This window comes from Pseudomonas sp. 3JA, from assembly GCF_036961705.1.
In the GTDB taxonomy this organism is placed as follows: domain Bacteria; phylum Pseudomonadota; class Gammaproteobacteria; order Pseudomonadales; family Pseudomonadaceae; genus Aquipseudomonas; species Aquipseudomonas fluorescens_Q.
Genome location: NZ_JBAMDJ010000002.1, coordinates 172492 through 229081 on the forward strand (window position 1 = coordinate 172492; position 56590 = coordinate 229081).

57 protein-coding genes and 1 tRNA gene (2 of these 58 running past the window's edge) are annotated in these 56590 nt (G+C 56.7%); 33 read left to right on the top strand and 25 right to left on the bottom strand.

Annotation, left to right across the window (positions count from 1 at the left end; genetic code table 11):
• From V7773_RS02340 to V7773_RS02365, 6 genes are all read left to right on the top strand, one after another.
• Positions 1-43, top strand: partial view of a chemotaxis protein gene (locus V7773_RS02340; RefSeq protein ID WP_336072153.1) — the 3' portion only. 629 nt of this gene lie to the left of the window's left edge; 43 of the gene's 672 nt are visible here — the last part of the coding sequence; the start codon falls outside the window, past its left edge; it ends in the stop codon at positions 41-43.
• A gap of 9 nt (positions 44-52) precedes the next feature.
• The gene (locus V7773_RS02345; protein WP_336072155.1) at positions 53-772 is read left to right on the top strand and encodes a TIGR03759 family integrating conjugative element protein; all 720 of its coding nucleotides are present in this window, start codon (positions 53-55) and stop codon (positions 770-772) included.
• Entirely contained in the window at positions 754-1302 is a 549-nt protein-coding gene (locus V7773_RS02350; RefSeq protein WP_336072157.1) for a lytic transglycosylase, read from the top strand. The genes V7773_RS02345 and V7773_RS02350 overlap by 19 nt, the downstream gene beginning before the upstream one ends.
• Positions 1299-1814 (top strand): integrating conjugative element protein, encoded by a 516-nt coding sequence (locus V7773_RS02355; protein ID WP_336072159.1) that lies wholly within the window; start codon positions 1299-1301, stop codon positions 1812-1814. Before V7773_RS02350 ends, V7773_RS02355 begins: the two co-directional genes overlap by 4 nt.
• Before the next feature lie 8 nt (positions 1815-1822).
• Positions 1823-3928, top strand: coding sequence for a type IV conjugative transfer system coupling protein TraD (gene traD / locus V7773_RS02360; RefSeq protein ID WP_336072161.1), 2106 nt, complete (start codon positions 1823-1825; stop codon positions 3926-3928).
• An 89-nt stretch (positions 3929-4017) separates the two neighbouring features.
• The gene (locus tag V7773_RS02365; protein WP_025214479.1) at positions 4018-4749 is read left to right on the top strand and encodes a TIGR03747 family integrating conjugative element membrane protein; all 732 of its coding nucleotides are present in this window, start codon (positions 4018-4020) and stop codon (positions 4747-4749) included.
• A 74-nt stretch (positions 4750-4823) separates the two neighbouring features.
• Here the strand turns inward: V7773_RS02365 and V7773_RS02370 are convergent, their stop codons facing one another.
• Positions 4824-5906 carry a DUF3800 domain-containing protein gene (locus V7773_RS02370; protein WP_241802037.1) on the bottom strand — a complete coding sequence of 361 codons (1083 nt, stop codon included), beginning with the start codon at positions 5904-5906 and terminating at the stop codon, positions 4824-4826.
• 50 nt (positions 5907-5956) lie between these two features.
• A complete protein-coding gene (locus tag V7773_RS02375) occupies positions 5957-7708 on the bottom strand; it encodes a hypothetical protein (protein WP_038436692.1) in 1752 nt (583 codons plus the stop codon).
• Positions 7709-7844: 136 nt separating this feature from the next.
• Here V7773_RS02375 and V7773_RS02380 point away from each other — a divergent pair, with 136 nt between their 5' ends.
• From V7773_RS02380 to V7773_RS02420, 9 genes are read left to right on the top strand one after another with little or no spacing between them, the layout of a single operon-like run.
• A complete protein-coding gene (locus V7773_RS02380; protein WP_080712582.1) occupies positions 7845-8177 on the top strand; it encodes an integrative conjugative element protein, RAQPRD family in 333 nt (110 codons plus the stop codon).
• Positions 8174-8413 carry a TIGR03758 family integrating conjugative element protein gene (locus tag V7773_RS02385; protein ID WP_175384903.1) on the top strand — a complete coding sequence of 80 codons (240 nt, stop codon included), beginning with the start codon at positions 8174-8176 and terminating at the stop codon, positions 8411-8413. Before V7773_RS02380 ends, V7773_RS02385 begins: the two co-directional genes overlap by 4 nt.
• A 17-nt stretch (positions 8414-8430) precedes the next feature.
• The gene (locus V7773_RS02390; protein ID WP_025214484.1) at positions 8431-8802 is read left to right on the top strand and encodes a TIGR03745 family integrating conjugative element membrane protein; all 372 of its coding nucleotides are present in this window, start codon (positions 8431-8433) and stop codon (positions 8800-8802) included.
• 7 nt (positions 8803-8809) lie between these two features.
• Positions 8810-9223, top strand: coding sequence for a TIGR03750 family conjugal transfer protein (locus tag V7773_RS02395; RefSeq protein ID WP_336072167.1), 414 nt, complete (start codon positions 8810-8812; stop codon positions 9221-9223).
• Positions 9220-9861 (top strand): PFL_4703 family integrating conjugative element protein, encoded by a 642-nt coding sequence (locus V7773_RS02400; RefSeq protein ID WP_122426622.1) that lies wholly within the window; start codon positions 9220-9222, stop codon positions 9859-9861. Before V7773_RS02395 ends, V7773_RS02400 begins: the two co-directional genes overlap by 4 nt.
• Entirely contained in the window at positions 9858-10670 is an 813-nt protein-coding gene (locus tag V7773_RS02405) for a TIGR03749 family integrating conjugative element protein (RefSeq protein ID WP_336072172.1), read from the top strand. Before V7773_RS02400 ends, V7773_RS02405 begins: the two co-directional genes overlap by 4 nt.
• Positions 10660-12177, top strand: coding sequence for a TIGR03752 family integrating conjugative element protein (locus V7773_RS02410; protein WP_336072174.1), 1518 nt, complete (start codon positions 10660-10662; stop codon positions 12175-12177). Before V7773_RS02405 ends, V7773_RS02410 begins: the two co-directional genes overlap by 11 nt.
• Positions 12140-12556, top strand: a complete 417-nt coding sequence (locus V7773_RS02415) for a TIGR03751 family conjugal transfer lipoprotein (protein ID WP_336072175.1) — start codon at positions 12140-12142, stop codon at positions 12554-12556. The genes V7773_RS02410 and V7773_RS02415 overlap by 38 nt, the downstream gene beginning before the upstream one ends.
• Positions 12556-15303: a conjugative transfer ATPase gene (locus V7773_RS02420; RefSeq protein ID WP_336072177.1), complete on the top strand. Its 2748-nt coding sequence runs from the start codon at positions 12556-12558 to the stop codon at positions 15301-15303. The genes V7773_RS02415 and V7773_RS02420 overlap by 1 nt, the downstream gene beginning before the upstream one ends.
• A 24-nt stretch (positions 15304-15327) precedes the next feature.
• Here the strand turns inward: V7773_RS02420 and V7773_RS02425 are convergent, their stop codons facing one another.
• From V7773_RS02425 to V7773_RS02435, 3 genes are all read right to left on the bottom strand, one after another.
• On the bottom strand, positions 15328-16074 hold the full coding sequence (locus tag V7773_RS02425; protein ID WP_265072912.1) for a zeta toxin family protein: 747 nt from the start codon (positions 16072-16074) through the stop codon (positions 15328-15330).
• Complete coding sequence (locus V7773_RS02430) at positions 16071-16319, bottom strand: hypothetical protein (RefSeq protein WP_336072178.1); 249 nt, start codon at positions 16317-16319, stop codon at positions 16071-16073. Before V7773_RS02430 ends, V7773_RS02425 begins: the two co-directional genes overlap by 4 nt.
• A gap of 185 nt (positions 16320-16504) precedes the next feature.
• The gene (locus V7773_RS02435; RefSeq protein WP_336072179.1) at positions 16505-16762 is read right to left on the bottom strand and encodes a LasR-specific antiactivator QslA; all 258 of its coding nucleotides are present in this window, start codon (positions 16760-16762) and stop codon (positions 16505-16507) included.
• Between the two features lie 158 nt (positions 16763-16920).
• Here V7773_RS02435 and V7773_RS02440 point away from each other — a divergent pair, with 158 nt between their 5' ends.
• From V7773_RS02440 to V7773_RS02460, 5 genes are all read left to right on the top strand, one after another.
• Complete coding sequence (locus V7773_RS02440; RefSeq protein ID WP_048392796.1) at positions 16921-17175, top strand: helix-turn-helix domain-containing protein; 255 nt, start codon at positions 16921-16923, stop codon at positions 17173-17175.
• 115 nt (positions 17176-17290) lie between these two features.
• Positions 17291-18247 (top strand): TIGR03756 family integrating conjugative element protein, encoded by a 957-nt coding sequence (locus tag V7773_RS02445; RefSeq protein ID WP_336072181.1) that lies wholly within the window; start codon positions 17291-17293, stop codon positions 18245-18247.
• Positions 18244-19626, top strand: coding sequence for an integrating conjugative element protein (locus V7773_RS02450; protein ID WP_336072182.1), 1383 nt, complete (start codon positions 18244-18246; stop codon positions 19624-19626). The genes V7773_RS02445 and V7773_RS02450 overlap by 4 nt, the downstream gene beginning before the upstream one ends.
• Positions 19627-19629: 3 nt before the next feature.
• Positions 19630-19938, top strand: a complete 309-nt coding sequence (locus tag V7773_RS02455; protein ID WP_336072184.1) for a hypothetical protein — start codon at positions 19630-19632, stop codon at positions 19936-19938.
• A 10-nt stretch (positions 19939-19948) separates the two neighbouring features.
• Positions 19949-21490 (top strand): conjugal transfer protein TraG N-terminal domain-containing protein, encoded by a 1542-nt coding sequence (locus V7773_RS02460; protein WP_336072185.1) that lies wholly within the window; start codon positions 19949-19951, stop codon positions 21488-21490.
• On the opposite strand, the gene V7773_RS02465 is transcribed toward V7773_RS02460, so the two are convergent.
• On the bottom strand, positions 21479-21877 hold the full coding sequence (locus tag V7773_RS02465; protein WP_027912532.1) for a DUF3742 family protein: 399 nt from the start codon (positions 21875-21877) through the stop codon (positions 21479-21481). The genes V7773_RS02460 and V7773_RS02465 overlap by 12 nt on opposite strands.
• Positions 21878-22326: 449 nt before the next feature.
• Here V7773_RS02465 and V7773_RS02470 point away from each other — a divergent pair, with 449 nt between their 5' ends.
• Together V7773_RS02470 and V7773_RS02475 are read left to right on the top strand one after the other, a co-directional pair.
• Positions 22327-22656 carry a hypothetical protein gene (locus tag V7773_RS02470; protein WP_336072189.1) on the top strand — a complete coding sequence of 110 codons (330 nt, stop codon included), beginning with the start codon at positions 22327-22329 and terminating at the stop codon, positions 22654-22656.
• Between the two features lie 130 nt (positions 22657-22786).
• Positions 22787-23749, top strand: coding sequence for an ArdC family protein (locus V7773_RS02475; protein WP_336072190.1), 963 nt, complete (start codon positions 22787-22789; stop codon positions 23747-23749).
• Between the two features lie 134 nt (positions 23750-23883).
• On the opposite strand, the gene V7773_RS02480 is transcribed toward V7773_RS02475, so the two are convergent.
• Complete coding sequence (locus tag V7773_RS02480; protein ID WP_027912535.1) at positions 23884-24078, bottom strand: DUF7740 domain-containing protein; 195 nt, start codon at positions 24076-24078, stop codon at positions 23884-23886.
• 231 nt (positions 24079-24309) lie between these two features.
• Here V7773_RS02480 and mobH point away from each other — a divergent pair, with 231 nt between their 5' ends.
• On the top strand, positions 24310-26034 hold the full coding sequence (mobH, locus tag V7773_RS02485) for a MobH family relaxase (RefSeq protein ID WP_336072316.1): 1725 nt from the start codon (positions 24310-24312) through the stop codon (positions 26032-26034).
• On the opposite strand, the gene V7773_RS02490 is transcribed toward mobH, so the two are convergent.
• The 13 genes from V7773_RS02490 to V7773_RS02550 form a co-directional block, all read right to left on the bottom strand.
• Positions 26031-26951 carry a hypothetical protein gene (locus V7773_RS02490; protein ID WP_336072192.1) on the bottom strand — a complete coding sequence of 307 codons (921 nt, stop codon included), beginning with the start codon at positions 26949-26951 and terminating at the stop codon, positions 26031-26033. The genes mobH and V7773_RS02490 overlap by 4 nt on opposite strands.
• A gap of 2 nt (positions 26952-26953) precedes the next feature.
• A complete protein-coding gene (locus V7773_RS02495; RefSeq protein WP_336072193.1) occupies positions 26954-28960 on the bottom strand; it encodes an ORC-CDC6 family AAA ATPase in 2007 nt (668 codons plus the stop codon).
• Positions 28961-28962: 2 nt separating this feature from the next.
• Positions 28963-29880, bottom strand: coding sequence for a phosphoribosyltransferase-like protein (locus tag V7773_RS02500; RefSeq protein WP_336072194.1), 918 nt, complete (start codon positions 29878-29880; stop codon positions 28963-28965).
• A 121-nt stretch (positions 29881-30001) separates the two neighbouring features.
• On the bottom strand, positions 30002-30973 hold the full coding sequence (locus V7773_RS02505) for a hypothetical protein (RefSeq protein ID WP_336072195.1): 972 nt from the start codon (positions 30971-30973) through the stop codon (positions 30002-30004).
• Positions 30974-31027: 54 nt separating this feature from the next.
• Positions 31028-32749, bottom strand: coding sequence for an ORC-CDC6 family AAA ATPase (locus V7773_RS02510; RefSeq protein ID WP_336072197.1), 1722 nt, complete (start codon positions 32747-32749; stop codon positions 31028-31030).
• Positions 32749-33972, bottom strand: coding sequence for an HsdM family class I SAM-dependent methyltransferase (locus V7773_RS02515; protein WP_336072198.1), 1224 nt, complete (start codon positions 33970-33972; stop codon positions 32749-32751). The genes V7773_RS02510 and V7773_RS02515 overlap by 1 nt, the downstream gene beginning before the upstream one ends.
• 776 nt (positions 33973-34748) lie before the next feature.
• On the bottom strand, positions 34749-36590 hold the full coding sequence (locus V7773_RS02520; RefSeq protein ID WP_336072199.1) for a tyrosine-type recombinase/integrase: 1842 nt from the start codon (positions 36588-36590) through the stop codon (positions 34749-34751).
• Positions 36591-36812: 222 nt separating this feature from the next.
• Positions 36813-36888, bottom strand: a tRNA-Gly gene (locus tag V7773_RS02525).
• A 63-nt stretch (positions 36889-36951) separates the two neighbouring features.
• Complete coding sequence (gene pgsA, locus V7773_RS02530) at positions 36952-37512, bottom strand: CDP-diacylglycerol--glycerol-3-phosphate 3-phosphatidyltransferase (RefSeq protein WP_018608070.1); 561 nt, start codon at positions 37510-37512, stop codon at positions 36952-36954.
• A 32-nt stretch (positions 37513-37544) separates the two neighbouring features.
• Entirely contained in the window at positions 37545-39368 is a 1824-nt protein-coding gene (gene uvrC / locus V7773_RS02535) for an excinuclease ABC subunit UvrC (protein WP_092145661.1), read from the bottom strand.
• A 2-nt stretch (positions 39369-39370) separates the two neighbouring features.
• Entirely contained in the window at positions 39371-40012 is a 642-nt protein-coding gene (gene gacA, locus V7773_RS02540) for a response regulator transcription factor GacA (protein WP_003200277.1), read from the bottom strand.
• A gap of 126 nt (positions 40013-40138) precedes the next feature.
• Entirely contained in the window at positions 40139-40573 is a 435-nt protein-coding gene (locus tag V7773_RS02545) for a GNAT family N-acetyltransferase (protein WP_336072202.1), read from the bottom strand.
• Between the two features lie 7 nt (positions 40574-40580).
• Positions 40581-41342 carry a carbon-nitrogen hydrolase family protein gene (locus V7773_RS02550; RefSeq protein ID WP_336072204.1) on the bottom strand — a complete coding sequence of 254 codons (762 nt, stop codon included), beginning with the start codon at positions 41340-41342 and terminating at the stop codon, positions 40581-40583.
• 416 nt (positions 41343-41758) lie between these two features.
• Here V7773_RS02550 and V7773_RS02555 point away from each other — a divergent pair, with 416 nt between their 5' ends.
• Positions 41759-41911, top strand: coding sequence for a hypothetical protein (locus V7773_RS02555; protein ID WP_003200270.1), 153 nt, complete (start codon positions 41759-41761; stop codon positions 41909-41911).
• Positions 41912-41958: 47 nt separating this feature from the next.
• The gene (locus tag V7773_RS02560) at positions 41959-43029 is read left to right on the top strand and encodes a 3-deoxy-7-phosphoheptulonate synthase (protein ID WP_336072207.1); all 1071 of its coding nucleotides are present in this window, start codon (positions 41959-41961) and stop codon (positions 43027-43029) included.
• A 65-nt stretch (positions 43030-43094) separates the two neighbouring features.
• On the opposite strand, the gene V7773_RS02565 is transcribed toward V7773_RS02560, so the two are convergent.
• Positions 43095-44156 (bottom strand): hypothetical protein, encoded by a 1062-nt coding sequence (locus V7773_RS02565; protein ID WP_336072209.1) that lies wholly within the window; start codon positions 44154-44156, stop codon positions 43095-43097.
• A gap of 323 nt (positions 44157-44479) precedes the next feature.
• Between V7773_RS02565 and V7773_RS02570 the strand changes: the two genes are divergently transcribed.
• The 6 genes from V7773_RS02570 to V7773_RS02595 all read left to right on the top strand — a co-directional run bounded on the left by V7773_RS02570 (position 44480) and on the right by V7773_RS02595 (position 51481).
• Positions 44480-45349 (top strand): esterase/lipase family protein, encoded by an 870-nt coding sequence (locus V7773_RS02570; RefSeq protein ID WP_336072210.1) that lies wholly within the window; start codon positions 44480-44482, stop codon positions 45347-45349.
• Between the two features lie 96 nt (positions 45350-45445).
• Positions 45446-45727: a peptidylprolyl isomerase gene (locus tag V7773_RS02575; protein ID WP_003200262.1), complete on the top strand. Its 282-nt coding sequence runs from the start codon at positions 45446-45448 to the stop codon at positions 45725-45727.
• Between the two features lie 204 nt (positions 45728-45931).
• Positions 45932-47800, top strand: a complete 1869-nt coding sequence (locus V7773_RS02580) for an extracellular solute-binding protein (protein WP_336072212.1) — start codon at positions 45932-45934, stop codon at positions 47798-47800.
• A complete protein-coding gene (locus V7773_RS02585; protein WP_336072214.1) occupies positions 47800-48858 on the top strand; it encodes a microcin C ABC transporter permease YejB in 1059 nt (352 codons plus the stop codon). The genes V7773_RS02580 and V7773_RS02585 overlap by 1 nt, the downstream gene beginning before the upstream one ends.
• Positions 48858-49880, top strand: coding sequence for an ABC transporter permease (locus V7773_RS02590; protein ID WP_063321976.1), 1023 nt, complete (start codon positions 48858-48860; stop codon positions 49878-49880). Before V7773_RS02585 ends, V7773_RS02590 begins: the two co-directional genes overlap by 1 nt.
• A gap of 26 nt (positions 49881-49906) precedes the next feature.
• On the top strand, positions 49907-51481 hold the full coding sequence (locus V7773_RS02595; protein WP_336072317.1) for an ABC transporter ATP-binding protein: 1575 nt from the start codon (positions 49907-49909) through the stop codon (positions 51479-51481).
• A 5-nt stretch (positions 51482-51486) separates the two neighbouring features.
• On the opposite strand, the gene V7773_RS02600 is transcribed toward V7773_RS02595, so the two are convergent.
• The 4 genes from V7773_RS02600 to V7773_RS02615 all read right to left on the bottom strand — a co-directional run bounded on the left by V7773_RS02600 (position 51487) and on the right by V7773_RS02615 (position 54756).
• Positions 51487-52350: a class I SAM-dependent methyltransferase gene (locus V7773_RS02600; protein ID WP_336072217.1), complete on the bottom strand. Its 864-nt coding sequence runs from the start codon at positions 52348-52350 to the stop codon at positions 51487-51489.
• Between the two features lie 63 nt (positions 52351-52413).
• A complete protein-coding gene (locus V7773_RS02605; RefSeq protein ID WP_336072219.1) occupies positions 52414-53259 on the bottom strand; it encodes an alpha/beta fold hydrolase in 846 nt (281 codons plus the stop codon).
• 169 nt (positions 53260-53428) lie between these two features.
• Positions 53429-53806, bottom strand: coding sequence for an antibiotic biosynthesis monooxygenase family protein (locus tag V7773_RS02610; RefSeq protein ID WP_063321979.1), 378 nt, complete (start codon positions 53804-53806; stop codon positions 53429-53431).
• A 56-nt stretch (positions 53807-53862) separates the two neighbouring features.
• Entirely contained in the window at positions 53863-54756 is an 894-nt protein-coding gene (locus V7773_RS02615; protein WP_336072222.1) for an NAD(P)/FAD-dependent oxidoreductase, read from the bottom strand.
• A 105-nt stretch (positions 54757-54861) separates the two neighbouring features.
• On the opposite strand from V7773_RS02615, the gene V7773_RS02620 reads away from it, so the two are divergent.
• Both V7773_RS02620 and V7773_RS02625 read left to right on the top strand, forming a co-directional pair.
• Positions 54862-55524, top strand: a complete 663-nt coding sequence (locus tag V7773_RS02620; protein WP_336072224.1) for a TetR/AcrR family transcriptional regulator — start codon at positions 54862-54864, stop codon at positions 55522-55524.
• Positions 55521-56590: the 5' portion of a sigma-54 interaction domain-containing protein gene (locus tag V7773_RS02625; protein ID WP_336072226.1), read on the top strand. 346 nt of this gene lie beyond the right edge of the window; the window shows 1070 of its 1416 coding nt (coding positions 1-1070); it begins with the start codon at positions 55521-55523; its stop codon lies beyond the right edge, outside the window. The genes V7773_RS02620 and V7773_RS02625 overlap by 4 nt, the downstream gene beginning before the upstream one ends.

Sequence of the window (56590 nt, forward strand, 5' to 3'; positions counted from 1 at the left end):
CACGGTGCCCACTCAGCCAGACCAGACCGTGCAACTCCCTTGAGAAACGATCATGAACCGAGCGCTACTGTCCCCCGTCGTCTGTCTCGTTTCATTGCTTAGCACGGGTGCTGCGATGGGCAACCCTGTCACGACACCGTCACGGGTCCAGGACACACAATCCACTCCGCTGGGGCGCTCGCACTTTGAACAGGCGGCGAACTGGGGCCTGACCGAGCAGGAGTGGACGCGCTTCGAACAGATCCAAGCCGGCCCGCGTGGTTTCTGGAGCCCGAACCTCGATCCGCTGACTGCACTCGGCGTCGAGGCAGAGACCGACCAAGAGCGCCAGCGCTATGCCGAATTGCAGGTAGCGCTGGAAGCCAAACGCGCCGAACGCGAGTTGGCCTACCAAAACGCTTACACCGCGGCCTGGGCCAAGCTATTTCCGGGGCTGTTGCCGATTCAGGGCATGGCATCCCCGCCCCCTGCCAGTTCATCGGTCGCGCCACGCCAGGCCCTGTTTGTAGAGGACAACTGCGCGGCGTGCAAGGTCGAAGCGAAGCGTCTGCAAAGCAGCGACATGGCTTTCGATATCTATCTGGTGGGCAGCCAGGGCAAGGATGAACGTGTCCGTAGCTGGGCTCGTCACGCAGACATCAATCCGGCCAAGGTTCAGCGCCGGCAAATCACCCTGAACCATGACCGTGGTCGCTGGTTCAGCCTGGGTGCCCCAGGACCATTACCCGCCAAGCTCCAGCAGGTGAATGGACAATGGCAACGCCTCGACTGAGCGGTATTGCACTCATGCTGACGGTGCTCGCCGTCCAGGCTGACGAACTTCCGCCTCCGGCCTACCAACTGGCGGCGCATGATGCCGACATCCCTTCTACGGTGCTGTTCGCGATTGCCCTGCAGGAGAGTGGTATCCGCGTCCGGGGTCGACTGCTGCCCTGGCCGTGGACCCTGAACATCGCCGGAACCCCCTACCGCTTCGCCTCTCGCCAGGCCGCCTGTCCCGCTTTGCTTCAGGCGCTCACCCGACATGACGCCAAGCGGGTCGATGTTGGACTCGGGCAAACCAACCTGGGTTATCACGGGCAACGCTTTTCCAGTCCCTGCGATGCACTTGACCCCTATCGAAATCTCGCCGTGACCGCCGCGCTGTTACGGGAGCATCACGCCGCCACCGGTGATTGGGTATCAGCTGCTGGACGCTATCACCGCCCGGCGGGAGGAATGCCGGCCGCGCGTTACCGCGCCGGCTTTTCCCGACAACTCGAACGATTGCAGGTTTCCTTCAAACAGAGCACACCACCATGAAGCGAATCCCCATTACCTGTCATTTCGCCCTGCTCTTGGCTGCTTTCGCCCAGTCGGAATTGTCCGTTGCAGAAGATCAGCCTAGAGACTTCATTCGACTTCATTTTCATGTTTCCGGGCCGCCAATAAACAACAAGATCCAGCCTGATCGGGCCACGCATGCGGACCTGTCCGCGTTCGCCGATGAAGCCTGGATACTGCCCATCCACAGCTCTCACTTGAGCCCCGGCCAAATCACGTCTCGCACTCTGAACATGCCGGGTTTGCGGCCTTTTTTCTTGATTGGCGAGGATCCCCAATCACTGGCTTGGTTGCGGCAACGTGCGGCTGAACTGCAGCAAATGGGCGCGGCTGGCCTCGCCGTCGAAGTGGCCGATACTGAAGCCCTAGCCCGGATTCGAGCAGCCGCTCCGGGCATCACCATCCTGCCGGTCAACGGCAACGACATCGCCACCCGCCTGCAGATTGAGCACTACCCCGTCCTGATCACCGCCACCTCATTGGAACAGTGAGTCAGGTCATGGCCGAGCATGCGATGGAGTCCAAGCTCCGGCCAGCAGTGGAACTGTACACCGTAGCGATCTGCATCGCCGCCGGGGTGTTGTGCGTGTACTCGCCCTGGGCTGTGGCCCTCTCACCCGAGATCGGTCTGGTGGCGGCGCTGGCCTATGCCCTGTTCGGTCTGATCCGACTGCGACAAGCCTGGGAGGTGTTGCGCTATCGGCGCAATATCCGTCGGCTGCCTCGCTACGAACTGACCAGCCGGCAGATTCCGGTCAGCCGCAAGCGGCTGTTCATGGGCCGCGGTTTTCGCTGGACCCGCCTGCACACCCAGCGCTTGGTCGAGGCCCAGGATCCGGCGGTCGCCCACTATGTCGATCAACCGACCCGCTACCGCTTGGCCCGTGAACTCGAACGTCGACTGGAACATGCACCGTTTCCGTTCTCGACACTGGCGCGTATCACGGCTTGGGACAGCGCTTTCAATCCGTTGCGCCCGTTACCACCGGTCGGTGGCTCGCCACTGCTGCATGGGGTCGAACCCGATGAAACTGAAGTCGGTCTGCCGCTGGGTGAACGGGTCGGGCACACCTTGGTGCTCGGCACTACTCGTGTCGGTAAGACGCGACTCGCTGAGGTGTACATCACCCAAGACATTCACCGCATCGAACATGAGGTGGTCATCGTCTTCGATCCGAAGGGCGATGCCGACCTGCTCAAACGGATGTACGTCGAAGCCAAACGCGCCGGTCGGGAAAAGGAGTTTTATGTCTTCCATCTGGGCTGGCCAGAGATCTCCGCTCGCTACAATGCAGTGGGACGCTTCGGGCGCATTTCGGAAGTGGCGTCACGGATCGCCGGGCAACTCAGTGGTGAAGGCAACTCGGCCGCCTTTCGCGAGTTCGCCTGGCGTTTCGTCAACATCATCGCCCGCGCCCTGATCGAGTTAGGCCGGCGTCCGGACTACCTGCAGATCCAACGCCATGTGGTCAACATCGACGCACTGTTCATCGAATACGCTCAGCAGTTTTTCGCCAGAACCGATCCGAAAGCGTGGGAAGTGATTGTCCAGCTTGAAGGCAAGCTCACAGAGAAGAACATTCCCCGGCATATGGTCGGGCGCGAGAAGCGCGTGGTGGCCATCGAGCAGTACCTGGCGGTGAAGCGGGTATTTGATCCAGTAATGGACGGGCTGCGTTCGGCGGTACGCTACGACCGTACTTACTTCGACAAAATCGTTGCCTCACTACTGCCGCTGCTGGAGAAACTCACCACCGGCAAGACGGCCCAGTTACTGGCTCCCAACTACACCGATCTGGACGATCCACGGCCGATCTTTGACTGGATGCAAGTCATCCGAAAACGCGGCATCGTCTATGTCGGCCTCGATGCGCTGACCGACGCAGAGGTCGCTGCCGCGGTGGGCAACTCCATGTTTGCCGATCTGGTCTCCGTGGCAGGACATATTTATAAACACGGCATCGACCATGGCCTGCCCCAATCCGGCAGCAGCGGTGACAAGCTACCGATCAATCTCCACGCTGATGAGTTCAACGAGTTGATGGGCGATGAGTTCATTCCGCTGATCAACAAGGGTGGCGGCGCCGGCATTCAGGTGACGGCCTACACCCAGACCCTCAGCGACATCGAAGCGCGAATCGGTAACCGGGCCAAGGCCGGCCAGGTGATCGGCAATTTCAACACCCTGCAGATGCTACGCGTGCGTGAAACCGCTACCGCGGAGTTACTCACCAAGCAGTTGCCTATGGTGAATGTACTTACGAAAACGCTGGTGTCCGGTGCCACCGACACCTCCGATCCCGACGCCAACACAGACTTCACTTCGTCTTCGCAGGATCGCGTCAGCAGCACCAGCGTGCCGTTGATCGAGCCCGCTCACATCGTCAGCTTGCCCAAGGGGCAAATGTTCTCCTTCCAGGCCGGTGGGCAGCTCTGGAAAGTCCGCATGCCTTTGCCTAAGCCCTCCAACGATGATGCCATGCCTAAGGACCTGCAGGAGCTTACCCAGCGGATGCGGGCCACCTATAACGAACAGGCGGGCCAATGGTGGAGCGCGAGCGGTGGCGGCCCAACAACCAACTTCGATCTGGATCAGGTGGGGTAGCCCGCCCCGCTACAGGTTTTGATTCAGCAATTACGTATTCGGCAGGCGCCGTGGCGGCATCGACTCAACGGTGCGCAATGGAGTAAACGATGGCGACTTCCTTACAGAACACGCCGCCACAACCGATCCAGCGCCCGGGACTAATCGTATTGGCGATTGGATTGGTTTTACGCATCATCAGTTTGCTGATCGCCTCGTTGCTGTTTTCGATCCTCATTGAGTTCGCCGGTTTGCTGCTGTTCTGGGGCGATCAGGGTTGGCGACACAGCCAGGTCATGCTGAATAGTGAACTGGGGTGGCTCAGCGAGCACTTCAAAGCTTCACTCATCCTCCAACAACCCGGGCGAAGGATTGTTCAAGTACTGGATTTTCTCAATCAATGGTTGCTGGTCAAGACTGGCTTTGCGGATTTTGCCCAGCAGGCACGAGTGGCGAGTCAGGGCAACGGTTTCTGGAGCAGGGTTAACCAGCTCTACGTGAGTATCGAGGACTTTGTACTAGCGGCGGTGTATGTCACCTTCACTTTCGTGGTGCGCCTGACCATTCTGGTTCTAGCCATACCCTTATTTCTGCTGGCCGTGGCCACTGGTTTTGTCGATGGATTGATGCGTCGTGACCTGCGAAAATTTGGCGCGGGGCGAGAAAGCAGCTTTGTCTATCATCGCGCTAAGCGAGCAGTGATACCCCTGCTGATCGTGCCCTGGATCATTTACCTGTCCCTGCCCTTTTCGCTCAATCCGATGGCCGTTTTTTTGCCTTGCGCGGTGTTGCTCGGAGTAACGACAGCTATCACCGCAGCGACGTTCAAAAAATATATTTAAGTGCAGCACAAGTGCTGATTTTTTATTTCAGTCGATACGATGACACGCGTGCTTGACGGCCGCAGCCCTCCTAGCTAAGCGTACCGCACATCTTGCGAGGCCACGACCTGATTGACCCCGTAACCGGTTCGAGCATCGGATGTGCTGATCAAGCGCTCGACGGCCTTTGCCAGATCAGGATTTACCGTTGCACTCTGGCTATCCCTGAAGTAGCGCATCACCGCCCCCGCCACGACATCCGCTATCTGCAGGCCAATGCCTTCGTGCGACTGCGCAAACGTGAAAGTAGCCATCTCTTCGAAAATAAAGTCCGAGTGTGGAGTGTATGGAACCTGGCTTTGGTCCTTCTGGGCTTCCACAGTCGCTTTCCCCAGATGCAGGATATCCTCGAGTTCCAACTGCTGATCGTGAACGATGTGGACACCTTGCAGATTCCGTCTGAAGTAGAGATTCAGGCGCGCGTAGATGTTGGCAAACGAGGTCAGATTGGGAAGCATCCAAACACGCTTGCTGCGCTTGTTGTGATCAGGTGGCGGAAGGAACTGGAGAAATGCGTCAGGATCCTGCTCCTTAAGTTCCAGATACTCGTTACGGGCATCTTCCACCATCATGACTACGCCTCGGGCAATATCTTTCTTCCCTGGGATGTCCAGAAGGCGCACGCCCAGATCCTGAAGCAATGAAAGAGACTGCAGCAGGTGCGCCTCAGAAGGCTCTAGGCAGGCTTGGACAAATGCGTCGAGCACCTGATCCGGAGCTTCAGCATTCAGAAAGTCCGCAACAGTATTCCTAAGGAAGGTCATGGGTGCACCTTCGGGGAACCCCATGCAAGATGGTAGCAACTGAAAACTCGTGATGTGCACGCAGATGAAATAGCGTTTATCCACGAGCTCGACAAACAGAGGCGCACCGATAGACTCCAGGTAGTCTATAACCTCCAAAACAAATTTGGGCTTGGCCATCAGAGACTTGGACTTAAGCTCACCAGGTGAAATCCTGTGCAATGCACGCAGCTCTTCGATTCGAGTGACAACTGCCGACTCGTCACTCACCCCCACCGCAGCCAGTACGAAGTACGGTTGCCCTTTGAAGTCGAAGCCGTCACCGCTGTTGACTATGTCACCGCTATGCCCACTCTCGTCGAGGTAGAACGTCATGCTCAAGGTTGGTCTCCCCACATTGTAAAATGTCTCCAGGCCCTGCCACATCATGCGCGTGCCAGGATACGGCCCAGGGGACTATTGATTGCCGTGAAGGCGTCGATGACGCCATCTAGGACAAAGTCGAGCGCACGACCATAACCTTGATGCAATGTAGCCGTGTCGAAGTCTTGATCCTGCAACCTCTCGATCTTGCTCACGGCGTCATGGGCATCGGCAATGCGAAGATCGTAGGTGACGAACAGCATTGCAATGTCGCTGTTTTTCGCATTCCAGCCTTCTGGTTCATCCTTGCTTTTTAGTGCGTCCGATGCCTCGCAGTTTTCGTCGAATCTGGTCAGGATGTTCAGTAAGCACTGCAGAAGCTTTAGCTTCCCCAAAGTGGCGATCAACTTTCTCGGGACACCCATAGCTTCCAGAAGCTGTTTGAGGAAACCGTCGGGCAGCTTCTGCCAAATTTCATGGATGGATTTGCATCGAGCGAGAAAGGCCTGCTGGGTCATGTTCAAGGGCGCGAACTGAGCGAGTTTTGCAACCTGCGGATAATGTAGCCAGCCATCGGCTGCAACTTCTTCCCGTGAGAACCCGAGCAGTTCAACAGCCGGTTTTTCGATGCCCAGCGCGGTCCCAAGCCGAGAAAGGTTTTCTCCCAAGGACAGCATTTGCGTGAGGAACCGATCAACTTTGGAAACGATGTGTTCTTCAGTCAGGTCGCACTGTTTCACGATCGCAGGATCCAGGGCGTGGACATGAGCATGCAATGTTTCCCGCTCCGGGACGCCTTTGTACAGATCCCGTAAATCCACCTCGATTAGGTTTCGCCCGATTCTCCGGCACCCAGTGAAAGACCACTGCCCAAGATAAGATGGACTGCAATACCAGCCACCATGCGCGTCTACAGGTGTGCTTCCGTACAAGCTGTTTTGTTCATAGCGTTCGAGAAATCTGTCGTCGAGATAGACCGTCGTATCATTTCTCATGATGTCATTGGCACTAGCGTGCGTAACCTTTCCAGCAACACCTGGCCAAGTCAGCCCATCAGCTGTCTGCTGAGGGCAGAGGTTGCAGGAAACTGCCACTACTGTCGCCCATACCTGGAGCAGTAAGCCGTTCTCTGTTTCACGAAGATCGCCATCAAGCCAGCTCCCCGGCTCGCCAAGAGAATGAAAACGTTCCCCGTTCATCAGCTTGCGCAGTTGCGGGCTGTCTGCGAGCGTCGCCTGATAGAAGAAATGGCGAACGCCGCGTCCTCCCCTCAACCACAGATACTTGCGCAGATACTCGTTTGACATGAACCAATTAACATCCCGGGACGGCTTGAAGTGGTATTGCAGCGAAACCTCACCTTCAGCGACTCCGAACTCTGGAAGGCTCAAATCGTCGTAAACCAAACGCTGATGCTCATTGCCAATGCATCGTGGCGTTAAACCCAACGCCATCCATACCTTCTCGGCCAAGGTGTATGTGAAGAACAAGCTGCTGCCCCAGGAGGCAACGATGTAGTCATACCCGCTCACATTCGGTGTGAAGTCTTTCACGCCCCCTTTCTCACTTGGAGTCGGAACCCCGTGCGCCACCACACCCTGACTATGTAGAACGGGTATCGCGTTACCGTCATCGGGAACTACAGCCATCAACATATGAACCGTCTCGCGGTTCGACTCTGAGCGTTCGGTTTCCGTGAAACTACTCACCTCGACTCTCTGCAACGGATCAGTTCCCACTGGTTCTAGCAGTGAGCGCAACCGCTGCGGTAGCAGGTCGGTCGGAATAGGAAATCTTCCCACGTAATCAAACATCAGTCCTTCTCCTTGAGTGTCGCAAACAGCCTATCAGTCCACTCCCCGAAAAAGCGACTGATCACACCTCAAGTTTCTTAATGAACAATTCGACCTCTGACTTGATTCTTCTCCCAGATCAACATGGGCCAGCATCATGCCAACTACCGTCTTTCGCTGTTTACTACTCTCGCTGGCTATCGTCGATGGCAGCAGCTACGCCGCATCTGCTCATGAGCAGGATCAGCTCAGCCTCGTCCAGCAGCAACTCAACATTATCGAACGCCTTGCGACACGTACTGAGACAGCCAACAGGTCTGAACCCGACGAGCGCTATCGCTTCGACTATCCCCGCCTGATTCGGGACATCCAACGCATCCGTCATGGTGTGCAGGGCTACCTTTCCCCCTCTCGCGCTCAACCCCGCGATCCCACTGAACTGATCGGCGATTACCGCGTTGACACTCCGCCTGCGGAGCCTTTGCCATGAGCATGACTGACGCGCAGAGCTCAGCGTTCCAAAATGCCTCCGGCGTCTCGGCACAGAGCAGTTCGACACTGTGGCTGTCACTGGTTCTCGTCCTGGCTTTGCTTTGGTGTGCATGGGTGATCTGGACCGCTTACCGGGGATGGGCGGCCGGCAGTGTGCGCTTCGGCGCGTTTGGCGGCAGTACTGCCCGTGTCCTGCTCACCTTGCTGGTTTTGATGTTTTTTACCCTGTCCTAATCCAGGAGATCACCGCCATGCTCAAATGTTTTGCCCCTCTGAAAAACAACCTGTGTGATCGTGCCAGCCAGCGCTTGATCGGTCTGCTGCTAGTGCTCGGTCCAGGCCTGGCTTTTGCTGAACTACCGACCATGGAAGCTCCTTCCCGCGGCGAAGGAACCGGCCTGATCGAGACGATCAAAAACTATGCCTACGACGGCGGCATCCTGCTCGGCCTTCTGATCGCCCTGCTCGCCTTCTTAGGGGTGGCCTGGCATTCGTTGACCGTGTATGCCGACGTGCAAAACCAGCGCAAGACCTGGAAAGATCTCGGCGCGGTGGTCGGTATCGGCGCCCTGCTAGTGGTGATCATCATCTGGTTCCTGACCAAGGCTGCTGCAATTCTGTGAGGTTGGCATGAACGACACTATCGAACGCTTTGCCGACGGCACCTTGGTTTTTCTGCCCGAGCGACTCAATCGCAACCCTGCCGTACTGCGCGGTTTGACCAATGATGAGATGTGGGTAGCGCTGGGTACCGGCGCAGTCATCGGCCTGCTGCTGGGCGTTCCTCTGGCGACCGCCACCGCTTCCATTGCCGTAGCGCCGACCGGCATGATCGCAGGCATGGCCGTGGTGTTATTGGCCGGTGGCACGCTTTTGCGTCGAGCCAAACGGGCCCGTCCCGAGACCTGGTTGTACCGCAAGATCGAATGGATACTGGCTAGCCGTTGGCGCTTGGGTCGCGGCAATCTGATTCTCCACTCCGGTGGCTGGACGGTCCGCCGTTCACGTCGGCTGCGTCCTGCCCTGTCCCGGTGGCAGCCATGAGCCGCTTTCGGAACAAGGTGGATGCCCAACAGGCCCATATCTTCAGCCTGCGCCTGGCGGTAATGATCCTTGCCCTGGTCTGTGCCGGGCTCTGGTACGGCTGGCGCTCAGCACCCACCGATCTGACCGTGCATGTACCACCGGATCTGCGCTCGGGCAGCACGCGCAAGTGGTGGGATATCCCTTCAGAGAATGTGTATGCCTTTGCCCTGTATATTTTTGGTCAGCTCAACCGCTGGCCCTCGGATGGCGAGCAGGACTATCGCCGCGCAATCTATGGCTTGCAGTCCTACCTTACACCCGCCTGCAAGGCCTTCCTCGACGGTGACTACGAGTACCGCAAGGCCGCTGGCGAGCTGCGCCAGCGGGTACGTGGCGTCTACGAAATTCTGGGCCGAGGCTATAGCGAAGATCCGGAACTCAGGGTCAAGCAACTCGATCGCGACAGCTGGCTGGTCACCCTCGACCTCAACGCCGATGAGTATTACGCCGCCGAACCGGTGAAACGGGTGGTGGTGCGTTATCCATTACGCGTGGTGCGTTTTGATCTGGACCCCGAACGCAATAAGTGGGGGCTGGCACTGGACTGTTATCAGGGCACGCCGCAAAAAATCTCCCTGCCTGGAGGTGAGCCATGAAGCGGATGTCTCCCCTGGGACTCACCGTCGCACTGATGCTATGGGGAGCTGCAGCGCAGGCCATCGAGATGATGCGCTGGGAACGCCTCCCTCTCGCGGTCCCGCTGGTGATCAATCAGGAACGAGTGGTCTTTATCGATGAGGATGTTCGAGTCGGCGTACCCTTAACTCTGACCGGCAAGCTGCGCGTGCAATCTACCGGCGGAACGCTGTACCTGCGCGCGTCAGAAGCCATTGCACCTACCCGATTACAACTGCAATCGGTCACGACGGGCGAGATCATCCTCTTGGACATTGCAGCCACGCCTGGCGATCAACCGCTGGAACCCGTGCGTATTCTCAAAAATACTCAGCGGCAGCCTACCGAGGCTGAATCTAGCACCGTCCCTGTTCCAGAACGTACGCCAATCCCAGTCGCTTTGACGCGCTACGCTGCGCAAAGCCTGTACGCGCCGCTACGCACCGTGGAGTCCCTGCCCGGCGTACGCCGCGTCCCGCTCAAGCTGCGCACCGAACTGCCAACCCTGCTGCCGACCGAAAACGTGTCCAGCACACCCATCGCCGCCTGGCGACTCGGTGATTACTGGGTGACGGCCGTGAAGCTGCGCAATCGTGGTTCAGAGACGGTGCAACTCGATCCACGTCGACTCCAGCCCAAGCTATTCGCCGCGGCTTTCCAGCATGCTTTTCTCGGACCTGTCGGCAGCGCTGAAGACACCACGATCGCCTACCTTGTCACCCGCAGTGCCGGCCTTGAGCAAGCCGTGCTGTTCCCGGCTGTTTCGCGAGGTGCTGGCGATGAAAGCTAACGCCTTGCTCAAATGGCTGGTACCGGCTGCGCTGCTGGGCGTGGTGTTGATTATCCTGAAAACTTGGGTCGCGGGTGGCAGCAGTTCCTCTCCAGAGAAGTCGGTTGATCAAGGCAATCTTCAGTTATCCGCCGAGCAAGCCAAGTCGCTCGGTATTGCGGGCGATACCCCCCGCGATACGGTCGCCACCCTGGTCGGCCAGGTGAAGGCCATGCGCAGCGACATGCTCGGTTTGAAGAAACACAACGATTCGCTGCAGACGGAAAACAACCGCCTGCGCGAGCGGGAAAACAGTGTTGATTCGCGTATCCAGACGGCGCTTGGCAGCGTGACTCAACAGGTCGACGAAGGTCGCCGACAAGCCAACGAGGCTCGACTCAAAGCGGAACAAGACAGTCGCCAGGCCCGTGGTCTGCTGACGAAATTGCAGGAGCAGCTGTCGGGGCTGACCGACAAAGACAAGGATATGCCGATCGGACTGGGGCTTGAGCCGGGCGACGGCTCCCAGTTTGAACGGCAGCATTCTGCCAATGATGCATTGCAGTGGATTGAGCCCTCGGATGCTCTGCCCACCGACGCCCAGGGCAAAACCAAGACCGTGTCCGCGCTGAGTCTGCCTACTGCCTTCAACTCACTGGAGGGTTTGAAGGACAATGCCATCGACCGCAGCCAGAAGCAGTTACGCGAGGTCACCAAGGGTGAACGTGACCTGACACGCTCCGCTGATCGTACCGAAGGCGCGAAGCCGGTCTATACCATTCCCGAAAACGCAACATTGATGGGTTCAGTCGCCATGACCGCGCTGATCGGCCGAGTCCCAGTCGACGGCACCGTGAATGATCCTTACCCCTTCAAAGTGCTGGTCGGCCCCGAGAATCTGACAGCCAACGGCATCGATCTGCCGGACGTTGCGGGCGCCGTAATGAGCGGCACGGCGTCCGGTGACTGGACCCTGTCGTGCGTTCGCGGACAGGTCGAGTCAATCACCTTTGTGTTTACCGATGGCACCATCCGCACGGTGCCTCAGCCGAAAGCGGTAGCCAGCCGTAATGCCTCCACCACCCAGAGCTCAAACACCGACAAGATCCGCGGAGGACTCGGTTACCTGTCCGATCCGTATGGCATTCCTTGCATTGCCGGCGAGCGCCGCTCGAATGCCCAGCAATACCTCGGCAGCCAGAGTCTGATCACTGCGGCCGGTGCGGGCGTCGCCGCCTTGCTTGGGGATGAGCAGAACAACAGCAGCGTGATCAGTTCTGGCGGCAGTACCTTCGGGATCACCAACAGCACGAGCAACAGTGCGCTGAATTCAATTCTCAGTGGTGGTGTCAGCGACATCCGTGAGTGGGTGAACAAGCTGTATGGCGAGGCCTTTGCGGCCGTGTACGTGCCACCGGCGGCTCAAGTCGCATTGCACCTCGACCATGAAATCACCATCGACTACGAGCCCATGGGCCGGAGCGTTCGCCATGAAAAAGACCCTGTCTCCCTGCCTGATCTGGATTAGCGTGTTCTGCTGGGTCCTGGCGGGGTGCTCCACCGACAAGGAGACGCTTCTGCCCCATGGTGAGCAAACCATGTTGGACATCTGGAACGGTGCCGGTTCGCAAGGCACTCAGCAGCAACTGCTGGATGCTCGGCAGCAGTTACGTCGTCCGCTGACCCAGGCAGATTTCTCCGCCTTTCTCCAAGAACCGTACACCCGCACAGCGACGAACGAGATCCACAATTTGTTCCCTCGCCTGCCCAATCCCGATCTGGTGCTGTACGTGTATCCGCATCTGAGTGGTACCGAGCAGGCACCGATCCCGGGTTACTCGACAGTCTTTCCGTTCTACCAACGGGTGCAGTACGCGTTGCCGGGTGAACGTCAGGAAGACTTGTAGTGCGTACCGGCGATTCGGGCAACCGCACTCCTGCGTGGAAAGCCTGGCGCCACCCATTGCGCCCTCGCGCCACCTTGGCCGATGACGCGGCACTCTATGCGCACAACCCCAGCTTCACCGATCATCTGCCTTGGGTCGAATACCTCGACGCCGAACAGTGTTTTCTGCTCGATGACAATCGCTCGGTGGGTGCGGTGTTCGAGTTACTGCCCATTGGCACTGAAGGGCGCGAACCCGATTGGTTGATGGCCGCCCGCGATGCCCTCGAGGATGCCCTGCAGGATAGCTTTGACGAGCTGGACCAAGCGCCGTGGGTGGCGCAGTTTTTCTGTCAGGATGACAACGACTTCACCCCCTACCTGACCCGGCTCACCGATTATATCCAGGACAGCGCGCGAAGCACGGTCTTCACCGAGGCGTATTTGGAGCTCAGCCGCCGTCATCTGAAGGCCATCGCCAAGCCCGGCGGTCTGTTTGAGGATAAGGTGGTGACGCGCCTGCCCTGGCGTGGCAATAACCGTCGGGTGCGCCTGGTGGTCTATCGCTGGCTTGAGTCTGACGCTGAGGAGACAGGACTCAACCCGGTGCAATCCCTGCATCAGGCTTGCGAACGTATTGCGGCTTCGTTGCAGGCATGCGGGGTGCAAACAACGCGAGTCGATGGCCGAGGTCTGTATGCCTGGTTAGTGCCGTGGTTCAATCCGGCACCCACGCTCACTGATGAAGCGCCCGAGGATTTCTACCGCCGCGTGGCCTATCCGGAGACGAGCGATGGTGAGTCGCTGGAGCTGCCCTTCGATCATGACTTTGCCGAGCGCCTATTTTTCAATGAGCCGCGTTCGGATGTACAGCGTGGACTCTGGTACTTCGACGATCAGCCCCATCGGGTGATGGTCGTGGACAAGCTACGACGCGCACCGCTGATTGGTCAGCTAACCGGCGAAACCCACAAGGGCGACGCGGTGAATGCCCTGTTCGATCAGGTACCCGAAGGCACGGTGATGAGTTTGACCTTGGTGGTCAAACCGCAGGATGTGCTCGAGGACCAGTTAAACCGCCTGGCGCGCAAAGCCATCGGTGAAAACCTGGCCTCGACCCAGACCCGTCAAGATGTCGAAGAGGCTCGCGCGATCATCGGCCGCCAGCACAAGCTGTACCGGGGCACCCTGGCGTTTTACGTGCGCGGTCACGATGAGCAGCAATTGCACCAGCGCTCGGTCAGCCTGGCCAGCGCGCTGCTGGGTGCGGGGCTGCAACCGGTACGCGAAGGCGATGAAGTCGCCGCCTGCAACAGTTACCTGCGTTGGCTACCGATGGCTTACAACCCGGCCCGCGACACGCGCAACTGGTACACGCGGCTGATGTTCGCCCAGCACCTGGCGAACCTGGTTCCGGTGTGGGGTCGCAGCACCGGCACCGGCCACCCGGGCATCACCCTGTTCAACCGCGGCGGTTCGCCACTGAGCTTCGACCCTCTGTCACGGCTGGACCGGGCCATGAACGGCCATCTGCTGTTGTTCGGCCCCACCGGTGCCGGCAAGTCGGCCACCCTAGTCACCCTGCTGATGCAGATCATGGCGGTGTACCGCCCACGCTTATTTATCGTCGAGGCCGGCAACTCATTCGGCTTGCAGGGCGATTACTTCGCGACACAAGGTCTGTCGGTCAATAAGGTCCAATTGAAACCTGGTGCCTCGGTCAGCCTCGCACCCTTTGTCGATGCCTGGCGCCTGGTCGAGCAACCGGATCAGGTGGCGAGTCTGTCGATTGATGAGCTGGACGATGAGGCGGTAGCAAGTCGCGAAGACCAACGCGATGTTCTTGGCGAATTGGAAATCACCGCTCGCCTGATGATCACTGGTGGCGAGGCCAAGGAAGAAGCCCGCCTGAGTCGAGCCGATCGCAGCTTGATCCGCGAGTGCATCCTGGATGCGGCGCAGACGTGTGTCGCGGCGGGTCGCCAGGTACTGACCCGCGACGTGCGCGACGCCTTGCTGCGCGTCGCTGCTGACACGCACTTGCCGGAGAAGCGTCGTGAGCGTGCCCAGGAAATGGGCGAGTCCATCGACCTGTTTTGCCAGGGTTTCGAGGGCGAACTGTTCGATCGCGAGGGCACGCCTTGGCCCGAGAGCGATGTGACCATTGTCGACCTGGCCACCTATGCTCGTGAAGGTTACGAAGCCCAGATGTCCATCAGCTACATCAGCCTGATGAACACCGTGAACAATCTCGCCGAGCGCGATCAGTACCTGGGCCGACCGATCATCATGGTCACCGACGAGGGCCATATCATCACCAAGAATCCGTTGCTGGCACCGTTCGTGGTCAAGGGCACGAAGATGTGGCGCAAGCTTGGCGCCTGGTTCTGGCTCGCCACGCAGAACCTTGCCGACTTCCCCATTGCCGCGCAGACCATGCTCAACATGATCGAGTGGTGGATTTGCTTGAACATGCCACCGGCGGAAATCGAAGAAATCGCACGTTTCAAGAAACTCACGCCGGCACAGAAAGCCTTGTTGCTCTCCGCCAGCAAGGAGCCGGGCAAATACACCGAGGGGGTCGTGCTGTCGAAAAAACTCGAAACGCTGTTTCGAGCCGTGCCGCCCAGTTTTTATCTCGCCCTGGCCATGACAGAGCCCGAGGAAAAAGCCGAACGCTGGACACTGATGCAGAGCACCGGCTGCTCGGAATTGGAGGCGGCTTACCGGGTAGCTGAACGGATCGATAGGATGCGAGGAATTAAGTGAAACGGAGCTGATCCTAGGTTTCAATCAACCCGGCAGCAAATCCTTGAACACCTTCTCCACGTAGGCTTGCATGAACCAGTCAGGGATCTCATCAGCCCTGAATTCAAGGTCAGTCCCGTCTGTTACTTCAGCGAGCAGCACCAGATCAGCGCCGGAGTTATCAAAGATATAAGCCCGGTTCGAGGCTGCGATGGCTGCTGGCAATAGGTTCAGGCAACGACCGTAGCGCTGCACAATTTTTTCCGTGGGGACTGGGTGCCCACCTGCCGCGACACGGTTCTTGACCCTATTGATATTGATGTCAGGATCTTCAGTGGCGACAAAGTAGAGGTAGGTTCGATATCCCGACGCTTTTGCCTTAAGCATAAAAGCGACTTTGTCCTCGCTAGACATCACCGTTTCGAAGGTGAAAGACAACTGGGCTTCAAGGAGCTTGTGCCGCATGAAATCAGAGAGCACGGAAGCAAAATAGGAGTTCATCGCGACGGACTGGAAATTCAGGCCGTTATTGCTGAAGCCTATTTTGGCTGCCTCTTCAACGAGCTGGGTCGACCGAATCAGTCGGTGCGCCTTGATAAAGCCGAGAACCTCGTCACCTTCGACTTCCAGTTGAAAATCGCTGAACTCCAGGCGTCCGCCCTCTTTGGCAGCCTTTTCGATTTCATCCGGGTTGATGTAGATCCCGATCAGGTGGGAAGGGACGGCACTTTTCATTGTGCTTTTACCGGAACCATTAGGGCCGGCAAACACCCTCAGCCGAGGGACGGTCATGAGCAGCGTTGCACCTTGATAATCCCGCCCAAGGTCACTTTATGCTTGGGCTTGGCCACTCGAATAACCTTGTGCTTACCGTCGGCAGTCGTCTCAACGAGCTTGCCGTCCATGACTTCCATCACGCTGCGTCCGGCCGCCAGCGCGTTGATATAGGCCGTATTGATCGCACCTTCAGCCATGGCTGGGATTTTACCCTCCAGTCGGCTCACCAGATCGTCACTCAACACTTGGTCGGCTTTCATATCGCGCTCCACGTTCTCAGAGCGTGCAGAATCTGCACTTATCAGAATCCTAGCTACGTAAATCTGTTTATCACAGACCAACGCCACTTCTGTCAGATCTCCATTCTAGAGGAATGGAGCCTGGAACCATACCTTCCAGTAAATTTTCCCGTGTAGGCCATATCGTCAGGGTTGGAGCCGCACGGCTACGGTGAAACGCCTTGAAGCCGTTGCTGAATTCTCAATAAAAATCCTGCTTCGAAAGCATCCTGAGAGTCTCCTGCCGGACAAGTCTTCCGTGCCTGCGCCAGTTCCCACCACAGCGGTACGTCACCGGGTGTATTAAGCCAGGCCTGGGCGCATTGCACGCCACGTTCGATCATAGGCGCAAATTCGCTGCCCCATGGTGTCAAAAGGCTCGGGCAGCCGTCCGCCGCCGGAATTGAAACGTAATTTTCGTCCATAGACACCTTAGCTTTCGATTATTTATTAATGCTCGGTCTGTTCTAAGCAGCATAGAAACAAAATTGACACTCGGCTTAAGCATCAAAAAAGCCCGAATCAGAGCCAATGTAGACTATATCCCGTGGATTGAGAGTCCCTCAAGGCGCAGTTTGCGCGCATGACTCAAGACTACGAACAGCTCCGTCTGCAACTCGCGGAAAATATCCGCTCGATGCGACGCGTGAAGAACCTTACCCAGGAGCAATTGGCGCTCATGGCCGAGGTGGATCGTACCTACGTGAGTCAAATCGAACGAGGGGTAGGCAACCCGTCGTTATTGGTACTCTGCAAACTCGCCAACATTTTCGAGATCAAAACGGATCAGTTGCTCATCGAGTCTGACGCGCTTGCTCGTACGCTGAGCGTTGAATGACCCTCTGCTGATCTAGAAGGTCGCTGTAAACCGACTATCCTGCTGTCGGCTTTCTCACTGACACCCCTCTCTCGATTATTGAACCTGTCCAGGCCATACACCCAGAGCCTGGATCATGTCTGCTGCCTGCCCGCACATTTCGCCCCAGAAGTTGCATCCTTTGGTGCTGAGCATTCTGCTGGCATCCGGGCCAAGCGTAGCGTTGGATACCGGCAGCATTGCCGCCTCCGTGCTTTCTCCAGACTGCCTCGAGTACAAGGTCGTCGGCATCTGCTTCTGGTTGCTCTGCACCCCCTTCGGCTGCACTGTGAAAACCTCAACCAAGGTTCATCACTTCATTCCTGAGCTGGTGGTCTCGAGCTATGCCACCACCGGCGCCAATCCTTGGACCGAGATGGCCGCCCTATCCTCTCCTATCAGTGGTGCGGAAGGAGGCGGTAACCTGATCACGCCGAACACCCAGCGCGATAACCTGCCTCGTTTCAAAAACGTTGATGCCATCGGTCATCCAGGTGGCTGGGCCGCCACGCAACTGGCCTCGCAATCCGGCTACGCCTGCGCCAGCGGCGCCACTGCGTTCATGCCCTATTACCTGAGCACTTTGGACTCACTGGCCTGGCGTCATGGCATCCCGGAAAGCCTTTACCCCGAGTCGCTTGTGCCCGGGATCCGTGAAATCGGTCGTCAGCTCGCGGGAAACATGTGGGGCAACGTCTATCCCCGGCAAGGATTTTTGGTGCAACCCGACGATTTCAAAGCCGCTGCGGTGATGGCGCAGCGGGCGGGTGATGTCATTACCCGCAACTGGCAACCGCACGTGTATATCCCGCTCATACCCGTACCACGCGAGGGTTATTGGCCGCCTGGCCCAATCGTTGAAAACGACGCTTCGACCCACAAATGGCAATTGCTCTCCCCCGTGGTTCAACCCACATGTGCCATCTTCCCCAGCGATTCGGTGCAGAGCGCGGATGGCGGCTACGCCTGGTCGCTGTGGCGTCCCTATAGCTGCTGCAAGCGAGAGGGACAGACCTTCCTGTTCAGCATCGACTTCGAAGGTGGTGCTTTATGAGTAGGCATCTTGCAGGACCATGGTTGGGTCCGATGAGTTTGTTGCTCTGCGGACTGCTCGCCGTGGCCACGCATGTCCACAGCGCCGAAGACGATTACCGCCTAGGCACTCAAGGCGAAGTGCTAGACGACCGGGTGATGTATACCATCGGTGGCGGCTCGGCAGCGGGCTCGCCGAGCTCGCTCTATCGCCCCAACGGGCTCGGTGTCGGCGGATCCTGGCAGGCGAACATGATGTGCGGAAACATGAGCCTCACCAACACCTTACAAAACCAGTTGAACGGCGTCACCGAAGGGTTCCAGCAGATCATGGGCAGCATTGTGCAGAACGCGACCCAAGCGGTGATGTCGCTGCCGGCGTTGATCATCCAGCGCGCCAATCCCGGTCTCTATGAGTTGCTCAGTAACGGCGTGATGCAGGGGCGTATCGACTTCGACCGCTCCAAACTGACCTGCCAGGCCATGGCTGAGAAGATGGCGGACAAGGTCGGTCAAGCCGGCTGGGGCGCATTGGCCAAGAACCAGGAAATGCAGGGCAACCTCGAACAAACCGGCGGTGATGCGGTGGCTGCGGTGAAAAACACCGAGGCCCGCAACGGCAACAATGGGGTGTCTTGGGTCGGCGGACAGAAGGCTGGAGGTAGCGGACAAACACCTATCCGGGCAACCTCCGATGTGGTGCGCGCGGGCTACAACCTGCTGCATAACCGGTCGGTGGATGACAGCGCCTCGATCAGTAGCAGTGATTGCCTGGGCGGCGCTATTTGCCAGGCATGGACCTCACCCCAAGAGGAATCCGAATGGGCTGTTCGAGTGTTGGGCGAGACCGAAGTCGCAACCTGCGACACCTGCGAGACTCTGCGGGCTACCGCTGGCAGCGGACTGACGCCGCTGATCCAGGAGGCCTATGGTGAACATCTCAAGACCCTGCAAGGATTGCTGTCCGGTTCTCTGCCGCCTACCCCTGACAATCTGAGCAAAGCCTCCAGCCCGATGCTGCCGGTGACTCGTGGTGTGATCGAAGCCCTGAGCGACGATCCTGATCAGGAACTCCTGGCGCGGCGCCTGGCCAGTGAGACGGCCCTGTCCAGCGTGCTCGACAAAGCGCTCCTGCTATTGCGCACGCTGTTGGCAGGCAGCCACGAACCGAACATCGCTTCCGCCGAGCCGGCCCAAACGGCCTTGACGAAAAACATCGACACGCTGGAACGTGAAATACGCCTGCTGCAGACCGAGCTGCAGGTCCGACAAATATTGGCTGCCAATACCGCCAGCCTGGTACTCGATCGACATGCCGGTGGTGCCGATGCTTCGCGTACCGTCGAGCAAGGCGACCCCGAACCTGGCCGACTCAACGACGCCGACGCCAGGCGCAAGTAAGCCATGAAGCGCTCACCGCTATTCACTTTGCTTTCAAACCTGGGGATTGCCGCGGGGATGATCCTGAGCGCCGCACTGGTCGCCTGGATCGGCCGCATTGTGCTGGGCAGTTTCGAGGTCTGGCAGCAGGCGTTCGAATCCGTACGACCTTATCTGAGGTGGTGGCGTGCCCTGCTCTACGGCGCCCTCTTTGCGCTCTGGTGGGATCTACTTCGGCGCTACCGACATCGACCACAGGATCGACTGCGCGTAAAACGCATCGGAGTATTAGGACTTGTGCTCTTGACCGTCGTCGAGCTCACCCGATTGTGAGGTCACCATCATGCTCATGAGCACCAACAGCTACCTAGAGTTTTACCTCTCGCTGCTGGCCTGGATCATCAACAACGGTATCTGGAACGTCCTGTCTGACACCGGACTGTTCGGCGCACCCTTCGGCGCGATCATCTTGCAAGAATGGCTGTCAGCCCGTCAGCAAGGCGCGGATGAAGGCAACAAGGGATTGCTCTCGATGCCTCGAATCGAAAACCGGCTTTGGTTGGCTTACATCGTCGTATTGTTCGGCTGCGCGCCGGTCTTCCCACTAAACCTCGCCTCAATGGCGTTTGATGATGCAGCGAGCCAACGGTGCGGTGTCAGTGTGGCCAAGCCAGCGGAAACCGCCTGGGGGATCACCTTCAATACCATCGGCGAACGCTCTGCCAACGTGCCAATCTGGTGGTTTCTGGTGCACGCTTTGAGTAAAGGAGTGACCGCAGCGGCCACCGCCTCCATCCCCTGCGCACCGGACATCCGGCAGATGCGCATGGAGATCGACAGCTCGCGCATCGATAACCAGGTACTGCTACAGGAAGTCGCCGACTTCACTCGCGACTGCTACGGCTATTCCCGTTCTCGGCTGTTCACCAACCGTCCTCAGTTGGACAAGGCACAAAGTCATGATGCGTCCTGGATCGGCTCACGCTATTTTCTCGACACACCAGGCTACTACGACACCGATCGCTCGAGGACACCGCGAGTCAGTTGGCCCTACGATGAAACCCGCGATATTTCCTTGCCACGGCTGGAAAATGGCGCGGGCTACCCCACTTGCAAACAGTGGTGGGGGGACAGCGGAGTCGGGTTGCGAGAGCGCTTGATCGAGCAAGTCGATCCTTCGCTGCTGACTCAGCTGAAAGGCTGGTTGACTGGTCGCTCAAGCAACGAGATCGAGGATGCCACCCTGCGCGAACTGGTCAGCCCACGCCAACAATCGATGTCCATGTCGCCCGGACAGGTGTACCAGGACTACGGCTCCAGTGCTCGCGGTGGATCGATCAATCAGGGGCTTAATAACCTGGCCACCAACACTGGGCTAGCCCTCGGTTCCTTCAGCAACTTCCCGGCGATGAACGCGCTACGCGCCGCTCTGCCGATGGTGCAGGCTTTCCTGATCATGGGCGTCATCATCAGCCTGCCACTGATCCTGCTGGTCAGTACCTACCAGCTAAAGACCGTCATGACGGTGACGTTCGCGCTGTTCACGCTGCACATGCTGACCTTCTGGTGGGAGCTGGCCCGTTGGATCGATTCCAGCATGCTCGATACCTTGTATAACCAAGTGTCGACTTCCAATCAGGTACTGTTGTCGCTGCCGACATCCGGATTTATGGATGGAACGGTCACGGCGCAGGTGATTGAGTATGTGATGGGGGCAATGTTCATCGTACTGCCTATGCTGTTCCTTGGAGCTATGAGCTGGACAGGATATGCAGTAGGAAACGGGATTCAAGGCATGTTGGCGAACGGCAGCAAAGCAGCAAGTGATTCAGCAAGCAAAGGTACGGATCAAGTAGTGGGGGCGGCTAGCCGCTCAATTAGATGATTTGCTGTCGCCGATGTAATGCCCGTTGTCGTCGAAGTCACCGATGTAGAGGTCGGCACCAAGGTAGTCTGCCCCGGGTGCCGCCTCATTAATATCCGCATCAATGGCAGTCTTGGACACCAGAAGTCCAATCACAGCGATCATCGTCACCACAGAAGCTACCAACCAGAAACCGATAAAGAGCAACCCAAGGATGAGTGCCAGCTTCGTAACCAGAAAGCTCCCACGAACCAATAGCCCACCCGCAGGCATACCTGTCGCCACCGCACGTTTAGCCACACGAGATTCAAATCCTTTCAACCTGCGATAAACACGTTTTACCGACATGCCGCATGCATATGCCCAGCGGTGTGCGCGGGAGATTTGAAGTGGCTGCTGAGCCGGCATGATTGCGCCCTCTTCTGAGCGTATTCCTGTGGAAATCGAGATTACAGCCTACTACTGAAAACCGCTCGTGCTTAACCGTTTATCAGCTTATTCGATCGAAAACTCTTCACTGGAAGACAGAAGACGCAGCTCGTGCACCAGCGCCTCTATCGCCGTTGACCCATCCATATCATCCAGCTACATAGAGGGTACGGATCGCTGTTATCGACAGCACCTTCCCTGGTAGCCAGAGCCTTCAAAGCTACGTCACTCCGGTGATGGTTCCCCCCAAGTGCGATTAGCGTTCGGTGGCTCGCACGGTCACGCTTCATGGTGATGAACGCCTACTGCTCTTCCGAGCGTCTTTCGAGCTCAGCTCGTCCCAAACCCTCTTGTTTTTCTTCAGCCCACCGCGGGGAAATTCTTTCCCCTATGGGACAGGTTTCTTCACGCTATCAACGGAGCACACCATGTCCGACTCACTCACAAGCGAAGCACTGAACACTCTGCGCTTGCCCGTTGTGTTCACTCCAGACGCGTGGCAACACGCAGTATTGCTCGATGGTTCAAGTCATCCTGAAAAGCTGCAGCTCGATAGGCTGAGCAACGTGGTACGCGCAGCCTTCAAAGCCCACCTGGCCGATCCAAACGCACCCTACGTGGTGTTCGAGATAGCTAAGTTCGGCTCAGTGAGTGATGCAGAACATGAACCATTGCTGCGACTGAGCCTCAGCCTGCTTCAGGTATCAGACCAACCTAACGCCCTACTGATAGCGCTTGCGAAAGAGCAGCAACGCTGACCGCAAATGGCCATACCCGGCCACTGATCCAACTCAGGCTATACGCAGTCCTGCACCAATCCAATCAACACCCACCGGGGAACCCTCCCCGACGGGCAAGGCGTTCCTCCGGTTCTTCGAGGAACATGCCATGCGCAATATCTACCAAGACGTGACTGACAAGATCGTTACCGCGTTGGACCAAGGCGTAGCGCCCTGGATCAAACCCTGGTCCTCAAGTGGCTCAGCTGACGTCGGTCATCACCAACCCTACCCCATCAACGCCATCACCCAGCGTCCCTATTCGGGCATCAATTTACCGCTGCTCTGGGCCGAGGCCAGGTTGCAGGGGTTCACTCAAGATCGCTGGCTGACCTTCATTCAAGCCAAAAAAGCCGGCGGGCACATCCGTAAGGGTGAGCACAGCACTCTGGCAGTGCTCTACAAGCCGATGGAGCGCGAGGAACAGACCGAATCAGGCCAACCCGTACTTGATGAGAACGGTCAGCCCAAGATCGCTCACTTTGGCATTCTCAGGACGCATTTTCTGTTCAACACCGAGCAAACGGAAGGGCTCGAAACGCTCAACGAAACCGTGCTCGAGACGGAACCGAGCGATCCCTTCTTCCCCAACGGCGCTGCGGAAAATCTGTTGTTTCGTTCGGGCGCAAACATCATTCATCGATTTGCCGACGAAGCCTTTTACCACCCGATCAGGGATCTCATCCAACTGCCGACAAAATCGCAATTCCACGATCAAGGTGGATACTACGCCACGGCGCTTCACGAGCTGACGCACTGGACCGGACACCACTCTCGATTGCAGCGCGAAGGCGTGACCTCTCCGTGTCCATTTGGCTCGCCAGGCTATGCATTTGAAGAGTTGATCGCAGAAATGGGCGCCGCTTTTTTATGTGCCTACGCCGGTATACGGGGAGAGCTTCGGCACGAGGGCTACATCGACTCCTGGCTCGGCCTGCTCAAGTCTGACAACCGCGCGATTTTCCGCGCCAGTGGCCAGGCCCGATGCGCCTCGGAGTATGTGCTCGACCTGGAGCAGCAACAGAAGCAGACGGTAATGGATAATTCGCGATGCATGAACGATGGAGCTTGATCGTTACCTCACTGCTGCAATCGCTTCACAGGGTCCAACACGAGTTGGACCCTTTTTCTATGCCCAGAAAAATCCCCACACTGCGGAGCTCTGACGCAAAGAACATGAGGTAATCCCGTAACCGCAGTACGCCGTTACGTATCCAGATTCTCCGCCAAGTAATCCACCAGCTCGAGTGGACTTCGGCTGTCGATCACCTTGTAGATCAGATCGCGTTTGCTGCGCGGAAGCTTCTTAACCACGCTCTTCGCCGAGGCCCTGACGGCTTCGTCTGTTCCATGGATACGTGCCGCGAGCAGCAGTATGAGAGTGGCGTCAGTTAGGTTCATGGCAAGACCCAATAAAATTCGCACCGCAGTGTACCGACACTTTCCTTTTTCGTACCACCGTGCGCACCCAATAAAAAGGCACCAGGACAAATCAATATTCCGATTGCCGCACAAAGGGAAACGCGTCAAAAGGACCGGTAAGGGTTGGAAGGGAATGGGGAGTCAAGGGTAAGAGCCCTATCCGAAAAGGCTAAAAGGCCACTGACTCTAGCAGTTCCCGGGAGGACCATGATGCTCAGTCTGTTTCGGCACAAAAGGCAAAAGCCTCCTCCGCCACCCACCGTAAACGTCGCCGATGGGTACCTGCCCATCGAATCGTCCCAGAGCTTGTTAGCAGCCGAGCATCGCCGCCAGTTGCTTGATCGCATCTGGCAGTACACCGCCCTCTCCCATCCGCAATTCAGCCAGCTCTATTTAAGTCCGATCCATCGCTACGCCGAGTTGGTCCAGCAGCTTCCAGCCAGCGAGACGCACCACCATGCTTATCTTGGCGGCATGCTCGATCATGGGTTGGAGCTGGTCGCCTGTAGTTTGAAACTGCGTCAGTCGTATCTGCTTCCCACCGGCGCCGCGCCCGAAGACCAAGCCGCCCAGACCGACGCCTGGTCCGCCGGCATTGCCTATGGCGCGCTGCTGCATGACATCGGCAAGATTGCCGTGGACCTGTTGGTCGAACGCCAGGATGGCCGTGTTTGGCATCCTTGGCAGGGATCCCTGGATCAGCCCTACCGTTTTCGCTACCTCAAGGGTCGTGACTACCACCTGCACGGTGCCGCCGCAGGCTTGCTCTACACCCAGATTATCGACTGTCCGATCCTCGATTGGCTCAGTGGATTTCCGTCACTGTGGGCCAGTCTGCTTTATGTCCTGGCGGGGCAGTACGAACGTGCCGGCGTGCTCGGCGAATTGGTGATGCAGGCAGACCGTGTTTCGACCGCACAGAACATCGGTGGTAACCCGAGCAAGGCGCTGCAAGCGCCGACCCATTCGCTGCAACACCATTTGATCAGCGGACTGCGTCATCTGGTTCAACACGAACTGAAACTCAACCAGCCAGGTGCCGCGGGATGGCTGACTCAGGACACACTCTGGCTGGTCAGCAAGACGGTCACGGACAAGCTACGAGCTTATCTGCTGTCGCAATCGATTGAGGGCATTCCCTCATCCAATCTCGCGGTGTTCGACGAGCTGCAGTCGCATGGATTGGTTGAGTCCACACCGGAAGGCAAAGCCATCTGGACCGCGCTTGTGACACACGGGAATTGGCAGCAGAGTTTTACCTTTCTGCGCCTTCAACCGGCACTGATCTGGGGGAACGAAGACCGGCCCGAGGCTTTCAGCGGAACGGTGAGCATTGCGGCTCATGAACACTCAGCTGACACCCAGATACCAACACCAGCGCCCGAGACAGCCAGTGCAAAATCAGGTCAAAGCCAACCGCAGTCGGATCTCATGGCGCTAGAGGATGCCGATCACCTCGGCACGCTACTGGACATGTTCGAGTTGGAAGAGCCTGAGGCCAGTGACGCACTGTCAGAAAGTGCTGTCGAAACTTCAACGCTTCAATCGGATAATCCGGGCCAGGCATTCCTGAGTTGGGTCAAGGAAGGCATTCTGAGTCACAAGCTGATCATCAATGATAGCAAGGCCAAAATCCATACGGTGAGCGGTACTGTGTTCCTGGTCACGCCTGGTCTCTTCCAACGCTATGTCCAAGAGTTTCCAAGCATCGTCAATAGTGCTAACCAAGAAAGTCAAAAATGGCGCTGGGTACAAAAAGATTTTGAAAGTTTAAAAATACATAAAAAACGCGACAACGGACTGAATATATGGAGCTGTAAAGTTCAAGGCCCCAGAAAATCCGCACAACTAAAAGGCTATTTAATAGAAGACACAAAAATAATTTTCGATAAACTCCCTAGCGACAATCCTTATCTGATGCTGGACATTAATTAGTTTCCTACACCACCATTACACCACGCAGTAAAAAGATGCACCTTCCCTACCCCGCTGGATCTACCCTGCGAGCGACGTGGATAATCATATCTAACGGAAACCCCACGATGTTCAGCTGCAAACAAAGCAGATGCTATTGCTGCCGGCTTAGTGCCAAGCGGAGCAATTTCAAATGAAGAACTACAATCCCTAGCCTTATAAAGCATCCACAATACTTCATAGCATGAGTATGGATTATTAGCACCCGCATAAAGAATCTCTTCGACCTGTTGATCCAAGAGAATTGATGAATTCTCCATCAAGGAATGCGTTTCCCATTCCGTCTTGAATGGAGGTATACCGAAAACAACGTTAAATCGCTTTAAAACTTCAGGTTCTGAATCAGCGATTAGATTTCGTAACCGCGCACCTTCAAAACCGACAAAAACAGTGACACTCCCTACACTATTAGGATTTGTCTGCAAATTAATAAAACCCGGAATAGGATAATAATCAGGAGCATAGCCATCACTTAACTGAAACTCATGCCTAGTTGCAGAACAAGTCGCACTAATATATCTATGAGGCTCTGCATAAAGAAAATAGAACCTGACCGCCTCTCCGTGCAGCAGATATCCTCGAATTATCAGTAGCAAATCAGGAAAATCTAAAGTCGTAGCATCAAAAAGAATTTTTTTTGCCGGAAACTCTAGAGCAATATTCTCAACCTCATTAGCTCTCCAGCTTCTCCCATCAATATAAATTTTATATTCTGAGGGGATATAGCTAACATTTAGCGTTTTAGTCGCTGCTCTATCCGCTATAGTCAGACAGTGATCCCCACGATCATCCACCACCGTGCCGACAAATGCCACATCGTAGGATGTACTTTTAAAAGTTTCATCTGTGCACGCCGAAACCCAGCTAAAATTCATCATAATTAAAACAACTTATAGTTTATTCCAACATCCGTCTCAGCCGGCTCTTCCCATTTATCCACGTAATCTTTGAGAAGTGCCTTAAACTGCTCTCCAGAACCGATATATAGAGTGTTAACTTCGCTAGCAGAAAGTGAAAGCTTGCGCTTCTTTCTATAACTTATCCCAAAATATGGAGCGAAAATCGGATTCGGAACATAGTCGTTCTGCATTATATCATAATCACTTTTGTTTTTAGTATCCGATGTCTCATACAACACAGACCACATTAGCCCATCTTTAATTAAAGAAACGACCTCTCCATCCAACGCGACTCGCTGGCTATCGTTAATGGAAAAATGATTTATTTCGGGTTCGCTCTGACTAGGTCGTCGCTGAGCAGATTCAAATATACTACCGAGACGCATAATCATGCTGTGCAGCTTTTTCCCGTTTGTCCCCGCCCGTTCTACCTCATCAAGCAACTTACTACTCACTGCAAATGCCGCTAGCGCTTGAGTTTTTGGCGATATAACTAGAGTAGACGAATCGGACATCTCACCATTAGCATTCGCCTCAAGTAAGGTCTTATGGCAAAGCTCTTGAAAATATCGCAAATTAGGTTTGGAAAGTCCACAAAACCTACCGAACCCTGCATATAGCAAACAGTCTTTTTGCGGGAGCCCTTTATAAAGGTAGAGCAAGGACCCAAACAATGTATTTTCAACCCAACCACCTTCTTTACAAAAAAGACTTAATCCTCTTGTTTCATCATTTTTCGTTTTCCTCAGTTCTTCTATAATAACCGCAGTTGATGCTGAGCTTCGACTTAGAATGCTCGCGGATACAACGGAGACATCGGGAGCAACTCCATCAAAGAATAGCTCTATAGGAATGTTTTCATCCCCTCGCTTTACTAGAGCTTTTTTTATGCTAGTGACAATCCTATTTCTTAGTGCTTTATCTGAAACAGAAATATTAGCCACATCTCGAGTAGACAGCTGAGGAAAGATCTGTCTAGCTCGCCCCAAGACCGCCGACTTGTAACTATCTGTATTTCTAGCTTCAATATGCCCCGGATCGAACAAAGACTCTTTATTGAAATCGCTCAGTGCCAGTTCGTATCCTTCATTCTGTAAACGCAGCAACATTACTTCGGCGGCCAGCAAATCAAAACTTTGATCATTTCGGCCCAACTCTAATTCAATATTAATAGTCCTATAGTCATGCGGCTCTATTAACTGCTCTTGCGTACTAGTCAAAAACTCTGAAATCGCGTGAGAACGAACAGAAAAATTAATACAATATTGATCATCTGGCTGCTTGACATAGTCATTGATGATTACTTGCTGCGCAATTTGAAGATTTTCAAACTCATCAACAAAGACTCTAAAAAAACTTTCTTCAAGTCTGGGATCGCTCGAGGAAACCGCATTTATCAAACTCTTAAATACATTTTTAAAATTGAACATTACAGGTCGACTAAGGGAAGGATTTTGAACCCACAACTCAAACTCAGCGAGTTTTTCCTCTACAAACTCCCGCACGTCATAAAACGTTTCTACACTGGCACCTAAGTATCGTTTTGCAGCGATGGGAATTTTCGTACCTCTCACGTCCAAGACACCTGACTCTAACGATGCGCGGGAAATGCTTGTTAAACTCTTCTCTAGCTCACCCAGAACACATAGGGCAAAATAATAAGAAAAAACAATGTCCGCATCATCATCCAACCAAGAACTTGTTAACAGCTTACAAAATCTAATGTCAGGCTTCCAATAGAGACCTATAAACTTCAGTGATTGATCCGGAACATTGACTCTATTTGCACTAAACACACTAGGATGGCACAAATAACGCATCAACATGGTCTTTCCACAACCACGTCCGCCTTCAATCTTCACCGCTTTTTTTTCTTTAAATATACTCAAGGACGAAAAAAAATGTGGAACAATAAACTGTCCCCAAACATCATCTGGCAATAGTTCAGCTCTATTACGCAGAAAAGCGTCAACAATTTTTTTGTCCATTATTAGCCCCGATTAATTAGCGGACACCATTGCCCCTTGGAAGTCCAATAAGCAGCCAGCGTATTATTTGGTATAGTTCTATTGAAAGCTACTGTCAAATCCAGATCAAATTCAGTTTGACTTAAAATTACATTTTTCGATAATAAAACTTCATTATAGTAAAATTCTTTCACATCCTTAATGCTATTATATCCATCCCTGCCCCACATCATGCCACCTGGCCTTGGTGCGAAAAACCCATGAGATGCGGATAAAATTTCTGCGCAGTCAAAATCCACATAGGAACAATCCGTGGTTAGTTTACTAACGCCCACTGAGTGGGCCATAAATGAAAGAAAAATCACGTTACGGCTTTCAGCCCATTGCCTTACGCTATAATATTTAAAAAACTTCTCTGCTTGCTTTCCAGTACCTACAAAATCATCAACCAATACTAACCACTCGACATACTTCGGCAACGTCGCCACTTTCTCCGGTCGTATCGTTATACCTTTGTTTATCAACCCATCCTCCCGGAAATTTCTGAGCAGAGCAGCACCGCTTTTACCAGGAGTTTTATCAAACCCGCCATCCATAGAAACAAACCGAATTGGTAGTTTATGATGCCCTTCCTTTAATCTGCTCAGAAAGTCATCTACGGTAACGGGGACTTCATATCCGGAGCGTTGCAAAGCAGTTGCCAACTGCATTTCCAACATATGCCGCCTCATGCTTTTCAGCATGTCTGGAGATCTATATATGAGCGCATCAAGCAGGTGTGCTGCTAAATAAAGCGCGCGCTGGCATGAAAAATTGTTTAGCCAACCCTGTAGTTCATAGTGTTTTATTCCATAAAGAATATTTTTACGGATAAGCGACTCAATTTTTTGCTTTGTATCACTGAAAAACCGCTCTTTCCCTGGAGGGATTTCGAATGACATTTGTCTGCCTCTTCACCAGTTTTTAATCAGACCTATTAACCTAACAGTTCCATCCTAAAGGACTTATATCCAACCGCCAATATAATATTTACAATGGGTAGAGTTATATTTATTGAGCGCTTTATGCAGGATTTTTTTCTGCTTTTTTTTGTTTTCGTTCGGGCAAATTCGGGATTTCTGGTTTCAATGCAGAGCAAAATTTTTCGTATGATGCCCGGAGTGTCATTGACTTGTATACATCTTCTTTAGAGCTGAATATTGCATAGTACTTATTGAATCGCTTCTTGTCCTTCGCGTACACCCAAAGCCATTCAACCTCATAGCAGGCCCTTCCCGAGTCATCTTTATTCTTTACAGATCGCTCAAGTAAAAATTTAAACACATAGTTATTTATAGATCGCACAAAATTATCGACTATAAATGCAATCTTATCGACATCCTCTGCCAACAATAAAATCGGCTTTTCTAGCGATTTAGTATGCGCCGCTAATCCGAGACGTATTGCGTTCTTAGAACCTAACTTTCCAAATCGGTGCACACAACAGTGGCGGAGTTCGCAAACTTTCTTGAATTCTTGAGATGGGAGAACCAACGGATTTGGACGACTACCTTTCATCCCTATTAATTCTTTCAATGTTTCAAAGACATTATAAGGACTTGCGAGAGAGAAATCCTCCAGAAGAGCCTCTGGCAAAATTTCTTTTTTATGGTGTAAAGCTGCTGCATACGACACGCTTTTATCAGAGACAAGTGCCGATATATATTCATCAGAGTGAATCAATTTTCGTATCAGTGCTCGAATATAACTTTCAGCTGCAGAGACATAACCAAGAAGAATTAAATTACCTAACACCGGACTATAGTCCGCAGTAACTAATTTATTTAGCTTCTTGGTATTTGTTATAAACAGATCGATAGGTGATAAATTACTATCATTATGTTCAACGTCAAACTTATTACTTGTCTCAAATGGTGACGTTATGGCTTCTAGCTTACATAATTCGAAAAATTCTTTCGAAGCTATTTCAGCTTCACTTTCTGCACCGGCAGCCCCTTCTAGTAACACACCTTCCGGTTCTTTTCGCAGACTCATCGCTCATTCCTTCGGGCACTAATCTATGGCCATCAAACCATTTAAGTCACATTCTCACGACAAAAACTCATCCACGTACAGTAGCACATTGCTAATAATTTTATCGGCGGTCTTACGACCGACCCTGCGGAGCTTTCTTAACTCAGTACCAGGGTCTTGCATAGATAAAATGTCTCCAACAGTTTTAGCGCCATCTAATCCAGTGATAACTTTGCTTTGCCATGACGTGAGCCGTGGAAGATTCGACAATTCTAATGCCATACATTTATTAAACGTTGACTCATCAACCAGCAAACTACCGCATTGATGACAAAAGCGTTGCGTATCAGTTAACCGGATAGCGTTACACTTCCGACAAGGTGGTAACGTAAGTTGTAGCTTCTGAAGCAGCTCTTCTCCCAGAAGAGTTTTAGAGGATCGCCGAACAGGATGCTTAACGTTTTTTCGCCCTATGAACTCAATCATATGTTGCGGGGAGAATCCATGTAGACCCTGACTGAATACCCTATTCCTTATTAACAGAGCCAAATGGGGAATGTACCGCTCATAAGACCTGTCCTCTCCGTGAGAGACATTTGGGAGCTTTAAAAGCAGACCGACCTCTACAAGCAGACTAATCATCCTATTGAATAGAGGGTTTTCTTCCTCCTCTATTCCGACGACAATCTGTTTTTGAGTCATTTTTTTATCAGGTGAGTTAGCGTCTTTTATTAACTCAACGACTTTATTCAGTGCCGCTTCGCCTGTATCAATAATACTTTCTAATCGGGGCAGTTTATTTACTAGCGATCTGTACTCACTCAGCCGAACACTCGTATATTTTTCAATGAGCTTATTAAATTTTTGTTGTGAGCTTCGCGAGCTATCGGAATGATACTCTCGCAGCATCATTAAATAGGCTCGAGGTATTCCAAAAGCCGCATATTTTAAAAGCTGAGAGATATCATCAGGTACTTTTTCATATTCGTTGAATCGTTTCTGCGCGATTGCGCCTAGCACTAATGCGTAATTTTCCGCCTCGATAGAAAGCCAGGCATCAACACTCTCGGCCTCATGTGCCACATGAAATTTTGGGCCATATTCAGTAGTCCCCGGATACACAGATGCCTTGGGGGATATACGGGATGTTTTTAACGTTCTAACAATATCAAAAAATTCGTATAAATATTCGGGCGTTAAGGTGATTGCAGCATCATCTAATAAAACAACTACCCGCTTTCTCTCCAGCCAATCCGTCAAAGAATGGAGCGCGCTTGTTACTCCTGAAACACTTATTTTCTCTACTAAAAACTCCAGATCAGGTGTAGGTGATAAGCTTTGCTCTAGTCGCTCAACAATTCCCTCTAAATCTTGTTTTTTTGCAAACAGGATTGAGCTTAAATCAAGAGTTTCATCATCTTCGATGTCACATGCCACTTCGTGTGCTGCGATGAGTATTTTTGCAAGCACCCAGGTATTAAATAGTGCAATTGCGTTAGGCTTCGACTTTAGTAAAGGTTCAAGCCGGAAATATTTATTGAAGGATACATAAATAGCCAAGGGTAACGACTCATCCCCTTTGCATTTAGTCCAAACGTAACGCATTAAATGAGTCTTCCCACATCCTCGGGGCCCTACAATTAGCTTAGTCCCCCGTGAAATTAGGGCAGCATATATACTTTTGTAGAAATCGCCATCCTGGACAGTACACGCTAATAGCTCATTCTCTTCGAGATAGTCTGCACGCTCTTCTAAGAACGATGTAAGCTCCTCCACACCTAATTGTTGTTTTGCCATTATTCAAAATCCATTTTTAGTTGAGCAAGCTGTTTCATGGACATTTGAGCCGCTGCTACACCATAGCTTAACTCGGATATTTTCAACTGCCCGTCTTTCGAACTGATATATTTAAATATTTTCTTCGAATTTTTTTTGTCAGCACGAATTATAAATAGGCAATCACTAACGACTGCGTATCCTGAAACTACGTTAGCTATTTTTTTAAAAAAATTCCGCCCGACACGTGCAATGAGCAGATCTCCAGGACGCGCCACCAGATACTTGGTGGCATCCAAGCCCAGAAGATCAATACCACCCGCAAGCTTATAATTACAATGTACGCCGCTTAGATCCGTGGTATGCACCGTCGCATACTCCAGCTCTCTGACTTGTACGGAGGACTGCTTACCTCTCTTAATTTCCGCAACAGCTTGCAGCTCAAGACGACGGAATGAAGTGCTTTTTTTATACCGCTGTATTCGCGAGTGGTAGCTATAGTCCAACCGATGAACACCATCATCCGAGGTAATCGATATGGGCGGAGACAGCCTTCCGGTTCCCAGAATAGTACGAAGTTCTATCTCATCACTATTCCTTTCACAAGACGCTTTATTGAAAATCAATATGTGCGTTTGAGCCTCCGTTCGTTTAAAAACTTTTCGGGGCAATTGTATTATTTTTTTTACACAATGCTCTTTTAGAAGAAACTCTCTAAAACTCGCAAATTTTTCCGCTGTAAATATTCCGTCGGGCAGTATAACGCCTGCTTCACCACCACTTTTTAACATTCTTATCATTTGTGCTAAAAATAACACTTCAGACGAACAAATTTTCGTGATTGAGGAATACTTACATATCCCAATCTGCTCAGAAACTTGCTGAAACTCATCCCGCCAATCAGGCTTTATATATGGAGGATTACATACCGCAAGATCTATTGATCCCTCCATCATTCCGAGAGTGCTTGGAAGGTTAAATATTAATGCATCTCCAACCACATGATGTCTATTCTGATTTTCAGAATCTACAATTTGATGCCTACTCTCGATATCAAGAGAAAATATTTTTGCATCATTCCAACGCTTAGAAGCAGCGAATGATAGACTGCCCAAGCCACAGCCCAAATCCAATATATTTGCTGCTTTAGCAGTATCCATCAGGGATACTAGCAAACTACTTATGTCGCTTTCTGTATAATACCGACCCAGACTATCTCTAGAGGTAAATGGAGCTATATTCATACTTTTTTAACATCTCTAGAGTATTTTAACGATTCGGTCATTCGAAACATTACCTAGGTCGTCTCGCATGCATTATCTCATTACGAAGGAACGCGCTCCGAGGCTTGGACATTCAAACTTCAATCCAGGAGGCATCCCCTGACATGCCCATCGTCCAGCCCAAGGAGCTTCCCCCTTTAGGCTAATCATCCCACATCCCTCGCGCGACTAACAAAATATCTCCGATCTAAACCTGCTCCCCGTCTGCCCGTTGAGCCTCAATAGATGGATACGTACCACCACCTAGCTGGCCCGGATCACAAAATTCATACCTTCCCCTAGCTCACAGCAGGTGAAGACCAGATTAAGCCAGCTGCACCAACCGCTGATAGAGAGCATATGGCACCATTCGTCAAGAGGGACTGTGCCCCTCCGGCGCCCCGGCACGTAAATTTTAAGCTTTTATGCCACTCTTCGATGTATACACTGTTAGCAACCACGCACGCACGCCCAGCGCTGCGCAAAGCACATTGGCACTGGCGGGGGGAAGTGCACGTCCGCCCACGCCCCCTCCCACTTGGACGATGATGGAAGACATCAACTATCTCTTGACCTTCCAGCGAACCGCCTCGCTCATGGAGTATGACGGCAGCCATGGAGGCGCTCGACCGCTTCAGTCTTCGACCATAAGCAAGAATCTGACATTCAAATGACGTATGAAGCCTCGTATCCAAGATCTGCCGTGCTAGATAGCCCCAAGCAAGCAGCGACATCAATCACCGTACATAGACAGTACCTTAGTTTGAACCCAGGGCACCGCAAACGACTCGTGCGGTCATGTCGAAGTTTTCCAAAGTGAGCACATCGATTGGCGCACGACCTTTTAGTCGCTCATGAGGGTTACAAAGCGCGCTATAGAGCCGCCATGCATCCACATCCGGAGACCGCATCAACACCGTGAGAACCAACTTTTGCCGCAACGGCTCAAGCTGCCAATCAGGAATGCGCTGACCGCGATTACCCAGACTGAGCGACAGAAGGCGTCGAGCCTTGATATCACGGTTGATCTGATCTCGGGATTTGCCAGCCAATTTAGCGAAAACGAATAACGGCAAATTGCTAGCCGCCTCATAAATGGCAAGCATCTCGGCGCGTTCGCGCTGGATGTCAGACACATGAGATTTATGCGGCTTTTCAGTTGGGGGCGAAAGAGGTACGACAGGCGCCTGGTGCGACACGATAAGAGCTGGTTCGTTGCTAACCGAAGCCTTGGGCACCGAGACGGTTGTCGTTGGAAAGGTGCCGTTGAACTGAATGGAATTGGCGCTCGCGTTTTCAAGCGATGGCAACGAAGCAGCCCCTTCCAAACGGATGGTAAGCGGAGAGCTTGCCGCTTTCAGCTGGCCCTGCCCCCAAAGATCCAGACGATTCGCCCAGTCCTGCATCATGGTCCGGCGTTGTTCGACGTACTCCGCGTGGTTGTAAGCCGCACTCACCTTATCCGGATCAGCATGAGAAAGCTGAGCATCCACCCACACCTTCGGGTATCCGATCTCGTTCAGCGCCGTCGAGATCGTCGCCCGCATGCCATGACCGGTGAGTTGATCGGCATACCCCATCCGGCGCAACGCGCCATTCAGCGTGTTCTCGCTGATGCGCTTGCTCAGGTCGCTTCGATGCGCAAACAAGTAGCGCTGTGCCGGAACAACCTGGTCCAGCAAGTGACGCACGATCTCCAGCGCCTGCACCGACAGCGGCACGATGTAGGGTGGTACGTTTTGGATCTGCTTACTCGGCTTTCGCATCGCTAACTGGAGCTGCTTCACCACCTCCGCCGGTATGACCCACAAACGCTTCTCCAGATCGAACTGGTCGGGTGTTGCCAACCGCAATTCGCCCGTGCGGACACCGGTCAGCAACAACAACCGAAGGCCAAGCCGAGTTTGGTTGGCACCGCCGTAGTTTCGAAGAGCAGCCATCAATCCCGGAAGCTCGTCCATACGAAGAAATGGATTGTGCGTAACCGGAGGTTTGGGGAGTGCAACTACATCAAGGTCTGACGCGGGGTTGTGTTCCAGCCCCTCGATCTTCACCAGCGCATAGCGGAACAATTGGTTGAACCAGGTCCGGCATTTTTCGGCAGTCGTTAAGGCCTTGCGCTGTTCGATCCTGCTCAGCAAATCCAATAGATCGTGACGATTGATATCGTAGATGGAGCGTCCGCCCAGCGTGGGCAGGACGTCCTTATTGAAGATTCTCAAGATCTGCGAGAGCGTGCTCTGGCGCCCTTCCTTCAGGCTTAGCCTGCGGAACTCCACCCACTGATCGAACACGGCCTCGAAGGTGTGCTCCTTCGCAGCATGAACAGCAAGTCGCTGTTGTTTGCGATGCTCATAGGGATTGATGCCTTGCGCAACCAAGGTACGGGCTTCATCACGACGAGTACGGGCTTCTTTAAGCCCAATTTGGGGATAACTACCGAGGGACATGCGCTTCTGCTTGCCTGCCCAGTAGTAACGGAAGAGCCAGACTTTTCCGCCTCTGGCCGTCACATTGAGCGTGAGACCATCACTGTCGCCGAGGGTGTAGTCATTACCGGTGATTCGGGCATGCCGAACTGTCATTTCTGAGAGTGCCATCGCGAGCTCCTGAACAGAGTCAGGGCCAGATGCTCATCTCGCTACACAATCTGCTCCAGCATTAAACCGATTCAGTGCTCGTCAGAATCCTGGACTCAATTCTGGACTTAAACGCACCGGATAGTGCTGGATTTCAGTGGTTCCCGCTGGAACGAAAAAAGGGCCTAAAGGCCCTGATTTCAATCACTTACAGAATTCAGTGGAACTCTGTAGTGCAATATTTGGAGCGGGAAACGAGACTCGAACTCGCGACCCCGACCTTGGCAAGGTCGTGCTCTACCAACTGAGCTATTCCCGCGTCTTGGTGTGGCGCATTCTATAGATTCAGATTACGCCGTCAACCCTTTGATTCAAAAAAGTTTTATTTCGGCTCTACATCCGTCCGCAGATGCGGCCAGGCGGCGCGCAAGTATTGGACCATTGACCACAACGTCAGCCCAGCGGAAACCAGCAGCAGCGCATAGCCCAACAGCACCCAGAAGCTGAAATCCGACGGGTTGGCCAGCAGGATCACCAGCGCGAGCATCTGCGCCGCGGTTTTCCATTTGCCGAGGTTCGACACGGCGACCTGGGCACGGGCGCCCAGCTCGGCCATCCATTCACGGAGCGCCGAGACGACGATTTCGCGACCAATGATCACCGCCGCCGGCAAGGTCAGCCAGAGGTTGCCGTGTTCCTGCACCAGCAGCACCAGGGCCACCGCGACCATCAGCTTGTCGGCCACCGGATCGAGAAAGGCACCGAACGGCGTGCTCTGCTCAAGGCGTCGGGCCAGGTAACCATCCAGCCAGTCCGTCGCGGCGGCGAAGGCGAAGACCGAGGCGGAGGCCACGTAGCTCCAGTGGTACGGCAAATAGAACAGCAATATGAAGATCGGGATGAGCAGGACGCGTAGGACGGTAATCAGATTTGGGATATTCATCGGCACAACTGGCTACGAGGTTGACGGGCATTCTACTCGCTATGCAGGTTTGCATAAATCGACTCTGCGAGCTTTTTACTGATACCGGGTGCTTTGGCTATCTCCTCGATGCTGGCACGAGACAGTTCCTGCAATCCACCAAAATGTTTCAACAAGTCGCGGCGTCGCGTCGGGCCGACGCCTGCCACACCTTCCAGTGTAGACGTCCGGCGCGTCTTGCCACGGCGGGCACGGTGTCCGGTGATGGCGAAACGGTGGGCTTCGTCGCGAATCTGTTGGATCAGGTGCAGCGCTGGCGAATCGCCCTTGAGGGTGAATTCATGGGCCGCATCGTTCAGGTACAAGGTCTCGAAGCCGGCCTTGCGCGTCGCGCCCTTGGCCACGCCCAGCAGGATCAGGTCCGGGACCATCAACTCATTGAGCACATCGCGGGCCATGGACAACTGGCCTTTGCCGCCATCCACCAGGAGGATGTCCGGCAACTTGCCCTCCCCGTCCTTCAGCTTGCCGAAGCGCCGCATCAACGCCTGATGCATCGCCGCATAGTCATCGCCCGGCGTGACGCCTTCGATGTTGTAACGGCGGTAGTCGGACTTGATCGGGCCTTCCGGACCGAACACCACGCAGGACGCCACGGTCGCCTCGCCGCTGGAATGGCTGATGTCATAGCACTCCAGCCGCTGCGGCGGCTCGTCCAGGTTCAGCACTTCGGCCAAGGCATCGAACCGCGCCGCCACGTGTTGGCGGTTGGCCAAGCGTGCGCCCAGGGCCTGTTCGGCGTTGGTCACGGCCAGTTGCTGCCAACGGGCACGGGTACCGCGAACACGGTGGCTGATGGTCAGTTCACGACCACGGAGCTTGTCGATGGCTTCGATCAGGGCCGGGAAGTCCTCATGGACCACGTTGACGATCAGCTCGGCAGGCAAGTCGCGTTCCGGACTGCTGATGTAGTACTGGCCCAGAAACGCCGCCATGACCTCGGACACGTCTTCCTCGATGCCCACTTGAGGAAAGAAGTTCTTGCTGCCCAGCACCCGACCGCCGCGCACACTGATCAAGTGCACGCAGGCGCCGCCCGGGTTGATGAACGCGGCAACCACATCGACATCGCCGCTGCCACCTTCCATGCTTTGCTGGTCTTGCACGCGGCGCAGCAGGCCGATCTGGTCGCGCAGCTCGGCGGCCCGTTCGAATTCAAGGTTGACCGCCGCGTCCTCCATGGCTGCCGACAGCTCATCGGTCAGCGCATTGCTGCGCCCCTCCAGGAACATCACCGAGTGACGCACATCCTCGGCGTAGACCTGCGGCTCTACAAAGCCCACGCAAGGCGCCTTGCAGCGCTTGATCTGGTACTGCAGGCAGGGCCGGGTGCGGTTCTTGTAGTAGCTGTCTTCACACTGGCGAACGAAGAAGGTCTTCTGCAGCAGGCTGAGGCTTTCACGAATCGCCCCGGCGCTGGGATAAGGGCCGAAATACCTGCCCTTGGCCTTCTTGGCCCCCCGATGAATGCTCAGGCGCGGAAACGCCCCGTCGGACAGAAACACGTAGGGGTAGGATTTGTCGTCGCGCAACAGGATGTTGTACGGCGGGCGCCATTCCTTGATCAGCGTCTGCTCAAGCAGCAGGGCCTCGGTTTCATTGGCGGTGATCGTCGTTTCGATTTGCGCGATGCGCCCCACCAGGGCAGAGGTCTTCGGGGCGAGGCCGGTCTTGCGAAAGTAACTGGCCAGGCGTTTCTTGAGGTTCTTGGCCTTGCCGACATAAAGCAGGCGTGCGTCGCCATCGAACATGCGGTACACGCCGGGGCGACCGCTGCAAGTGGACAGGAACGCGCTCGGATCAAACAAATCAGTCATTTTCAGGCGCTGGCATCGACCATGCCGTGGCGCACCGCCAACAGTGTCAATTCGACGTCACTGCTGATCGAAAGCTTCTCGAAGATACGATAGCGGTAGGTGTTGACGGTTTTTGGCGACAGGCACAGCTTGTCGGAGATGATCTGCACCTTCTGGCAACCGACAATCATCAGCGCAATCTGGATTTCCCGCTCCGACAGCGCATCGAAGGGAGAATCGTTGGTTGGCTGGAACGACTTGATCGCCAATTGCTGAGCGATTTGCGGGCTGATGTAGCGTTGCCCGGCAAAAACCAGACGAATGGCCTGGACCATCTCGTTCAAGCCAGCACCCTTGGTGAGGTAGCCCGCCGCGCCCGCCTGCAACAGCCGGGTGGGAAACGGATCCTCTTCGCATACGGTCACCGCGACCACCTTGATGTCCGGGTGACTGCGCAGCAGTTTGCGCGTGGCCTCAAGGCCGCCGATGCCAGGCATCTTGACGTCCATCAACACCACGTCGGGCTTCAATTCGCGCGCTTTGATCAGGGATTCTTCCCCGGATTCAGCTTGGCCAACTACCTGCAGGCCATCGATGTCAGCCAGCATTCGTGTAATGCCCGTACGGACGAGATCATGGTCATCGACCACTAACACCCTAATCAAGCAGACACCTCACGATTTGGTCTTATTTGGGTTGCACAACACCTTAGCAAAAAGCGTCCGGCAGACCTAGCGCAAAGGAACAGATAAAAGTTACAACACATCTTTATTGGCACAACGTCCGAGGCTTCAAGCACCGGCGTCTCGCTGCATCCTCAGGAAATATTCGTCTTCGCCCACGACGCGCAGGCCCATGCGTTCGTACAACGCCCTGGCCGGATTGTCCTTGAACACCGTCAGGCGCAGCGCCGGGCGACGCTCCAGGCCCACCAAGCCCCAAACCTGTCCGATCGCCCAGGTTCCAGCGCCCTGCCCACGAAACGCCTCGTCGATCTGCAGCTCCCGGATATACAACGCCCGGGCGTCACGACTGAGACTGACAAAGCCCAGAGCCTGACCGGCACGACTGATTATCCAGTTCTGGCGAATGATCCAGGCCACGTCGAACGCTTCGTCCTGCCAGAGCAAATCATGCTTGAGGTAATAAGCAAGCATGTTGTCGCAGGTCAGCTGCCGGGCGAAGTCGATGTCCCCTGCCGTTGCCGCACGCCACTCGAAGCTCATGAACACCTCATCCAAGCACTGCCACCGGCACGACTTGTCCTGCCCAGCGGTTGACTTCGCGGCGGGCGATCACCAACAGCTCGCCCGCGCCGGGCGCTGCCGCGAGCAGCGAACCGTCCGGCCCCCAGATCGCACTGCGACCAGCCGATTCCCAGCCTCCGGTGGCGCCGCCATGATTGGCCATCAGCACGGTCATGGCATGCTGCCGGGCATATCCTTGCAGCAATGCCGTATCGGACACATAGCCAGCCTCGGTGATCAACACCCCCGCCGCATAGAGCGTAGCGCCCTGCCCAGCTGCCGCGGCAGAATGGCTGGCGTGGGAAAAATCGGCGCATACCGCCAGGGCGATGCAATCCTGCCCCATCGCCAGTATCGAGCCACCATGCCCCGGGGCGAAGGCGACTTCTTCCCCAGGGTGCAGATGCTGCTTGCTGTACACCCCGAGGGAACCGTCAGCGCCGAGGACCAACGCACCGATCAACACCGGGGCGTCCGCCGACAGGCGAATCGGCATGCCCACCACCGCTGTCAGGCCGAGCTCGCGGGCCAAGTCGCGCAGCGGTTGCAATATGGCATCCTCCGGCAGGATGGCCAGATCCGCCGCCAGGCCGCCTTCGTAGCCGGTGAGTGACAGCTCAGGAAACACTAGCAACTGCACGCCCTGTTCAGCGGCCGCCTGCATGAAATGCTGATGACGCAGCAGGTTGGCGCGAACGTCCCCCGCGATGGAGATCGACTGGGCGGCGGCGAAGGCTGGAGCGGTCATGGATCATCCTTGGGAGGCGCTGCAAACCTGAAGTTTGTCATAAAGCCCAGCGGACTCAAGCCGGGACGAACAATTGCATGCCCTCGATAGAATTTTCTGATTGAACCGCCGCCCCGCCCTCTAGTAAGCTCAGGGCCATTCATCGGAGACAGACCATGTTCAACGCCCTCTCACCGCGTAACACCGCCAGCGCTTCGCGCTCGGTTGTGGCTGCCTGGGCGAACAGTGTTCAAACTCCGGTCAGCTTTTATTTTGGGTATTGGTTTAGCCACTGGCGCGCCTGATACCCAACCGGCGCCCACTTTAAACGGGTCGCCTTCCAGAGTTTTCCAAACCCCCGGTCGGCCTCCCGACCGGGGGTTTTGTTTTTTCAGGCCCCACACATTTGCGACACCAGACAACTTGAGGATTGAGCCATGAACTACGCCACTTATTACCGTTACGACAGTTTTTCCGCCTGGCGATTTACCAGCCACCGCTCGGGACAGCCTGCCGCCTCCGATCGGTCACCTACCGGTGGCAAGCCTCAATTGCGGGCCAATCCGGCCAATTGTCGAACACCCCACTAGGACCGGCGCGCGGGAATGAACCCGCTGCCCGTCCAGGAAGCCAGATCATGAATTCGTCCGTCTCCGCTTTGCCGCTGTCCACGCTCAACCCTGCCAACGAGGCCCTGACCCTGCGTCTGCCGAGCTCGTTGCAACTCAAGCACCAATTACCGCTCAGCAACGCGTTGAGCCAGCAAGTGAGCGCCCATCGCCAGGCCATCCGCGCGATCCTCGACGGTGAGGACTCCCGCCTGCTGGTCATCGTCGGCCCCTGCTCGATACACGACCCGAAATCAGCCCTTGAATACGCCGCCAACCTGGCTCGCGTGGCCCATGAAGTGAACGACAGCATGCTGCTGGTCATGCGCGCCTACGTGGAAAAGCCCCGCACGACCGTAGGCTGGAAAGGCCTGGCCTACGATCCTGGCCTGGATGGCAGCGATGACATGGCCGCGGGCCTGGCCTTGTCCCGGGAACTGATGCGAGAGATGTTGCAGCTTGGTTTACCTGTCGCCACCGAACTGCTGCAACCCATGGCCGCCAGCTACTTCGATGACCTGCTCAGTTGGGTCGCCATCGGCGCACGCACCACCGAATCGCAGATCCATCGGGAAATGGCCAGCGGCCTGGGCATGCCCGTGGGGTTCAAGAACGGCACCGACGGCGGGGTCGGCATCGCCTGCGATGCCATGCGTTCTGCCGCCCATCCCCATCGGCATTTCGGCGTAGACAGCCAGGGGCATCCGGCGATCATCCAGACGCCAGGCAACCCCGACACCCACCTGGTGCTGCGCGGTGGTCATCGCGGGCCGAACTACGACCAACAGAGCGTCACGCAAATACACCACGACCTGACCCGCCTCAAGATACCGGCCCGGATCATGGTGGACTGCAGCCACGCCAACAGCGGCAAAGACCCGTTGCGCCAGCCACAGGTGTTCAATGACGTGCTGGAACAACGCCTGCAAGGCAACCGCGCCCTGATCGGCATGATGCTCGAAAGCCATCTGTTCGAAGGCTGCCAACCGCTGGGCCCATCGATGCGCTACGGCGTCTCGGTGACCGACGGCTGCCTGGGCTGGGAGTCCACCGAATTGCTGCTGCGCGAAGCCCATCGCAAGCTGCAATTGCCAGCCTGAGCCCCGAACGCGCCGTCCCCTGGAGCCAGGGGCGGCGCTCCCACAGAGGTTGTGCCGGGCTTCGCTCAGCCTGGCGCGCTGGAACGCACCCGGACCGTCACCCACTCGGAACGCTGGCTGACGTCATCCAGACGCTCGACCTGATAGAACACGCCCACCGACCTGTCGCGTTGATCCTGCCAATACACCGCAGGAATCAAAAAAGCGAGCGGTTGGCCTGCCGTGGCCTCGGTGATTTCACGTTCACGCACATAAGACGAGTTTCCGTTGCACTGCAACCAGACCAGCTCGCCCGCCTCAAGCCCGGGATCATCGATGACAATCGTCACCCCCTCTTGCAAATCGTCGACATCCAGCCACCCGTCGTTCATCTTCCGAATCCTGGGCGCCTTCAACGCAGGACGCAGCAGAGGACCGATGTGCAACGACAAGGGCTCGGCGCGGCGCACCGAATGTCCACGCCTGACGACATAGGCCAAGGCCAGGTCGTGCCCTACATGGGGAGCGATCAGCGAATGATCGATCCAGAGCGACATTTCACGACCGACAGCATGGGCTTCTATCTCCAGCACATCGCGCCAAAGCGCGTTGGAGTCCTTGCTGGCCGTCAGGATCAATCGATCGCCGACCGCCATCCTGGCGTAGGGCCGAATCGTCACCCACGTTCCATCGGGCACCCGACTTGGATCAAGGCTGCCACCGACCGCATCGTTGGCAACGGCAGGCAGCAGTCGCGGCGATACATCGCCGATGTCCAGTTGCAGGTGTTGCGAAACCAGGATGGCCGGCAACTGTTTGCCCGTCACCTGGTAGGAGAGCTCCAGCGAGCCACCGTCCAACTCGGCGATGTGCGGTTCGCGCACGACGAACACGACGTCGCGCCCTACTTGCCGCTCCGTGACGAACCCGGCCACCTCATGTCGATAAGGCTCTCCCTCGTTGTTGAGCCCATGCCAACGCAGCAGCACCTCATCCCCGCACGCCATCATGGGATAAGGCTTGACGGTAACGACGGCCTTGCGCCAAGCGGGGTCGATCACCCCGTCCCTGGCCGCTGCCAGGACCGGTGGCGGCAGCCTTGCTCCTGAAGTTGAACGGGATCGTTGAAGAGAGGGGTAAGTGATCATGTGCAGGCTCCAGTCCTTGGATGAAGGCACCGTTTGCATAACGGCGCTCGATGGAGCCATTAAAACCTGCTCGCGGCAAACGCACAGCCAGACAAGGCGACAACGGCGGTGGTCCCTGGCGCTCAAAGCTGTAGCTGCAAACGACTCCGGTTATAGGAGACCTCCTACACCTTTAGCCAGCGCCGGGCTATTTCCCATTCTTCCCACTTTTTCTATTCCGGTTTCCCTGGGTCAGCGCGGTTTCTTCCTACACCGCCCATTACAGGCCTGGATTAGAGTGAAGTCGCAAATTCATCGTGAACCTCTTCGAAAAAGGTACGAACATGCAACGGAATGCAACCACTCAATTCCCCATCCTGTTGGTCCATGGGTTGTTCGGGTTTGACAAGATCGGCGGCTTCGAACTTTTCCATGGCATCAAACAAGCCCTACGCGCAGGCGGTGCCCGGGTGTTCATCCCGCACCTGTCGGCCTCCCATTGCAACGAGGCCAGGGGCGAACAACTACTGGCGCAAATCGATCGGGTCCTGGCTGGCACTGGTGCCGCCCGGGTCAACCTGATCGGCCACAGCCAGGGTGCACTGGCCGCCCGGTATGCCGCTGCGCTGGCACCCGACAAAGTTGCCTCGGTCACGTCGGTCAGCGGCCCCAACCATGGTTCCGAACTGGCCGACTTCCTGCGCAAGGCCCTGACCCCCGGGCGTTTGCCAGGGCATGTGGCAAGAGGCGTCGCCACACTGTTCGTCGATTTCATCTCGCGGCTTGACGGGCAGGCGCAGCTATCGCCCAGCGCCGTCGCGGCGCTGGCAACGTTGACCACTGAGGCCGTGGGCGCCTTCAACGACAAATACCCCCAAGGCCTGCCGAAGAGCTGGGGCGGGAACGGCCCGGACCGGGTCAATGGCGTGCGCTACTACTCATGGAGCGGTACGTTGCGCGAGGCTACGGGGGAAGCATCAGAGCCTTTGCAGGGTTTCTGCCGCGCCTTTTCCGACTATTTCATCACCGAAGCCGAGCAGAACGACGGCCTGGTCGGACGCTTCAGTTCGCACCTGGGCAAGGTCATTCGCTCCGACTATCCAATGGACCATATGGAGGCCATCAGCCCAGGAGTCGGCACATCACGCAAGGGTACAGCCCCCACAGAACTTTACCTGCGCCACGCCGAGCGCCTGCGCAAAGCCGGCCTTTGATCGCCGGGTCCAAGGTTTTGACGCAATTTTGACAACAACCCGTTCATGAATCCGGTAGGCTCAACACCTTTAAATACAGCGAAAGGAATTTCCCCCATGGCCAAAGCCACTGCCCGCCACATCCTGGTTTCCACCGAAGACAAGTGCAACGAACTCAAGGCCCAGATCGAAGCCGGCGCCGATTTCGCCGAAGTGGCCAAGGCCAACTCCTCCTGCCCGTCCAGCCGTCAGGGCGGCGACCTGGGTTCGTTCGGCCCGGGCCAGATGGTCAAGGAATTCGACACCGTGGTATTCAGTGCCCCGATCAATGTGGTCCAGGGCCCGGTCAAGACCCAATTCGGCTACCACCTGCTGGAAGTCACCAGCCGCCAGGACTGATTACGGAGTAGAGACCGTCCACTCAAGGGTGGTGTGATTCATTGTGGTGAGGGAGCTTGCTCCCGCTGGACTGCGAAGCGGGCCCAACCATTGGCGGCTGCTGCGCACCCGAGCGGGAGCAAGCTCCCTCGCCACAGGGGCTGGCGATCCAGGCGCCGCTCGCGTACAACTCGTGTCATCGATCACCCGGCTTTAAGGCTGACAATGCGACTGGCGTTCCCTTCCCTGCTATTGACTGCCGTGGTCCTGCTGACAGGCGCCGTCGGCGTCGATGCAGCACCGCAACATGCCCTGACCGTCTATGGCGAACCGGCCAAATATGCCGAAGGTTTCGGCCACTTCGCCTACACCAATCCCCAGGCCCCCAAAGGCGGGACCATGCGCCGCTCGGCCATCGAGATCGGCCACTTCGACCATATCTTGCCCTACATCGACAAAGGCATCGGCGTCAGCCAGATCGACGGGCTGCTCTACTCGCCACTGGCCCAGCGCTCGCTGGATGAGCCCTATACCGTCTATGGCCTGGTGGCGCAGAAAATGGAGCGGGCCGACGATGGCCTGTCGCTGCGCTTCTACCTGAACCCCAAGGCCCGCTTCGCCGATGGCAAGCCCATCACCGCCCAGGACGTGCGCTTCAGCTTCGAGCTGTTGATGACCCAAGGCAGCCTGCGCTATCGCACCCAGTTCGCGGCGGTCAAGGACGTCGTGATCGAGGACGAACGCACCGTGCGCTTCAACTTCAAGAACAACGAAAGCCGCACCCTGCCCCTGGACATCGCCACCTTGCCGGTCTTTCCCGAACATTGGTGGAAGACCCGCGATTTCGCTAACGGCGGCGGCTACGAGCCCCCGCTGGGCAGTGGCCCCTACCGGGTAAGCAAAGTCGATTCCGGGCGCAGCATTACCTTCAAACGTAATGCCGATTGGTGGGGCAAGGATCTGCCGGTCAGTCGCGGCCTCTACAATTTCGACCATTTCAGCATCGAGTATTTTGGCGACACCGATGTGGCCCGCCAGGTGCTGCGTGGTGGCGCCTATGACTACAATCGCGAGTTCTCCGCCACCGGCTATGCCATCGGCTATGACAGCCCGGCCCTGCACGACGGTCGCCTGCAAAAGGCTCACCTGGCCACCCAGGCGCCCCAGACCGCCCAGGGTTTCGTCTTCAACCTGCAAAAACCGCAGTTCCAGGACCGTCGTGTGCGCCAGGCCCTGGCGATGCTCTGGGATTTCGAATGGAGCAATCGCCAGATGATGCGCAACGTCTATGTGCGTCAGCAGAGTTACTTTTCCAACACTGACCTCGCCGCTCGAGAACTGCCCGATGCCGGCGAACTGGCGATCCTCGAGCCGTTGCGCGGACAGATTCCCGACGAAGTCTTCACCCAAGTCTTCCAGGCCCCGAAAACCGACGGCAGTGGCGTGATCCGCGACAAACAACTGCAAGCCCTCGCCTTGTTGGAACAGGCCGGCTGGAAACCCGACGGCGACCGCCTGGTGAATGCCGAGGGCGAGCCGCTGAGCTTCACCTTCCTGAACAGCCAGAACGGTATCGACCGCCTGCTGCTGCCCTACAAACGGACCCTGGCGCAAATCGGCATCGACATGAGCATTCGCCGCATCGACGCCTCCCAGTACGTCAATCGCCTGATGAGTCGCGACTATGACATGATCATCACCGGCTACCCCGTCAGCACCTCGCCGGGCATGGAACTCTACAATTACTTCGGTTCAGCGGCCGCCAATGATCCAGGGGCCAACAACTACATGGCCTTGAAGGACCCGGCGGTGGACGCGCTGATCGACGGCTTGGTCAAGGCCAGCACCCAAGCCGACATGCTGCGCCATGCCCACGCCCTGGACCGGGTGCTGCAATGGAATTACTACTGGATTCCCAATTATTACCCGCCGGGCAGCTCGACCGTGTGGTGGAACCGCTTCGGCATCCCGAAAGTGCAGGCCAGCAATGACGAAGCCATCGAGAGCTGGTGGGAAGTGAGCACCACTCCGCTGACCAACGAGCAGATGCGCGCCGAACTCATCAAGCGTGGCACACCCGGAGGGCGGCATTGATGTGGGCCTATATTGCGCGGCGCCTGCTGCTGATCATCCCCACGCTGGTGATTATCCTGCTGGTGAACTTCGTCATCGTGCAGGCCGCACCCGGCGGGCCGGTGGAACAGGCCATCGCCCACCTGCAAGGCATCGGCGGCGCCAGCGTCGGCGGTTCAGGCAATACCATGACCAACAGCTCCCGCGCCAGTCGCGGCCTGGATCCGCAACTGATCAAGGACATCGAGAAACAATACGGCTTCGATAAACCGGCCCATGAACGTCTGTGGCTGATGCTCAGCAGCTATGCCCGCCTCGACTTCGGCAAGAGTTTCTTCCGCGGCGCGACGGTTACCGACCTGATCCTGGAAAAGATGCCAGTGACCATTTCCCTTGGGCTCTGGGCAACATTGATCACCTATCTGGTGTCGATCCCCCTGGGCATCCGCAAGGCGGTGCATCACGGCTCGGCATTCGATGTGTGGAGCAGCACGGCGATCATCATTGGCTATGCGATGCCGGCGTTCCTCTTCGCGATGTTCCTGATCGTGGTGTTTGCCGGCGGTACGTCGTTGAACTGGTTTCCGGTGCGCGGGCTGGTGTCGGATAACTTCGAGTCACTGTCGACACTGGGCAAGATCGCCGACTACTTCTGGCACTTGGTGCTGCCGGTCACGTCGCTGGTGATCGGCGGCTTCGCCACCCTGACGATCCTGACCAAGAACTCGTTCCTCAATGAAATCACCCGCCAGTACGTGGTCACCGCGCGAGCCAAGGGCATGAGCGAACGCCGGGTGCTGTACGGCCACGTGTTCCGCAACGCGATGCTGCTGGTGGTATCGGGTATTCCCCAGGCGTTCATCAGCGTGTTCTTCGCCGGTTCCCTGCTGATCGAGGTGATTTTTTCCCTCGACGGCCTGGGACGCATGAGCTACGAGGCCGCAGTCTCCCGGGATTATCCGGTGGTGTTCGGCTCGTTGTTCATCTTTACGCTGTTCGGCCTGCTGATCAAACTCGTCGGCGACCTCTGCTACACCCTGGTGGACCCGCGCATCGACTTCTCCGCGAGGAACGCCTGATGTTCAAGTTTTCCCCCTTGGGCCGTCGGCGCTTCGAGCGTTTCAAGAAAAACCGTCGGGGCTGGTGGTCGCTGTGGCTGTTCATCGGTTTGTTCATCCTGACGTTGGGCGGTGAACTGATCGCCAATGACAAACCGCTGGTGGTGAGCTACCAGGGCTCGCTGTATTTCCCGGTGTTCAAACGCCATACCGAGCAGGAATTTGGTGGGCAGTTGCCGTTCCAGGCCGACTACCGCAGCAGCTACGTGCAGAACCTGATCCACAAGGACGGCGGCTGGCTGTGGTTCCCACCGATCCCGTTCAGCGACGACACACCTAATTACGACCTCAACCAACCGGCCCCGAGCCCACCCTCGACCGTGAACTGGCTGGGCACCGATGACCAATCCCGGGACGTGCTGGCCCGGGTGATCTTCGGTGCGCGAGTGTCGATCCTGTTCGCCCTGGCACTGACCGCCATCAGCACGCTGATCGGTATCGCCGCCGGTGCGTTGCAGGGGTATTACGGTGGTTGGGTGGATTTGCTCGGGCAACGCTTGCTGGAAGTCTGGTCCGGGCTGCCGGTGCTCTACCTGTTGATCATCCTGTCCGGCTTCGTGGAGCCGAACTTCTGGTGGCTGCTGGGGATCATGGCGCTGTTTTCCTGGCTGGCCCTGGTGGACGTGGTCCGTGCCGAGTTCCTGCGCGGGCGCAACCTGGAATACGTCAAGGCGGCCAGGGCCCTGGGGCTCAGTGATCGCAAGGTGATCATGCGGCATATCCTGCCCAACGCGATGAACGCCACCCTGAGTTACTTGCCCTTCATCCTCACCGGGGCGATCTCGACCCTCACCGCCCTGGATTTCCTCGGCTTCGGCATGCCGGCCGGCAGCGCGTCGCTGGGGGAACTGATCGCCCAAGGCAAGCAAAACCTGCAAGCGCCGTGGCTGGGGCTGACGGCATTTTTCACCCTGGCCCTGATTCTTTCCCTGTTGGTGTTTATCGGCGAGGCGTTGCGAGACGCGTTCGACCCACGCTCTTGAAAACAGCCATGAAGCGAAACCTTGAGATGAGCGACAACCTGATCGAAATCCGCGACTTGAGCGTGGCCTTCAACGACCAGACGGTGGTACGCAACCTGTGCCTGGACATCCGCCCCGGCGAGTGCCTGGCCCTGGTGGGCGAGTCCGGCTCCGGCAAGTCAGTGACGGCCCACTCGATCCTGCAATTGCTCCCCGAGACAGAAGCCCACACCACCGGCAGCATTCGCTACCGCGGCCAGGAGCTGGTGGGGGCCGACACCCAGGCCCTGCGGGAGTTGCGCGGCAATCGCATCGCGATGATCTTCCAGGAGCCGATGACCTCGCTGAACCCGCTGCACAGCGTCGAGAAGCAGATTGGTGAAACCCTGATGCTGCACCGGGGCCTGGGCGGCAAAGCGGCGCGCCAGCGCATTCTGGAACTGCTGGCCCTGGTGGGCATCCAGAAACCCGCCGAGCGGCTCAAGGCCTATCCCCACCAACTGTCCGGCGGCCAGCGGCAACGAGTGATGATCGCCATGGCGCTAGCCTGCGAGCCGGAGCTGTTGATCGCCGACGAACCGACCACCGCGCTGGACGTGACCGTGCAGCGCAAGATCCTGCTGCTGCTCAAGTCCTTGCAGCAACGGCTCGGCATGTCCTTGCTGCTGATCAGTCACGACCTCAATCTGGTGCGCAGCATTGCCCAACGTGTGTGTGTGATGAAGGCCGGGGAAATCGTCGAGCAGGCGCCGTGCGAAACCCTGTTCAGCGCACCAAAACATCCCTACAGCTGCGAGCTGCTGCACGCCGAACCGGAAGGCGAGGCCCTGCCCCGGGACGAACGCGAAAACGTGTTGCAGGTGCAGGACCTGCGCGTGAGTTTCCCCCTGGGCGGCGGGCTGTTCCGGCGCAAGGAATACTTGCGCGCCGTGGACGGTATCAGCCTGAGCATCCAGCGCGGCAAGACCCTGGGCATCGTCGGCGAATCCGGCTCCGGTAAGTCCACTCTCGGCCAGGCGATCCTGCGCCTGATCGAGTCCGAAGGCAGCATCCGCTTCCAGGGCCAGACCCTCGATCATCTGTCGCAAAAAGCCCTGCGACCGTGGCGCAAGCAGATGCAGGTGGTGTTCCAGGACCCGTTCGGCAGCCTCAGCCCGCGCATGTCAGTGCAGCAGATCATCAGCGAGGGCCTGGAGGTCCACCAGCCTTCCAGCCCCGAACAGTGTGAAGCCCGAGTGATCCAGGCCCTCAAGGAGGTCGGCCTCGACCCTTCGACCCGTCATCGCTACCCCCACGAGTTCTCCGGCGGCCAGCGCCAGCGCATCGCCATTGCCCGGGCCCTGGTGCTCAAGCCTGCGTTGATTTTGCTGGACGAACCCACCTCGGCACTGGACCGCACCGTGCAGAAACAAGTCGTCGCCCTGCTCCGTCAGCTCCAACAGAAGTACGACTTGACCTACCTGTTCATCAGCCACGACCTGGCGGTGGTCCGCGCCCTGGCCCACGACATGATCGTGATCAAGGACGGCAAGGTGGTCGAGCAAGGCGCCAGTCATGACGTGTTCGATTCGCCCCAGCATCCCTATACCAAGGAGCTGTTGGCGGCGGCGCATCCCGGGTAATCCTGTCAGCTTGCAGGATTGCGTGCCGTGACGATCCACGCCGCGCCGTCGATCATCACCGACCGCTCACCAGGGAGGCCCGCGAAGGCGGCACGAACCGCGGCCCAGGCGCGGGCGCGGATGTCGTCGGACTGATCAGCCAACACAAGCGACAATGGGCCGCCCTCGAACGCCATCTTCACCGCGTCGTCGATCGCCGCGTCCCGCGTCCCGCCCTCGCCGAACGGGATAGAAGCATCGAAGGGCGTGATAGCGATATCGGTGAAGCCGGCCGCCGTCAGGATGCGTGTCACCCGCCCACGGTCGCCGAACGAGAACGGACCGGGTGCTTCGGGACCGGGCGGCGCGGGTAGCGGGACGATGTCCTTGATCGCGCCCATCGGCAGGCGTAGCCAATCGTTCTCGGCCACGCCGCGCCAGCAGACGAAAGCGACCCGCCCGCCCGACCGGAGCGCGCGTCGCATATGGGTGAAGGCCCCTGTCGGATCGTCGAAGAACATGACTCCGAAGCGCGAAAACAGGATGTCGAACGCGCCCTCGGGCAGCTCGGCGCTGCTGGCGTCGGCTACCTGGAACTGGGCCGGCGTATCCTGTGGCGCCAGTGCGCGCGCTCGGCCGATCAGCGGTTCGGATATGTCCACACCCAGCACATGGCCGCCCGCACCGACGCGGCCAGCCAGTTCCAGACTCGACGCGCCCGCGCCGCAGCCGACGTCCAGCACGCGTTCGCCCATGGTGGGCGCGGCGGCTTCGATCGCGGCCTGGCCGAATACCGCAAACATGGCGTCGAGCCGGGCCTGGTTGGCGGCCCAGTACTCACCGCTTTGGCCATTCCAGTCGGCGACCTGATAGGCTTTTTGCTCTGTCATGACATCTCCTCGTTTTGATTCGTTCTTAACCAGCTACCCTTTGATCGAGGCAAGGAAAGGACGCTACCTGGCCCATGCCGCGATCCGCTCCGCGATCACCTCAGGGGCCTCGATGTGCAGGAAGTGACCGACGCCGGGGACGACCTCCATCGTGTGCGGGGCGGCGAACCGATGTCGGTCGTCGACCTGCGCGGGGAGGATGCAGCCGTCGTTGGCACCGTGAAGCTGCAACAGGGGCACCGTGATCGGCTGAGACATGCGGCGCGTCGCACCAATCATGCCGGGGCGCAGCATCGCCCGGTAATACTTTAAGGGCGCGGGCATGCTCTTGCGCAGATGCTCGTGTAGCTCTGCCTTGAGAGCGGGATCGAGCGAGAAGCCGGGCGACCACTGACGCCAGAGGCGGTCGATGAAGGCAAGATCGCGGGCGGTGGCGATCCAGCCGCTTCCAGGCAGTTGAAAGAGCCCCATGTACGAGCTCCGGCGCAGTTGAGCGGGGTGCGTCAGCCGGCTCATGAACGTGAGTGGATGAGGGATTGCGAGCGCGACCGCGCGTTCGATCCGCTCCGGCGCGGTGACGCAGGCGTCATAGGTGATCAGGGCGCCCCAGTCGTGACCAATCAACTCCACGGCTCGCCCCGGAGACCAGCGGTCGATCAGCGCGAGCACGTCGCCGGTGAGGGCTGCGAAGTCGAACGGACCCGCGGTCGGGGACGGTGAGTAACCGCGAAGCCAGGGTGCGATGACGTGACGGCCACGGCGGCCGAGCTCAGCAAGGAAGGGCTTCGCGGTCGGCGGATGATCCGGGAAACCGTGCAAGACGATCGTCGGTTGACCATCGGGATCCCCCCCCTTCAGCGCATGAAAGGTGCCGTGTGGCAGGTCGAAAGTGACGTGTTCGAACTCCATGTGTTTCAGCCTTTTTTCAAGAGTGGTCGGGCGAGAATGCTGATGCTGGCTTCGGTTTTTCTGGTCTTGGACATGTGCGCCTTCATGCTCATCTCCAATCTGTGCTCTCAAGCCGGCATCGACTGCTGGGAGAAGGTATCCACCATCGCGCCTTGCCATATTTCTGGAGTCAGGCCGTGCAAAAGCCGGGGACGGCAACCTTCTGGAACAAATGCGGGGTGGCGACGACGGATGGCGGATAGGCCGAAACCTTCGCGACGAATTCGGGACGAGCGAAGGCATCGCGCAGCGTCTCGGTGGACTCCCACACCACATAGTTCAGGAACGTCGGGCTGTCACCGATCGCTCGGTGCAATTGGGTGGAGATGAAGCCCGGCTGCTTCTTCAGGGTTTCGCCTGCCGCCTTGAAGGCGTCCAGGAAGCCCGCTTCGTCGGCGGAACCGACCGTGAATATGTTGATAAGTACGATTGGCGCGGCCGAGATGCCGAGTTGGCGCTCAAGCGGGAATTTATCGTCTAGCGGCTTGAATTTCTTCAGGACTTCCATGGTGGCACTCGCTTCTGTTGTGAAATTGAAATTGGCGTGATCGATGCCGCTTGCTCTCAAACCAGCATCGACTGCTGGGCGGAGATGCCCGCCGTCGCGCCTTGCCATGATGCTGTGGTGACCGAGGGCATTGCGGGGTTGGCGAGGTCGCCGGCGGCGTAGATGCCGGGCACGCTGGTTTCGCGGCGCTCGTCGACCTTGAGGACAATGCCCTGGGGCGTATCGACCGTGGCGAGACCCAGCGATTCATGCAGGCGTGCGGACGGCTTGTTGCGCGGATGCGCGAACAGGATGTCGACCGCGACAGAGGGGCCGGCGTCGAGCCTGACGGTGGCGTTATGGCTCTCGTCATGGTCGATTTCGGTGACCCGGCCATCGACGACAGGGATGCCACGGCGCGCCAGATCGGCCCGGATATCGGGTGAAATGTCGTGACCATTGGCGAAGACCGTCAACGTGTCAGTCCAATCGTGGTACAGCCTGACGTAGTTGTGCGACATTGGGCCGGACCAGACGAGGCCCCAATGCCGACCGGCAACTTCAAAGCCGTCGCAATAGGGGCAAGGCACGATGGAGGAGCCCCAGCCTTCGGCAAAGCCGGAAAGTTCAGGCATCTGGTCGACGACGCCATAGCTCAGGATCAGACGGCGCGCCCTGAGGGTTTTGCCCTCGCTCGTGAGGACGGAGAAATCGTCGATGGCGCCGGAGATGCTCTCGGCCCGGGCATTGACCAGCTGGATCGTGGGATAGCGTGCCAACTGCTGCCGCGCCTCGGCCAGGATCTCCAGCGGTGGCTTGTGGTCGTGGCCGAGCAGGCCATGGGAGTGGTCGGCGAAGCGATTGCGCGGCAGGCCGGTATCGAGAACGGTGACCTTGCGGCGGGCACGGCCGAGCTGCAGGGCGGCGGCAAGCCCGGCAAAGCTGCCGCCGATGATGATGACGTCATTCATGTTGATGGGCTCCGTACTGTGGAGGGAAGAGATTGGTTTGTACTTTAAGATACTTTGAAGTACCATAATTCAAGAATTAGAATACTGTCAAGTACTGGAATTTTTATGACCGAAAACAGCCAGGCCCGTCGCGGCCGGCCCGCCAACGAGGCGCTTGGCCAAACTATAGTCGACGCTGCGGGCGAACTTTTTGTGGAGTTGGGTTTTCAAGCGACGACCATGGACAAGGTCGCCCAGCGGGCGAAGATCTCCAAGCTCAGCATCTATCGGCACTTCGAGAACAAGGAGGCGCTGTTCAGTGCGGCCATCGCGGCCCACTGCCATCAATTTGCACCGCAGGCCCTTATTGAAGGCGTCGGAGGTTCGGCGGCAGATCAGCTCATGGCGGTGGGAACATCCCTGCTTCGCACCTTGTTGAGCGCGGACGTGCGCAGTGTCGAAGCCATGATCATGGCCGACAAGACCAATCAAAAGTCGTTAAGCAAGCGCCAATACGAAGCCGGCCCCGCCTATGTCATCGCCCAGATTGAGGCCCTGTTGCGTCAGTTGCACGCGAAGGCGGTTCTGAACGTGCCCGACCCCCTGGGATCCGCCCGCTTGTTTGCCGCGCTTTTCAAAGGATCCGATCTCCTGATAATCGCGCGCTTCGATGAGGCCAGAGCAGAGGACGACAACGAAATCGAATCCTATTGCCGGTCGGCCGTCGCCATGTTCATCGCCGCGCACGGTGGCGACGACAAACCCCCTCTCCCTGGAAATGCCCGATGAACCCCACCGAAAGCCTCAAGGATTACAAGCGCGTGCGCACGCTGGCGATCCGTTCGTTGTTCGAGATCATCGAGCAGTCCAGCGAAGGCACAGTGATTGTCGACCGTGATGCGAACATCGTCTGGATGAACGAACGCTACGCCCGGCGTTTCGGCCTGAACTCGGCGCAGGAGGCGATTGGCCGGGCGTGCGAAAGCGTGATTCCCGGCAGCCTGTTGCGCGAGGTTGTGCGCACCGGGCGCCCGATCCTGCTGGACATGCAGGACACGCCCAAGGAACCCCTGGTGGTGATGCGCCTACCGATCCACGACAGCGCGGGTGCGGTGATCGGTGCCATCGGCTTTGCCTTGTTCGATGAGTTGCGCAGCCTGTCGCCGATGCTCAAGCGCTACCTGAGCATGCAGGAAGAGCTGGCCTCCACCCGCTCGCTGCTGCGGGCGCGGCAGACCAAGTACAACTTTGCCCATTTCATTGGCACCAGCAACGCCGGCCTTGAGGTCAAGCGTCGTGCCCGGCGCAGCGCCAGCGCCGATTCGCCGGTGCTGCTGCTCGGCGAAACCGGCACCGGCAAGGAACTGCTGGCCCAGGCCATCCACAGTGCTTCGCCGCGGGCGCACAAGGCGTTCGTCAGCATCAACAGCGCGGCGATTCCTGAATCGCTGCTGGAAGCCGAATTCTTCGGCACCGCGCCAGGGGCGTTTACCGGGGCCGACCGCAAGGGCCGCGCCGGTAAACTGCAGATCGCCCAGGGCGGTACGCTTTTCCTCGACGAGATCGGCGACATGCCGCTGCCGCTGCAAAGCAAGCTGCTGCGGGTGCTTCAGGAAAAGGAATACGAACCGGTGGGTTCCAACGAGGTGCTGCAAAGCGACGTGCGGGTGATCGCCGCCACCTCCATGGACCTGGAGGCGGCGATCAAGCGCGGAGAGTTTCGCGCCGACCTGTATTACCGCCTCAACGTGCTGCCGATCCACGTTCCGCCCTTGCGTGAACGCCTGGATGATTTGCCGGCCCTGAGCGAAGCGATCCTGGAAGAGTTGCGCAGCCAGCACGAACTGAACCCCAC

Excerpts from the sequence above, each read along its gene's own strand:
- V7773_RS02345 (WP_336072155.1), top strand. The coding sequence starts at position 53 with ATGAACCGAGCGCTACTGTCCCCCGTCGTCTGTCTCGTTTCATTGCTT.
- V7773_RS02350 (WP_336072157.1), top strand. The coding sequence starts at position 754 with ATGGCAACGCCTCGACTGAGCGGTATTGCACTCATGCTGACGGTGCTC.
- V7773_RS02355 (WP_336072159.1), top strand. The coding sequence starts at position 1,299 with ATGAAGCGAATCCCCATTACCTGTCATTTCGCCCTGCTCTTGGCTGCT.
- traD (WP_336072161.1), top strand. The coding sequence starts at position 1,823 with ATGGCCGAGCATGCGATGGAGTCCAAGCTCCGGCCAGCAGTGGAACTG.
- V7773_RS02365 (WP_025214479.1), top strand. The coding sequence starts at position 4,018 with ATGGCGACTTCCTTACAGAACACGCCGCCACAACCGATCCAGCGCCCG.
- V7773_RS02370 (WP_241802037.1), bottom strand. The coding sequence starts at position 5,906 with ATGACGTTCTACCTCGACGAGAGTGGGCATAGCGGTGACATAGTCAAC.
- V7773_RS02375 (WP_038436692.1), bottom strand. The coding sequence starts at position 7,708 with ATGTTTGATTACGTGGGAAGATTTCCTATTCCGACCGACCTGCTACCG.
- V7773_RS02380 (WP_080712582.1), top strand. The coding sequence starts at position 7,845 with ATGCCAACTACCGTCTTTCGCTGTTTACTACTCTCGCTGGCTATCGTC.
- V7773_RS02385 (WP_175384903.1), top strand. The coding sequence starts at position 8,174 with ATGAGCATGACTGACGCGCAGAGCTCAGCGTTCCAAAATGCCTCCGGC.
- V7773_RS02390 (WP_025214484.1), top strand. The coding sequence starts at position 8,431 with ATGCTCAAATGTTTTGCCCCTCTGAAAAACAACCTGTGTGATCGTGCC.
- V7773_RS02395 (WP_336072167.1), top strand. The coding sequence starts at position 8,810 with ATGAACGACACTATCGAACGCTTTGCCGACGGCACCTTGGTTTTTCTG.
- V7773_RS02400 (WP_122426622.1), top strand. The coding sequence starts at position 9,220 with ATGAGCCGCTTTCGGAACAAGGTGGATGCCCAACAGGCCCATATCTTC.
- V7773_RS02405 (WP_336072172.1), top strand. The coding sequence starts at position 9,858 with ATGAAGCGGATGTCTCCCCTGGGACTCACCGTCGCACTGATGCTATGG.
- V7773_RS02410 (WP_336072174.1), top strand. The coding sequence starts at position 10,660 with ATGAAAGCTAACGCCTTGCTCAAATGGCTGGTACCGGCTGCGCTGCTG.
- V7773_RS02415 (WP_336072175.1), top strand. The coding sequence starts at position 12,140 with ATGAAAAAGACCCTGTCTCCCTGCCTGATCTGGATTAGCGTGTTCTGC.
- V7773_RS02425 (WP_265072912.1), bottom strand. The coding sequence starts at position 16,074 with ATGACCGTCCCTCGGCTGAGGGTGTTTGCCGGCCCTAATGGTTCCGGT.
- V7773_RS02430 (WP_336072178.1), bottom strand. The coding sequence starts at position 16,319 with ATGAAAGCCGACCAAGTGTTGAGTGACGATCTGGTGAGCCGACTGGAG.
- V7773_RS02435 (WP_336072179.1), bottom strand. The coding sequence starts at position 16,762 with ATGGACGAAAATTACGTTTCAATTCCGGCGGCGGACGGCTGCCCGAGC.
- V7773_RS02440 (WP_048392796.1), top strand. The coding sequence starts at position 16,921 with ATGACTCAAGACTACGAACAGCTCCGTCTGCAACTCGCGGAAAATATC.
- V7773_RS02445 (WP_336072181.1), top strand. The coding sequence starts at position 17,291 with ATGTCTGCTGCCTGCCCGCACATTTCGCCCCAGAAGTTGCATCCTTTG.
- V7773_RS02450 (WP_336072182.1), top strand. The coding sequence starts at position 18,244 with ATGAGTAGGCATCTTGCAGGACCATGGTTGGGTCCGATGAGTTTGTTG.
- V7773_RS02455 (WP_336072184.1), top strand. The coding sequence starts at position 19,630 with ATGAAGCGCTCACCGCTATTCACTTTGCTTTCAAACCTGGGGATTGCC.
- V7773_RS02460 (WP_336072185.1), top strand. The coding sequence starts at position 19,949 with ATGCTCATGAGCACCAACAGCTACCTAGAGTTTTACCTCTCGCTGCTG.
- V7773_RS02465 (WP_027912532.1), bottom strand. The coding sequence starts at position 21,877 with ATGCCGGCTCAGCAGCCACTTCAAATCTCCCGCGCACACCGCTGGGCA.
- V7773_RS02470 (WP_336072189.1), top strand. The coding sequence starts at position 22,327 with ATGTCCGACTCACTCACAAGCGAAGCACTGAACACTCTGCGCTTGCCC.
- V7773_RS02475 (WP_336072190.1), top strand. The coding sequence starts at position 22,787 with ATGCGCAATATCTACCAAGACGTGACTGACAAGATCGTTACCGCGTTG.
- V7773_RS02480 (WP_027912535.1), bottom strand. The coding sequence starts at position 24,078 with ATGAACCTAACTGACGCCACTCTCATACTGCTGCTCGCGGCACGTATC.
- mobH (WP_336072316.1), top strand. The coding sequence starts at position 24,310 with ATGCTCAGTCTGTTTCGGCACAAAAGGCAAAAGCCTCCTCCGCCACCC.
- V7773_RS02490 (WP_336072192.1), bottom strand. The coding sequence starts at position 26,951 with ATGATGAATTTTAGCTGGGTTTCGGCGTGCACAGATGAAACTTTTAAA.
- V7773_RS02495 (WP_336072193.1), bottom strand. The coding sequence starts at position 28,960 with ATGGACAAAAAAATTGTTGACGCTTTTCTGCGTAATAGAGCTGAACTA.
- V7773_RS02500 (WP_336072194.1), bottom strand. The coding sequence starts at position 29,880 with ATGTCATTCGAAATCCCTCCAGGGAAAGAGCGGTTTTTCAGTGATACA.
- V7773_RS02505 (WP_336072195.1), bottom strand. The coding sequence starts at position 30,973 with ATGAGTCTGCGAAAAGAACCGGAAGGTGTGTTACTAGAAGGGGCTGCC.
- V7773_RS02510 (WP_336072197.1), bottom strand. The coding sequence starts at position 32,749 with ATGGCAAAACAACAATTAGGTGTGGAGGAGCTTACATCGTTCTTAGAA.
- V7773_RS02515 (WP_336072198.1), bottom strand. The coding sequence starts at position 33,972 with ATGAATATAGCTCCATTTACCTCTAGAGATAGTCTGGGTCGGTATTAT.
- V7773_RS02520 (WP_336072199.1), bottom strand. The coding sequence starts at position 36,590 with ATGGCACTCTCAGAAATGACAGTTCGGCATGCCCGAATCACCGGTAAT.
- pgsA (WP_018608070.1), bottom strand. The coding sequence starts at position 37,512 with ATGAATATCCCAAATCTGATTACCGTCCTACGCGTCCTGCTCATCCCG.
- uvrC (WP_092145661.1), bottom strand. The coding sequence starts at position 39,368 with ATGACTGATTTGTTTGATCCGAGCGCGTTCCTGTCCACTTGCAGCGGT.
- V7773_RS02545 (WP_336072202.1), bottom strand. The coding sequence starts at position 40,573 with ATGAGCTTCGAGTGGCGTGCGGCAACGGCAGGGGACATCGACTTCGCC.
- V7773_RS02550 (WP_336072204.1), bottom strand. The coding sequence starts at position 41,342 with ATGACCGCTCCAGCCTTCGCCGCCGCCCAGTCGATCTCCATCGCGGGG.
- V7773_RS02555 (WP_003200270.1), top strand. The coding sequence starts at position 41,759 with ATGAACTACGCCACTTATTACCGTTACGACAGTTTTTCCGCCTGGCGA.
- V7773_RS02560 (WP_336072207.1), top strand. The coding sequence starts at position 41,959 with ATGAATTCGTCCGTCTCCGCTTTGCCGCTGTCCACGCTCAACCCTGCC.
- V7773_RS02565 (WP_336072209.1), bottom strand. The coding sequence starts at position 44,156 with ATGATCACTTACCCCTCTCTTCAACGATCCCGTTCAACTTCAGGAGCA.
- V7773_RS02570 (WP_336072210.1), top strand. The coding sequence starts at position 44,480 with ATGCAACGGAATGCAACCACTCAATTCCCCATCCTGTTGGTCCATGGG.
- V7773_RS02575 (WP_003200262.1), top strand. The coding sequence starts at position 45,446 with ATGGCCAAAGCCACTGCCCGCCACATCCTGGTTTCCACCGAAGACAAG.
- V7773_RS02580 (WP_336072212.1), top strand. The coding sequence starts at position 45,932 with ATGCGACTGGCGTTCCCTTCCCTGCTATTGACTGCCGTGGTCCTGCTG.
- V7773_RS02585 (WP_336072214.1), top strand. The coding sequence starts at position 47,800 with ATGTGGGCCTATATTGCGCGGCGCCTGCTGCTGATCATCCCCACGCTG.
- V7773_RS02590 (WP_063321976.1), top strand. The coding sequence starts at position 48,858 with ATGTTCAAGTTTTCCCCCTTGGGCCGTCGGCGCTTCGAGCGTTTCAAG.
- V7773_RS02595 (WP_336072317.1), top strand. The coding sequence starts at position 49,907 with ATGAGCGACAACCTGATCGAAATCCGCGACTTGAGCGTGGCCTTCAAC.
- V7773_RS02600 (WP_336072217.1), bottom strand. The coding sequence starts at position 52,350 with ATGACAGAGCAAAAAGCCTATCAGGTCGCCGACTGGAATGGCCAAAGC.
- V7773_RS02605 (WP_336072219.1), bottom strand. The coding sequence starts at position 53,259 with ATGGAGTTCGAACACGTCACTTTCGACCTGCCACACGGCACCTTTCAT.
- V7773_RS02610 (WP_063321979.1), bottom strand. The coding sequence starts at position 53,806 with ATGGAAGTCCTGAAGAAATTCAAGCCGCTAGACGATAAATTCCCGCTT.
- V7773_RS02615 (WP_336072222.1), bottom strand. The coding sequence starts at position 54,756 with ATGAATGACGTCATCATCATCGGCGGCAGCTTTGCCGGGCTTGCCGCC.
- V7773_RS02620 (WP_336072224.1), top strand. The coding sequence starts at position 54,862 with ATGACCGAAAACAGCCAGGCCCGTCGCGGCCGGCCCGCCAACGAGGCG.